General features: G+C 47.1%; 50 protein-coding genes (1 of these 50 running past the window's edge). 40 read left to right on the forward strand and 10 right to left on the reverse strand.

The window, feature by feature from the left end:
* Positions 1–1,256 (forward strand): phosphate regulon sensor histidine kinase PhoR (gene phoR / locus A8L45_RS13220; RefSeq protein WP_068903033.1); only part of this gene is annotated, 1,256 nt, incomplete at its 5' end.
* Positions 1,257–1,282: 26 nt separating this feature from the next.
* Positions 1,283–2,203: a PstS family phosphate ABC transporter substrate-binding protein gene (locus tag A8L45_RS13225; RefSeq protein WP_390336094.1), complete on the forward strand. Its 921-nt coding sequence runs from the start codon at positions 1,283–1,285 to the stop codon at positions 2,201–2,203.
* 54 nt (positions 2,204–2,257) lie between these two features.
* On the opposite strand, the gene ppx is transcribed toward A8L45_RS13225, so the two are convergent.
* From ppx to A8L45_RS13240, 3 genes are read right to left on the reverse strand one after another with little or no spacing between them, the layout of a single operon-like run.
* Complete coding sequence (gene ppx / locus A8L45_RS13230) at positions 2,258–3,781, reverse strand: exopolyphosphatase (RefSeq protein WP_068903037.1); 1,524 nt, start codon at positions 3,779–3,781, stop codon at positions 2,258–2,260.
* Complete coding sequence (gene ppk1, locus A8L45_RS13235) at positions 3,759–5,873, reverse strand: polyphosphate kinase 1 (protein ID WP_068903040.1); 2,115 nt, start codon at positions 5,871–5,873, stop codon at positions 3,759–3,761. The genes ppx and ppk1 overlap by 23 nt, the downstream gene beginning before the upstream one ends.
* Before the next feature lie 19 nt (positions 5,874–5,892).
* Positions 5,893–6,408: a glycine cleavage system transcriptional repressor gene (locus tag A8L45_RS13240; protein WP_068903043.1), complete on the reverse strand. Its 516-nt coding sequence runs from the start codon at positions 6,406–6,408 to the stop codon at positions 5,893–5,895.
* A 240-nt stretch (positions 6,409–6,648) separates the two neighbouring features.
* On the opposite strand from A8L45_RS13240, the gene A8L45_RS13245 reads away from it, so the two are divergent.
* The 4 genes from A8L45_RS13245 to phoU are packed head-to-tail and all read left to right on the forward strand — an operon-like array spanning position 6,649 to position 12,034.
* Positions 6,649–8,811: an ABC transporter permease subunit gene (locus tag A8L45_RS13245; RefSeq protein WP_068903045.1), complete on the forward strand. Its 2,163-nt coding sequence runs from the start codon at positions 6,649–6,651 to the stop codon at positions 8,809–8,811.
* Between the two features lie 15 nt (positions 8,812–8,826).
* On the forward strand, positions 8,827–10,479 hold the full coding sequence (pstA, locus tag A8L45_RS13250) for a phosphate ABC transporter permease PstA (RefSeq protein ID WP_068903047.1): 1,653 nt from the start codon (positions 8,827–8,829) through the stop codon (positions 10,477–10,479).
* A gap of 15 nt (positions 10,480–10,494) precedes the next feature.
* A complete protein-coding gene (pstB, locus tag A8L45_RS13255) occupies positions 10,495–11,313 on the forward strand; it encodes a phosphate ABC transporter ATP-binding protein PstB (protein ID WP_068903049.1) in 819 nt (272 codons plus the stop codon).
* Between the two features lie 13 nt (positions 11,314–11,326).
* Positions 11,327–12,034: a phosphate signaling complex protein PhoU gene (gene phoU, locus A8L45_RS13260; RefSeq protein ID WP_068903153.1), complete on the forward strand. Its 708-nt coding sequence runs from the start codon at positions 11,327–11,329 to the stop codon at positions 12,032–12,034.
* A gap of 86 nt (positions 12,035–12,120) precedes the next feature.
* Here phoU and A8L45_RS13265 read toward each other — a convergent pair whose 3' ends face one another.
* The gene (locus A8L45_RS13265) at positions 12,121–12,723 is read right to left on the reverse strand and encodes a peroxiredoxin C (RefSeq protein WP_068903051.1); all 603 of its coding nucleotides are present in this window, start codon (positions 12,721–12,723) and stop codon (positions 12,121–12,123) included.
* 130 nt (positions 12,724–12,853) lie between these two features.
* On the opposite strand from A8L45_RS13265, the gene A8L45_RS13270 reads away from it, so the two are divergent.
* The 3 genes from A8L45_RS13270 to A8L45_RS13280 all read left to right on the forward strand — a co-directional run bounded on the left by A8L45_RS13270 (position 12,854) and on the right by A8L45_RS13280 (position 17,615).
* Entirely contained in the window at positions 12,854–13,750 is an 897-nt protein-coding gene (locus A8L45_RS13270) for a hydrogen peroxide-inducible genes activator (RefSeq protein ID WP_068903053.1), read from the forward strand.
* 595 nt (positions 13,751–14,345) lie between these two features.
* Positions 14,346–15,953 carry a malate synthase A gene (gene aceB, locus A8L45_RS13275; protein WP_068903056.1) on the forward strand — a complete coding sequence of 536 codons (1,608 nt, stop codon included), beginning with the start codon at positions 14,346–14,348 and terminating at the stop codon, positions 15,951–15,953.
* 78 nt (positions 15,954–16,031) lie between these two features.
* Positions 16,032–17,615 carry an isocitrate lyase gene (locus tag A8L45_RS13280; protein WP_068903057.1) on the forward strand — a complete coding sequence of 528 codons (1,584 nt, stop codon included), beginning with the start codon at positions 16,032–16,034 and terminating at the stop codon, positions 17,613–17,615.
* Positions 17,616–17,690: 75 nt separating this feature from the next.
* Here the strand turns inward: A8L45_RS13280 and A8L45_RS13285 are convergent, their stop codons facing one another.
* Complete coding sequence (locus A8L45_RS13285; protein WP_068903059.1) at positions 17,691–18,296, reverse strand: acyl carrier protein phosphodiesterase; 606 nt, start codon at positions 18,294–18,296, stop codon at positions 17,691–17,693.
* A gap of 199 nt (positions 18,297–18,495) precedes the next feature.
* Between A8L45_RS13285 and A8L45_RS13290 the strand changes: the two genes are divergently transcribed.
* From A8L45_RS13290 to secF, 7 genes are all read left to right on the forward strand, one after another.
* Positions 18,496–19,509 (forward strand): S1 family peptidase, encoded by a 1,014-nt coding sequence (locus A8L45_RS13290; RefSeq protein ID WP_068903060.1) that lies wholly within the window; start codon positions 18,496–18,498, stop codon positions 19,507–19,509.
* Positions 19,510–19,695: 186 nt separating this feature from the next.
* Entirely contained in the window at positions 19,696–20,772 is a 1,077-nt protein-coding gene (locus A8L45_RS13295; protein WP_068903061.1) for a serine protease, read from the forward strand.
* 82 nt (positions 20,773–20,854) lie between these two features.
* Positions 20,855–21,907 carry a tRNA preQ1(34) S-adenosylmethionine ribosyltransferase-isomerase QueA gene (gene queA / locus A8L45_RS13300; protein WP_068903062.1) on the forward strand — a complete coding sequence of 351 codons (1,053 nt, stop codon included), beginning with the start codon at positions 20,855–20,857 and terminating at the stop codon, positions 21,905–21,907.
* 104 nt (positions 21,908–22,011) lie between these two features.
* Positions 22,012–23,139 carry a tRNA guanosine(34) transglycosylase Tgt gene (tgt, locus tag A8L45_RS13305; protein ID WP_068903154.1) on the forward strand — a complete coding sequence of 376 codons (1,128 nt, stop codon included), beginning with the start codon at positions 22,012–22,014 and terminating at the stop codon, positions 23,137–23,139.
* Between the two features lie 35 nt (positions 23,140–23,174).
* Complete coding sequence (yajC, locus tag A8L45_RS13310; RefSeq protein WP_068903063.1) at positions 23,175–23,504, forward strand: preprotein translocase subunit YajC; 330 nt, start codon at positions 23,175–23,177, stop codon at positions 23,502–23,504.
* Positions 23,505–23,530: 26 nt separating this feature from the next.
* Positions 23,531–25,381, forward strand: coding sequence for a protein translocase subunit SecD (gene secD / locus A8L45_RS13315; RefSeq protein WP_083228336.1), 1,851 nt, complete (start codon positions 23,531–23,533; stop codon positions 25,379–25,381).
* A gap of 11 nt (positions 25,382–25,392) precedes the next feature.
* Complete coding sequence (secF, locus tag A8L45_RS13320) at positions 25,393–26,340, forward strand: protein translocase subunit SecF (protein WP_068903065.1); 948 nt, start codon at positions 25,393–25,395, stop codon at positions 26,338–26,340.
* Between the two features lie 78 nt (positions 26,341–26,418).
* Here secF and suhB read toward each other — a convergent pair whose 3' ends face one another.
* The gene (gene suhB, locus A8L45_RS13325) at positions 26,419–27,222 is read right to left on the reverse strand and encodes an inositol-1-monophosphatase (protein ID WP_068903066.1); all 804 of its coding nucleotides are present in this window, start codon (positions 27,220–27,222) and stop codon (positions 26,419–26,421) included.
* 197 nt (positions 27,223–27,419) lie between these two features.
* Between suhB and trmJ the strand changes: the two genes are divergently transcribed.
* The 19 genes from trmJ (at position 27,420) to der (ending at position 44,780) form a co-directional block, all read left to right on the forward strand.
* Positions 27,420–28,148, forward strand: a complete 729-nt coding sequence (gene trmJ, locus A8L45_RS13330; protein WP_068903067.1) for a tRNA (cytosine(32)/uridine(32)-2'-O)-methyltransferase TrmJ — start codon at positions 27,420–27,422, stop codon at positions 28,146–28,148.
* A 96-nt stretch (positions 28,149–28,244) separates the two neighbouring features.
* Positions 28,245–28,769, forward strand: a complete 525-nt coding sequence (iscR, locus tag A8L45_RS13335; RefSeq protein ID WP_068903069.1) for a Fe-S cluster assembly transcriptional regulator IscR — start codon at positions 28,245–28,247, stop codon at positions 28,767–28,769.
* A 33-nt stretch (positions 28,770–28,802) separates the two neighbouring features.
* Entirely contained in the window at positions 28,803–30,017 is a 1,215-nt protein-coding gene (locus tag A8L45_RS13340) for an IscS subfamily cysteine desulfurase (protein ID WP_068903071.1), read from the forward strand.
* Positions 30,018–30,045: 28 nt separating this feature from the next.
* Positions 30,046–30,429 (forward strand): Fe-S cluster assembly scaffold IscU, encoded by a 384-nt coding sequence (iscU, locus tag A8L45_RS13345; RefSeq protein ID WP_068903074.1) that lies wholly within the window; start codon positions 30,046–30,048, stop codon positions 30,427–30,429.
* Between the two features lie 25 nt (positions 30,430–30,454).
* Positions 30,455–30,778 (forward strand): iron-sulfur cluster assembly protein IscA, encoded by a 324-nt coding sequence (gene iscA, locus A8L45_RS13350; RefSeq protein ID WP_068903075.1) that lies wholly within the window; start codon positions 30,455–30,457, stop codon positions 30,776–30,778.
* 13 nt (positions 30,779–30,791) lie between these two features.
* Positions 30,792–31,304 (forward strand): co-chaperone HscB, encoded by a 513-nt coding sequence (gene hscB, locus A8L45_RS13355; RefSeq protein WP_068903077.1) that lies wholly within the window; start codon positions 30,792–30,794, stop codon positions 31,302–31,304.
* 33 nt (positions 31,305–31,337) lie between these two features.
* A complete protein-coding gene (hscA, locus tag A8L45_RS13360) occupies positions 31,338–33,188 on the forward strand; it encodes a Fe-S protein assembly chaperone HscA (RefSeq protein ID WP_068903079.1) in 1,851 nt (616 codons plus the stop codon).
* Between the two features lie 2 nt (positions 33,189–33,190).
* Positions 33,191–33,529 (forward strand): ISC system 2Fe-2S type ferredoxin, encoded by a 339-nt coding sequence (gene fdx, locus A8L45_RS13365; RefSeq protein ID WP_068903081.1) that lies wholly within the window; start codon positions 33,191–33,193, stop codon positions 33,527–33,529.
* A 22-nt stretch (positions 33,530–33,551) separates the two neighbouring features.
* A complete protein-coding gene (gene iscX / locus A8L45_RS13370; RefSeq protein ID WP_175401984.1) occupies positions 33,552–33,746 on the forward strand; it encodes a Fe-S cluster assembly protein IscX in 195 nt (64 codons plus the stop codon).
* Between the two features lie 189 nt (positions 33,747–33,935).
* Positions 33,936–35,237 (forward strand): aminopeptidase PepB, encoded by a 1,302-nt coding sequence (gene pepB, locus A8L45_RS13375; protein WP_068903085.1) that lies wholly within the window; start codon positions 33,936–33,938, stop codon positions 35,235–35,237.
* Between the two features lie 141 nt (positions 35,238–35,378).
* Entirely contained in the window at positions 35,379–35,810 is a 432-nt protein-coding gene (ndk, locus tag A8L45_RS13380; protein WP_068903087.1) for a nucleoside-diphosphate kinase, read from the forward strand.
* A 187-nt stretch (positions 35,811–35,997) separates the two neighbouring features.
* Positions 35,998–37,119: a dual-specificity RNA methyltransferase RlmN gene (gene rlmN / locus A8L45_RS13385; protein WP_068903089.1), complete on the forward strand. Its 1,122-nt coding sequence runs from the start codon at positions 35,998–36,000 to the stop codon at positions 37,117–37,119.
* Positions 37,120–37,148: 29 nt separating this feature from the next.
* Positions 37,149–37,907, forward strand: coding sequence for a type IV pilus biogenesis/stability protein PilW (gene pilW, locus A8L45_RS13390; protein ID WP_068903091.1), 759 nt, complete (start codon positions 37,149–37,151; stop codon positions 37,905–37,907).
* Entirely contained in the window at positions 37,897–38,934 is a 1,038-nt protein-coding gene (gene rodZ / locus A8L45_RS13395) for a cytoskeleton protein RodZ (RefSeq protein WP_068903093.1), read from the forward strand. The genes pilW and rodZ overlap by 11 nt, the downstream gene beginning before the upstream one ends.
* 14 nt (positions 38,935–38,948) lie before the next feature.
* A complete protein-coding gene (gene ispG / locus A8L45_RS13400; RefSeq protein ID WP_068903095.1) occupies positions 38,949–40,064 on the forward strand; it encodes a flavodoxin-dependent (E)-4-hydroxy-3-methylbut-2-enyl-diphosphate synthase in 1,116 nt (371 codons plus the stop codon).
* Between the two features lie 64 nt (positions 40,065–40,128).
* Positions 40,129–41,397, forward strand: coding sequence for a histidine--tRNA ligase (gene hisS, locus A8L45_RS13405; RefSeq protein WP_068903096.1), 1,269 nt, complete (start codon positions 40,129–40,131; stop codon positions 41,395–41,397).
* Positions 41,398–41,409: 12 nt separating this feature from the next.
* Positions 41,410–42,012: a YfgM family protein gene (locus tag A8L45_RS13410; protein ID WP_068903098.1), complete on the forward strand. Its 603-nt coding sequence runs from the start codon at positions 41,410–41,412 to the stop codon at positions 42,010–42,012.
* 12 nt (positions 42,013–42,024) lie between these two features.
* Positions 42,025–43,188 (forward strand): outer membrane protein assembly factor BamB, encoded by a 1,164-nt coding sequence (gene bamB, locus A8L45_RS13415; RefSeq protein WP_489886351.1) that lies wholly within the window; start codon positions 42,025–42,027, stop codon positions 43,186–43,188.
* A 95-nt stretch (positions 43,189–43,283) separates the two neighbouring features.
* Positions 43,284–44,780 (forward strand): ribosome biogenesis GTPase Der, encoded by a 1,497-nt coding sequence (der, locus tag A8L45_RS13420; protein ID WP_068903103.1) that lies wholly within the window; start codon positions 43,284–43,286, stop codon positions 44,778–44,780.
* A gap of 548 nt (positions 44,781–45,328) precedes the next feature.
* On the opposite strand, the gene xseA is transcribed toward der, so the two are convergent.
* A complete protein-coding gene (xseA, locus tag A8L45_RS13425) occupies positions 45,329–46,660 on the reverse strand; it encodes an exodeoxyribonuclease VII large subunit (protein ID WP_068903105.1) in 1,332 nt (443 codons plus the stop codon).
* A 166-nt stretch (positions 46,661–46,826) separates the two neighbouring features.
* Between xseA and guaB the strand changes: the two genes are divergently transcribed.
* The 3 genes from guaB to A8L45_RS13440 all read left to right on the forward strand — a co-directional run bounded on the left by guaB (position 46,827) and on the right by A8L45_RS13440 (position 52,220).
* Complete coding sequence (gene guaB, locus A8L45_RS13430; protein ID WP_068903108.1) at positions 46,827–48,293, forward strand: IMP dehydrogenase; 1,467 nt, start codon at positions 46,827–46,829, stop codon at positions 48,291–48,293.
* Between the two features lie 77 nt (positions 48,294–48,370).
* Positions 48,371–49,948 (forward strand): glutamine-hydrolyzing GMP synthase, encoded by a 1,578-nt coding sequence (guaA, locus tag A8L45_RS13435; protein ID WP_068903110.1) that lies wholly within the window; start codon positions 48,371–48,373, stop codon positions 49,946–49,948.
* A gap of 715 nt (positions 49,949–50,663) precedes the next feature.
* Positions 50,664–52,220 carry an AbgT family transporter gene (locus A8L45_RS13440; RefSeq protein WP_068903112.1) on the forward strand — a complete coding sequence of 519 codons (1,557 nt, stop codon included), beginning with the start codon at positions 50,664–50,666 and terminating at the stop codon, positions 52,218–52,220.
* Positions 52,221–52,275: 55 nt separating this feature from the next.
* Here the strand turns inward: A8L45_RS13440 and fghA are convergent, their stop codons facing one another.
* Together fghA and A8L45_RS13450 are read right to left on the reverse strand one after the other, a co-directional pair.
* Positions 52,276–53,121 carry an S-formylglutathione hydrolase gene (fghA, locus tag A8L45_RS13445; RefSeq protein WP_068903114.1) on the reverse strand — a complete coding sequence of 282 codons (846 nt, stop codon included), beginning with the start codon at positions 53,119–53,121 and terminating at the stop codon, positions 52,276–52,278.
* A gap of 55 nt (positions 53,122–53,176) precedes the next feature.
* Positions 53,177–54,307, reverse strand: coding sequence for an S-(hydroxymethyl)glutathione dehydrogenase/class III alcohol dehydrogenase (locus A8L45_RS13450; protein WP_068903116.1), 1,131 nt, complete (start codon positions 54,305–54,307; stop codon positions 53,177–53,179).
* A gap of 183 nt (positions 54,308–54,490) precedes the next feature.
* Here A8L45_RS13450 and A8L45_RS13455 point away from each other — a divergent pair, with 183 nt between their 5' ends.
* Both A8L45_RS13455 and tadA read left to right on the forward strand, forming a co-directional pair.
* The gene (locus A8L45_RS13455; RefSeq protein ID WP_068903118.1) at positions 54,491–55,396 is read left to right on the forward strand and encodes a LysR family transcriptional regulator; all 906 of its coding nucleotides are present in this window, start codon (positions 54,491–54,493) and stop codon (positions 55,394–55,396) included.
* Positions 55,397–55,918 carry a tRNA adenosine(34) deaminase TadA gene (gene tadA / locus A8L45_RS13460; protein ID WP_083228337.1) on the forward strand — a complete coding sequence of 174 codons (522 nt, stop codon included), beginning with the start codon at positions 55,397–55,399 and terminating at the stop codon, positions 55,916–55,918. It begins immediately after the preceding gene.
* A gap of 400 nt (positions 55,919–56,318) precedes the next feature.
* Here tadA and mltF read toward each other — a convergent pair whose 3' ends face one another.
* Positions 56,319–57,671 carry the 3' portion of a membrane-bound lytic murein transglycosylase MltF gene (gene mltF, locus A8L45_RS13465; protein ID WP_083228339.1) on the reverse strand. The gene runs 618 nt beyond the window's last position, so the window shows 1,353 of its 1,971 coding nt (coding positions 619–1,971); its start codon lies beyond the right edge, outside the window; its stop codon occupies positions 56,319–56,321.

A 57,671-nucleotide genomic window follows, 5' to 3' on the forward strand; every position in this document is an offset into this window, starting at 1 on the left:
CTGGCTTTTTTTATTTGCCTTGGATTGGCATAGGTCTGCTGGTCGGGGACTTGGCATGGTGGTTATTACTGGCAAGTGTGCTGGTATTGCTGTGGAATTTTTATCACCAGCTGAGACTGTCTGACTGGCTTTGGAAAGAACGCAGTTTAACCCCACCATCTGGCGCGGGAAACTGGGTACCCCTGTTCAGTGGTATCTACCGATTACAAAAACGGAATCGCCGTCGCCGGCAGGATTTGGTCAATTTAATCCGCCGCTTCCGAAACGGCGCGGAATCGCTTCCCGATGCCGTTGTCGTGTACGACTACGACGGCTCTATCGTTTGGTGTAACAAACTGGCTGAAGAGCTTCTTGGGCTCCGTATGCCGTCTGATGCCGGACAATACATTGGTAACCTTATTCGTACCCCCGAATTTATCAGCTACCTTGCTGATTCTGATTTTGATCATGCCCTTGAAATGCGGTCACCTGTGAATGCCAGTTCAACATTGGAATTTCGGACCATGCCGTATGCAGAGGGTGAATACCTCATGGTAGTCCGGGATGTTACCCAGCTTAAGCAGCTGGAAGGTATGCGACGCAACTTTTTCGCCAACGTTTCTCATGAACTTCGCACACCAATGACAGTATTACGTGGCTATCTTGAAATGTCAGAAGATCCAGACATGCTGGTGGGTCCGATGTGGGATAAGGCACATGGAGTCATGACAGAGCAGCTCACCAGAATGGAATCTCTGGTTGAGCAACTCCTGACATTGTCTAAAATTGAAGCCTCTGCCAAGCTTGAGCTTGATCATATTGTTGATGTGCCATCGATGCTGGATATTCTGCAGAAAGAGGCGCAGACGCTGAGTGGTGAGAGTGATCATAAACTCTGCTTTGAGATTGATAACGGGCTGAAGGTTTATGGCGATGATGATCAGTTGCGCAGTGCCATATCAAACCTTGTCTACAACGCCGTTAAGCATACACCTGAAGGTGCCGCAGTAACGGTTAAATGGTTTGACTCGCATACGGGTCCCCGTCTTGAGGTCATTGACAGTGGTGAAGGTATTGCCCCCCAGCATATCGACAGGTTAACAGAGCGCTTTTACCGGGTGGATAAAGCCCGTTCACGTGAAACCGGAGGCAGTGGTCTCGGACTGGCGATTGTTAAGCATGCACTGAGTCATCATGAATCAAATCTGGAGATCACCAGTACTGTGGGGCAGGGCAGTATGTTTTCCTTCACTCTGCCGGAGCGTTTGAGATGCTGACTCTAAGGTGGCTGCTGATCACATTGATGCTGGTGTCGTTGCCCAGTCATAGCCGAAATATTGAGTATCCCCGGGTAAAAGGGCTCTATGGAAATGTCACTATTGTTGGCTCGGATACCCTCTCAAACCTGGTGATCAACTGGGGGGTTATTTTCGAGCGCATTTATCCTAATGTGAATGTTCAAATTCAGACATCAGGTTCATCAACTGCTACTCCTGCTCTGGTCGAGTCGACCGCACAGTTTGGTACCATGAGCCGGCCGATGCGAGCCGGCGAGCGGGAAGCGTTTGAGCAACGATATGGATACCCGCCTGTTGAACTGAAGGTCGCTGTTGATGCACTGGCTATCTATGTTCATCAGGACAATCCTCTAAAAGGGCTGACACTTGAGCAGGTCGATGGATTGTTTTCTCAGACATTGCGCTGTGGCGGTAATCATCAACTCGAACGCTGGGGAGATCTGGGTATGCTGGGCAGTTGGCGTGCAAGAGGAATTCAGCGTTTTGGCCGCAACTCGGTATCCGGCACCTACGGCTTTTTTAAGAGTCGTGCCCTGTGTCAGGGCGACTTCCGTGCAGATGTGAATGAGCAGCCAGGATCAGCTTCTGTCGTGCAGTCTATTGCCTCCTCTCTGGGTGCGATAGGATATGCTGGGTTTGGTTACAAGACGGCGGGTGTCAAAGTGGTGCCTGTCGCCAGAGATACTTCAGGACCTTACATCGCGCCTTTACGAGACGAAGTGATCAGCAACCGCTATCCTTTATCGCGCTACCTCTACATCTACCTCAACAAAGTGCCGGGTAAGCCATTGCCGCCTATCGAAGCTGAGTTTATCAAGCTTCTTTTTTCTTCTATTGGACAGCAGCTTGTTAAAGATGAAGGCTTGGTTCCCTTGCCTGATGAGTTAATTCAGCAGCAGTTTGCAGAGTTGGGCCTTGAGCAGTAATAAAAAAAGCCGATGGTATCATCGGCTTTTTTGTGGGCGCTTATTCAAAAGCGTCTATTTATCGCTGTCAGTCTCTGAAATGGTCAGGCTCCAACCAGCAGCCTTCCAGTATTGTTTTTCAGTCTCAAGGTCAGCAGCGAGTAACCGATTTGACTTCAACCAGCCCTCCGGAAATGTCAGTGACCAGTCCTTTTCATGCGCTGAGAGCTCAATATCCGGCAATTCCTCATCAGTGCGCTGTACATTGAGTACACAAGCCAACCGAAGAGAACGGATAAGTGGATAAATCTGCTTCGGTTTAAACAGCACAAATTCAGGCATTTCCTGAAGCTTGAGTGATTTTCGGTGAAACCTTGTCAGGGATGCCAGAACTGTCTGTTGTTCCTGATTGAACCCGGGGAGGTTCGTGTTCTGCAAAATATAGGCAGAATGCTTGTGGAAACCTGAGTGTGAAATACTGAGGCCAACTTCGTGCAACAGCGCTGCCCAGCTCAGCAGAACACCCAGTTCAGTTTTCCTGTTACCCGGGTTGGGCTCACATTGCGCATACAGGTTTGCCGCGACCTGTTGAACCCGTGCCGCGTGCTCGAGATCGACATGGTAGCGGGAAGCCAGATCGCCTGCTGTTCTTGCCCGAATGTCAGAGTGTTGAAACCGCTCTTCCATTTCGTAAAGCAGGCCCTCGCGCAGGGCAGCATCAGAAAACACCATGCGGTCGATATTCAGCGCTCTGAAAGTACCAGACAGAATGGCAACACCTGCCGCGAAGACGGGTACTCTTTCCTCGGGTAAACCGGGAAGTTTTATCTCGTCAAGGGTTGTGAACGCCATCAGCTTTTCGATGATATGCTCAAGGCGCTTGCGGGTGATGTCGCCATCATCAAAGCCTTGAGCGATGATCACTTCTTTGATGGCCTTAATGGTGCCGGAAGAGCCAACCGCTGACTCCCATCCCTTTTTTATGTAGCTTTGAGCGATACTCTCAAGCTTGCCCTCGGCTGACAGTTCCGCTGCGGCAAAATGCTTTGCAGATAATTTGCCGTCAGGAAAAAAGCGCTTGTTGTAGGTAACGCAACCCATGTGTTTGCTGCTGAGAAGCTTTGAATCGAATTTATTTCCAATTACCAGCTCAGTACTTCCGCCGCCGATATCAACGACGAGGCGTTTACCTTCACCGGGTTGGGTATGGCTGACACCCAAATAGATTAGGCGCGCTTCCTCTTCGCCCGGAATGACTTCAATCGGATAGGGGAACACAGTTTCTGCCCGCTTTAGGAAAACATGAGCATTGGCAGCCTGCCGCAGTGTGTGTGTGGCGGCAACACGAACATTCTCTGGTTCAAACCCTTTAAGACGCTCAGAAAACATCGCCAGACACTCTACCCCGCGGGTGATAGAGGCATTGTCGAGGTTGTCATGATCATCCAGTCCGGCACCAAGCCGGACTCTCTGTTTGTGCCTGCTGATTATTTGCAGGCCTTGCCCGACAATACGGGCGACAACCATGTGAAAACTGTTTGAACCGAGATCAATAGCAGCAATTTCGCGTGGTCGTTCAGTTGTCGTTGATTTGATCATTGTTTCTCTGCTTTTCCGCCAGACGTTTTTCTTGTCGCTCTACTTGTCTAAGGTAATCGTAAATTTCGATCTGTGAACGAATTTTTTTACGATTTCCGCGTTTGACATAGTTATTTGACATATCTTTATCAATAACACGAGCTTTTGCGCGGTCAGCAAATTGTAGTTCGAGGATATCCATAATCCTGTTTTTCAGTCGCTCATCACGAATTGGTGTGGCTACTTCAATACGGTTATCGATATTGCGGGTCATCCAATCAGCTGAAGAGATATAAACATCACGCTCACCACCATTTTCGAACGCGAATACCCTTGGGTGTTCAAGGTATCTGTCAACAATACTGATAGCTTTGATATTTTGACTGACTCCTTTAACACCCGGCACCAACGAACACATGCCACGAATGATCATCCGGATCTTCACCCCTTCACTGCTGGCTTTGTAAAGCAGAGCAATCAGTCCTTTATCGACCAGATTGTTTACCTTCAGGGTGATTCCAGCTTTTCGCTTCGCTTTAGCATGTTCAATTTCACGCTCAATCAGTTTATACAAGCGAGTTCGTGAGTTGCGTGGCGAAACAATAAGGTGGCGGAATTTTGCAGGTTTGTAAGGGTTTTCAATAAAATCAAACACCTGACGAACTTCTGTGGTGATGGCTCGATCTGCCGTCAGCAATGAGAAATCAGTGTAGATTCGTGCTGTTTTTTCGTGGAAGTTACCTGTACCTATGTGGGCATACTCACGTACACCACCTTCTTCACGTCGGGTGATCAGGCAAAGCTTAGAGTGAATTTTCAGACCCGGGGCACCGAAGACCACTTTAACACCAGCATCCGTCAGAACACGGGCCCACTCAATATTGGCTTCTTCGTCAAAGCGCGCCTGAAGCTCAACGACAACGGTAACACGTTTACCATTGTTTGCAGCATCAATCATCGAGTTGATAATTCGGCTGTTTTTTGCTACGCGGTAGATATTGATCCTGATACTGCGTACTTTCGGGTCAAAAGAGGCCTGACGAACCAGCTCTGTCATATGCTGGAAGGTATGATATGGGTAGTAAAGCAAGATATCACGATTGCTGATCGCGTCGAACGCGTTGTCATTGAGCTGGAAGTCTGCTGACTCAATAGGTGAGAGCGACGGATTTTCCAGATAACGCATGCCAACGTTTGGGAAACCGATAAAATCACGGAAATTATGATATCTAGCGCCGGGTAGCAAACTGTCGTAGTCTGAGATCTTGAGCATTGTCGTCAGTTTCTTGATCATCGGCTTTGGCATATCACGCTGATAAACGAAACGCACGGGAAGCGCGGTCAGACGCTGATCAAGACTGTCAGACATATTCTCAAGCAGGCTGTGATCAACCTCATTGGTCAAGTCATATTCTGCGTCACGGGTCATTTTCATCGAATAGGCTTCGACCGTGTCATAGTCGAAGAAACCACGGAAAATCTCATCCAGACACAGTCGAATGATGTTATCCAGTAAGATAATGGTTTTTCTGCGGCGACGTCCTTTAGGCTCCGGCACTTTAATAAACCGCTCAACATCATCCGTTGGGATCTCGATCAGCGCATATTTTGGCGGCTCCCCTTCCTTTTTCAGCGTCACGGTCAGATAGGAATTGGCATCTTTGAGGAAAGACAGCACATCCATATCATCGGTCAGCATGATGGGAGTAATATGTGGAAGGAGTTCATTTCGGAAGAATTTTTTCAGCCATGTTTGCTGAAACTCGGTGAGCTGTCGCTCATTGACCAGAAAGATATGACGGCGGGCCATTTCTAGAAGGATATCGTTGTACAGGTGATCAAAGTCCTGATTTAGCTTAAGAACTTTCTCCTGCATTTTACCCAGCAGTACTTTGGCAGAGTCATCACCACCCTGTTCTTCGTTGATGATGATTCTGCGTTTTACGTCGGCAAAGCGGACTTGATAAAATTCGTCGAGATTACTTGAAAATATCCCTAAAAATCTCACTCTTTCGATAATTGGGACGGTTTTGTCTGCCGCTTCCTGCAGTACACGTTCGTTAAAAGATAACCAGCTTAATTCTTTCTCGATATAGTACTTGTCGACGCTCATTATTTACTTATTTACCTAATCACTGACTTTCGTTGTTGTCGAATTCCACCATCAAATCGTCAGACAAAGATTCCAGCTTTTCCCTAAGATCATTGAGCGACAGTGATTCTGGAATGTCCAGATGGAACTGTGCATTAAAGATCATGGTGCCGGCGTTGGCTGCGCTTTGAGCGTGGGTTTCCATTTTATTGATGTTGATACCAAACGATGCAAGCGCTTGGCTGACTTCCTTAACAATACCCGGACGGTCGTTGCCTGTGACTGACAACTGGTGATGCTGCATGACCTGAGACTCCGGACTCTTCTCTCCTTCATTGATCACGACATCAAGTCCATTGATTTCAGAGAGTGCATCTCGAAGAGGGGTAACCAGGTTGTCAGAAACCTGAATTAAGATGATGCCAGCGAACATGCCTGCGAGGTTAGAGAGGCTGCTTGCTTGCCAACTCGCTTGGTGATCATAAATGATGTTGGAGATCTGGTCTACCAAGCCTGCCCGGTCTGGACCAATAAGTGTTATAACCAGCTGTTTCATCGCTAACCTCTGACAATCTGATTCATTGAGAGAGTCATTATTGAGGCCCCTTGAATAGCTGTCTACTACTGCGCGTATAAGGAGCGCTAAACTGTGTTTTGCATCAATATCGCGAAGGGTAGAACTATTCTATTTCACTTTTATTACAAATGATGAATTCAATAAAATAACTCTGCCTGTAACATGAGTGTCATCAAAAAGTCATAATATAGTACGATTGAATCATATTCAGAGGTAACAATGGCAAGCGCCAGCGACATCACAATACAGGGCGACGTCATCAGGCAGTTGAAGGACAAAGCGACAGGACTGACTGTCACTGTCGGCGGCACAATAGTGCTTGCAGTACTTTTACTGATATTTGTCTATCTGTTCGCTGTTACTATGCCGCTGTTGAAATCTGCGTCTGTCGAGAAAAAAGACGAGTTTACCTTTGCATTGTCCGGAAACACTGTCCACATTGGTGTAGACAATCTTCAATCCTCTGTTTTTCGTTACTCGGATAATGGCAAGCTGTCAGTTTTTGACCCTAAGAATCCAAAGACCAGTGTTAAAGTGCTGTCTTTGTCTGATAACGCCTCCAGTTTCTTCGCTCTACCCGGTAAAAAAACGATTACAGCCTACGGCCAGAGCGATGGCAGTGTGGTGTTCAATACTTTATCGCTACCTGTGCCCGGCGAAAAGACAGCTCCCACAGCAGCCGTCGCTTACCCCTCTATCCAGCTCACTGATGGAAAAGCAGTCGAGGCGGTAACGTTTGGACTGAAATCCGGTGGTCTGACTCTTGCGGGGCTCGTCGACAATCAAGTCATCATTGTCAGAAACTCGGGCACTACCAATATTTTTTCTCAGGTTCTTGATGCTGATAAGTTCACGAAGATCCTCCTCACGCAGGATGGCAGCGTATTATTCACACTGGCGGGTGACCAGTTACGTCGGTTTACGGTCAGAGACTCCGGGCTAACACTGACGGACAGCATCAATCTTAAAAAGGCACTGAACTCACAGCCTGTAAATCTCTCATTGCTCTCTGGCGGCAGCTCGCTACTGGTTCAAACTGCAGATGGTCAAATCAGCCAATGGTTTGAAGTACTGGAGGACGGTAAACGACGCCTTACCCTGATTCGAAAGAGCGAGAATAGCAAACCTCTGACAGCGTTATCTTCAGAGGCGCACCATAAAGCTGTGGTTGGACTCGATACTTCTGGCACGCTTTCTATTTGGCATACCGTGAGTGAGGTGTTATCTCGTTTCTCTTTTCCAGAACTCAAAGGTGTCACACATATTGGCCTATCGACATCTTCACGTGTGTTGGTTTCGGAACAAAACGGCCAATGGCAGTTATATAAGATTGATGATCCACATCCTGATGTTAGCATCCACTCACTCTGGAATAAGGTATGGTACGAGAATTACCCTGCACCCGCTTTCGTTTGGCAGTCGACGTCTGCTGACGATAATGTAGAAGCCAAGCTAAGCATTTTTCCGTTACTTTTCGGTACGATTAAGGTCGCTTTCTTTTCTCTGTTGTTGGCAATTCCCCTCGCTGTCGGGGGGGCGATTTACTCTGCTTATCTTATGCCGACCCGAGTGCGCAATGTTATCAAACCGACCATAGAGCTTATGGAGGCCTTACCCACTGTCATATTGGGTTTTCTCGCAGGTCTTTGGTTAGCGCCCATCGTTGAACAAAATGTTTTATCTGTCCTGCTTTTGGTTATTGGATTGCCATTAACATTTGTTTTGGCGGGCTTTGTATGGGGAAAGCTGCCGCAGGTATGGAGTCAAAAGTGGGCTCTTCATCAGCATTTATACCTGCTACTCATCCTGATTGCGGTGTCTGGAACATTGTTGTTCTACCTAGGACAGTGGCTTGAATGGGTGTGGATGGCAGGAGATGCCAAGATATTTCTCAGCAATCACTTCGGTATTCACCTAACGCAGAGAAACACTCTTGTCGTTGCAATTGCGATGGCATTTGCTGTCGTGCCGACGATTTTTACCATTGCAGAGGACGCAATTTACTCTGTCCCCAGACATCTGACTAATGGTTCGTTAGCGCTAGGTGCCACTCACTGGCAAACCCTCAGAAATGTTGTACTTCTGGCAGCCAGCCCGGGTATCTTTGCCGCTGCGATGATGGGGTTTGGTCGAGCAGTCGGCGAGACGATGATTGTGTTGATGGCGACAGGAAACACGCCACTGGTGGATTGGAATATTCTGGAGGGGTTACGAACATTGTCAGCGAATATTGCGATTGAAATGCCAGAGTCAGAGGTGGGTAGCTCTCACTTTAGGGTACTTTTTCTCACGGCACTGGCTCTATTTGCATTCACATTTTTTTTCAACACGATAGCAGAACTGGTTCGTCAGAAGATGCGCGACAAATACAGTGCACTCTAAGATGGTAAAAAAGTCATGAGTAATAGCCGGAAGATAACATCACCCACTTGGATTTGGTTGAGTGGTGGCATGATCAGTCTGTGTATTTTCGCTTTACTCGGCGTTACCTTGCTGATTGGCTGGCAAGGGTTGCAGTATTTCTGGCCCGCGAGTGTTTATAAGTTTGATGTTCGAAATAATCAGGGTGAAGTTGATACTTTTTACGGGCAAATTTATCAGCAGTCATCCGTTCCCACCCGACAGCTCATCGAGTCAGGTATTGACGTTGTTGCGCCTGACGAAGCCTCGCAGAAACGCTATCTGATCAGGATTGGTGATCGAGGGAACGAGGCCCACGATTTTATTTCCGTTCTTGAACAGGATCTGGTGCGGATGACAGCGTCAAAAGATTTGGCGGTGATTGAGCGTGTCCGTGGCAGTGTGCTTTACGGAAAGCCAGTAAGCTTCATTAATGATGGTCAACTGCATAGCCGGGTCTTTGACAATGAGGAACTGAGAGTATTATTGGAACTGACTCGCCGACAGGTTGATAAGATCCTAGATATTGAGAAGCGACAGATTGGTCGTATCAACTATTTGCTTGAGAAGGTTAGGCTAGAGGAAAGGTCCTTTGAACAGCAGGGTGAGACGATTCCTGAAACATTGAAGCAGGAAAAGGAAGAGTTAAACCAGCAGTATAAAACGCTGGAATCAGAATTAATCAAGGCCAGAGGTCTATTGGCCGCCGATGATCTGAATGTTAAAAATCGCCATGGTGAAATGGTCGCGGTGCCTGTATCTCTGATCATGGATGTTTGGTATCCAAATGCGATGTCGACGACCGATAAAGTGGTGCATTGGCTTGCTAAAGTGAAGCAATTTATTGTTGGTGAGCCAAGAGATGCGAATTCAGAGGGCGGCGTCTTTCCCGCTATTTTCGGTACTGTTCTCATGGTATTGCTGATGTCTGTGTTGGTGATGCCACTCGGCGTGATGGCTGCCGTCTACCTTCATGAGTACGCGGAGAAAAACTGGCTGACGACCACCATTAGGATTGCGATCACTAATCTGGCAGGTGTTCCCTCGATTGTTTATGGTGTATTTGGCCTCGGCTTTTTTGTTTATTTTGTCGGTGATGGAATTGATCAGCTGTTTTATTCTGAATCTTTACCCGCTCCGACATTTGGAACACCAGGCATTCTTTGGTCGTCGCTGACACTTGCATTATTGACTCTGCCTGTTGTTATTGTCTCAACCGAAGAGGGACTAGCCCGAATCCCGCAAACAGTAAGACATGGCTCACTGGCTCTTGGCGCGACAAAGTCAGAGACCCTTTTCAGGATAGTGTTACCGATGGCGACACCTGCCATGATGACGGGGTTAATTTTGGCCATTGCACGTGCAGCAGGTGAGGTTGCGCCTCTCATGCTGGTGGGGGTCGTAAAAAGTGCCCCTAACCTACCTCTTGATGCAAATTTTCCTTATCTCCACCTTGAGAGAAAGTTCATGCATCTTGGTTACCATATTTATGACGCAGGCTTCCAAAGCCCCAATACTGAGGCAGCGAGGCCGATGGTTTATGCGACGTCTTTTTTACTTCTCACCGTTGTGGTTGGTCTCAATCTTTTAGCGGTGGCGGTTCGCAACCAGCTGAGAGAAAAGTACATGGCACTGGAACAGGATATATAGCAGGACAGTAACGAGATGATTTCATTTGATGCCAGTGCAGGCTTCCCTAAACCCATTAACCTCTCTTCCTTGTCTGACGAAGACACGGCGCTGGAGATTGACAAGCTGAGCCTGTTTTATGACGACACTCGTGCATTGTCTGAGATCAGCATGCGTGTTCCAAAATGCAAAGTGACCGCATTTATCGGGCCGTCAGGCTGTGGTAAGTCAACATTGTTGCGATGTATTAACCGGATGAATGACCTTGTTGACGGCTGTCGGGTAGAGGGTGAGGTATTACTCAACGGAAAAAACATTTATGACAATGATGTAAATGTCCCCAGCTTACGACGGCAGGTGGGAATGGTGTTCCAAAGACCTAACCCATTTCCCAAGTCTATCTATGAAAACGTCATATATGGCCTTCGTCTACAGGGCATCAAAGATCCCCGAGTGTTGGATGATGCCGCAGAACGTTCATTGCAGGCGGCGGCGCTTTGGGATGAGGTCAAAGACAGGCTTAATGATAACGCTTTTGGTTTGTCGGGAGGTCAGCAACAACGGTTGGTCATCGCCAGAGCGATTGCCATCGAGCCGAAGGTTTTATTACTTGATGAGCCAACATCCGCGCTCGATCCGATTTCGACTTTGACCATTGAAGAGCTTATCAATGAGCTCAAGCACAAATATACTGTTGTTATTGTTACCCATAATATGCAGCAGGCAGCAAGAGTCTCCGACCAAACAGCCTTTATTAACCTTGGCCGTCTGGTGGAATACGCTGACACCGATACTCTTTTTACAACACCTAAATTTAAACATACGGAAGATTACATTACGGGACGATATGGATAGAGGTAGACAACCCATGAGCAACAATAACATCAGTCGCCACATTTCTGGCCAGTTCAATATTGAGCTGGAGGCGATAAGAACTCATGTACTTGCGATGGGGGGACTGGTTGAACGACAGCTTACAGATGCCCTGCATGCTATCCACTATCAGGACCTTGATTTGGCAAAGCAGGTGATCAAAGAAGATCACAAAGTGAATTCAATGGAGGTATCTATTGATGAAGCCTGCACTCGAATCATTGCCAAACGACAGCCAACTGCTGGCGATCTCCGGCTTGTTATGGCCATCATCAAAACCATTACCGATCTCGAACGTATCGGAGATGTGGCTGACAGTATTGCACGTACTACGCTGGAAAACTTTACTAACCAACAACAACCTTTTCTGGTCTCGCTGGAAGCGTTGGGACGCAAAGCAGCCAGAATGCTACATGATGTGCTTGATGCTTTTGCGCGGATGGATGTGGAAGCTGCGATGAAGGTTTATCGATCCGACGATGACTTGGACAGAGAATATGAAGCTATTGTCCGACAACTGATGACATACATGATGGAAGATCCGCGATCAATTCCTAATGTCATGAAAGTTATGTGGGCCGCACGTGCGATCGAGCGCGTGGGGGATCGATGTCAGAATATTTGTGAGTACATCATTTACTTCGTTAAAGGTAAGGATGTTCGCCATACCAATCGCGAAGAAATGGAAAAGCTTTTAAAGTAAACGCTGCTGCCGTTGTATCTTACGTTCAGACATAAAAAAGGTCCCAGAAGGGACCTTTCGCATTTTTCAAAGCTGTTATATCGAAATTACAGCTCTTCAGCGTGCTCGCTCAGGAATGCAGCAACACCTGTTGGTGACGCGTCCATACCTGCTTTACCTTCTTCCCATTGTGCTGGGCAAACTTCACCGTTCTTCTCATGGAAGTTCAGTGCGTCAACCATACGCAGCATTTCGTCGATGTTACGGCCAAGTGGCAGGTCGTTAACAACCTGGTGGCGAACAACACCGTTCTCGTCAATCAGGAAAGAACCACGGAAAGCAACACCATCTTCTGGGTGCTCAACGTCGTATGCTTTACAGATTTCGTGCTTAACGTCAGCAATCAGTGGGTACTGAACCTGACCAATACCGCCATCTTCAGCAGCAGTGTTACGCCAAGCGTTGTGAGAGAACTGAGAATCGATAGATACACCGATTACCTCAACACCTTTTTCTTGGAAGTCGTTGAAACGCTTGTCGAAAGCAATCAGCTCTGAAGGACAAACAAAAGTGAAGTCCAGTGGGTAAAAGAAAACCACTGCTTTCTTGCCTTCAGTGTGAGACTTGAAGTTGAAGTTATCAACGATCTCACCATTGCCCAGTACTGCTGCTGCAGTGAAATCTGGGGCTTGACGGCCAACTAATACCATTTCTCAGCTCCTAAATATGTAGAAATCGGGCAGAAGTGCCCAAGTCCATTAGTAATTCCGGGACAAACTATAATGGAATTGTTAGATTGAAAAAAGTGGAATTAATAGATTAATGTAATCGGAAAATACGATGACTAAATTTCCGTCACTCAAGCAGTTACACTACCTTGTGACGCTTTACGAAACAAGGCATTTCGGTGAGGCAGCCAAGCTGTGTTTTGTCAGCCAATCGACGCTGAGCTCTGGTATTCAGAACCTTGAAGACCTCATTGGAACCCGGTTGATTGAGCGTGATAATAAAACACTGGTTTTCTCGGCAATCGGTGAAGATGTGGTGAAAAGAAGCCGTGAAATTCTCGCTCGGAGTCAGGATCTTTTAGAGATAACAAAAGTCAGTGAACTACCTATGCATGGCAATCTCCGCTTGGGTTGCATACCGACGATCGCTCCCTTCCTTCTCTCAGAATTGGTAAAGCGGGTCAATAACTGCTTTCCCGATCTGAATTTGTTGCTGAGAGAGGACACCACTGCAAATTTATTGAATGCGCTCAAGCATGGTGAGCTTGATATTTTGCTTTTGGCATTACCCATGGATATTGGTGCTATGGACAGCCGTATTGTCGGCCATGATAAATTTCGTATGGTTCTGAGTCGCCGAGAAGCTGAAAAGCTAAAATTTCCAATGCGCTACCGCGATTTACCCGATGAATCAGTTTTTTTGCTGGATCGAGAGCATTGTCTTACTGATCACGCTGTTTCTGCCTGCAGGCTTACCAGTAATGAGAAAATTAATCCGTTTGCTGCGACCAGCCTACATACTTTGGTACAGATGGTTGCAAATGGACTTGGGACAACCTTCATTCCGCAAATGGCTATAGATCACGGGCTTTTGGATAACCTTGACCTTGTTGTCGTCGACCCGCCGGGCAGAGAAGCGTATCGAGAAATTGGCTTGGTTTGGCGTCCGACGTCAAGCAGAAGTGGAACATTCGAAGCACTTGCTAGTGTGGTAGAAGAGCTGCTCTGAGTCACCATTTTAATATAAAGCTAAAACTTGGAATAATTAGCTGGTTTAAAGTAAAAATATCGATATTTAATTCCGTTTTATATATAAAGTGCCGCGTAGAGTATGAAAGCAAATTCGGTTATCAAGTTACAAATGTCTGATACTTAAAAATTCGGCTGTAACTAAATATCTTGATAGAAAATGATAAATTTAATTTAATGTATAACCATACTAAATAAAGCCTTAAGATATATTAGTGATCTTACTTCCAGTTTAAAACGCCTAATTAAAGGCGTTTTTTTATACCTTTATTTGTAATTTTATTACGTAATGACTTTCAAAAAGCGATTCTCTGGCTATAAATTGACCTATCCATACATCACACTAAAATTTGTTTTAATTCAGCGTTTTGAGTTAATGCTCTAAAATAGTTAAGTACTTGATTTTCATTGGTTAAGACTTTTTATAAGTAAAAGCATAAAATTTTCTTCTATTGATTTCTTGCGATATTTGCGGCAGTTTACTATTTAACCACTCTGGGGGTGATGGAATTGCTGCCCAGTGAAAAATAATAAATGTCGTGATTAAGTTACATTTGGTCAAGGAGAGAATAACGATGGGTACAAATTCTGTATCTTCCCGTCACGCTTTGCAGTTAGAACCAGAAATCACTAAAAGTCATACTGATGTACTGAGTGAGGACGCGCTAACATTTTTATCCGCTTTAGTGGAAAAGTTTGCTGACAGAGTGCCAGGTTTACTGGCCGAAAGAGTTAAAAGACAAGAAAAATTTGATAACGGGGGTCTGCCAGACTTTCTTCCTGAAACCCAATCAATTCGTGATGGCGACTGGACGATTAAGGGTATACCGCAAGATTTACAAGATCGCCGACTTGAAATAACGGGGCCGCCAGAAAGGAAAATGGTGATAAACGCTTTGAACGCCAATGTTAAGGTGTTTATGGCGGACTTTGAAGACTCGTTTTCACCCACCTGGGACGGCGTGCTTGATGGCCAAAGAAACCTGACTGACGCCATAAACAGAACCATAACCTTCACCAATTCACAAAACGGCAAGCATTATCAGCTCAATGAAGATCCTGCCGTGCTTATTTGCCGCGTACGTGGTCTGCACCTGACCGAGAAACACGTACTTTGGCAAGGTAAGCCAATCCCAGGGTCGCTGTTTGATTTTGCACTGTATTTTTACCGGAACCATAAACAGCTTCTGGAGAATGGTTCAGGTCCTTATTTCTATTTACCCAAGCTTCAGGCTTATCAAGAAGCGGCATGGTGGAGTGATGTATTCAGCTTTGCTGAGGATCACGCCGGGCTCGAAAGGGGCACGATTAAAGCAACAGTCTTAATTGAAACCCTGCCTGCTGTTTTTGAAATGAACGAGATATTGCACGCGCTGAAAGATAACATCGTGGCGTTAAACTGCGGCCGTTGGGACTATATATTCAGCTACATAAAGACCTTCAAAAATCACCCTGACCGCGTACTGCCTGACCGTCAGGTGGTCACTATGGATAAACCATTTCTCAACGCATACTCGCGTCTGCTGGTAAAGACATGTCACAAGCGTGGTGCAATGGCAATGGGCGGCATGGCAGCATTTATACCGTCTAAAGACCCTGAAAAAAATGCATGGGTATTGGATAAGATTAAAAGCGACAAATCTCTTGAAGCCAATAATGGTCATGACGGTACTTGGGTTGCACACCCGGGTCTTGCTGACACAGCAAAAGAAGTTTTTGACGCAGCGTTGGGCGAGCGTATTAATCAGCTGGACGTATCACGAGATGAAGACGCACCGATAACCGCTGTCGAGCTGATAGCGCCGAGCGAAGGTGAACGTACGGAAGAAGGGATGCGTCACAACATTCGCGTTGCTGTTCAGTACATCGAGGCTTGGATTTCTGGCAATGGTTGTGTACCGATTTACGGCTTGATGGAAGACGCTGCAACTGCCGAGATATCTCGCGCCTCAATCTGGCAATGGATCAAACATGGTAAAGCGCTCAGCAACGACAAAATCGTCACCGCAGACTTCTTCAGACAGTGTCTGGAAGAGGAAATGGTGGTGCTTAAGCAAGAGCTGGGCGAAGAGAAATACAACAATGGTCGCTACGAACAGGCAGCTTCCATGATGGAGTCACTGACTACCAGTGATGATCTCACTGATTTCTTAACCCTGCCGGGTTATGAATTGCTTGATTAACAGAAGCCTCTGGAATGTGAAGCACAATAACTGAAAAGGCATCAAATGCCTTAGTCATAGAGTTAGAAGGGACGACAGATGACTGATTACAGAACCAAAATTGACCAAGCTGCAAACCTAATCGAACGCGAAGGCAGTGCCTGGAGCGCTATCAACCCGGAGTTTGTTGCGCGAATGCAATTGCAGAACAAATTCAAGACGGGCCTTGATATTGCTAACTACACGGCAAAGATCATGCGCGAAGATATGGCTAACTACGACGCCGATTCTTCTCAGTACACTCAGTCACTCGGTTGCTGGCATGGGTTTATCGGTCAACAGAAGCTTATCTCTATTAAAAAGCATCTGTTGTCGACAAAACGCCGTTACCTCTACCTCTCTGGCTGGATGGTTGCTGCATTGCGTAGTGAATTTGGCCCACTTCCTGACCAGTCAATGCATGAGAAAACGTCTGTAGCCTCGCTGATTGAAGAGCTCTACACCTTCCTGCGTCAGGCCGATGCAAGAGAGCTGGGTGGTTTGTTCCGTCAATTGGATGCAGCATCTGATGCTGACAAGCCTGCTATTCAGGAAAAAATCGATAATTTCGAGACGCACGTTGTACCAATCATTGCTGATATAGATGCTGGTTTTGGTAACGAAGAAGCGACCTATCTGATGGCTAAGCAAATGATTGAAGCAGGTGCTTGCTGTATCCAGATAGAGAACCAAGTATCTGACGTCAAACAGTGCGGTCACCAAGACGGTAAGGTTACTGTTCCTCACATTGAGTTCCTGTCAAAAATTAATGCTATCCGTTATGCCTTCCTTGAGCTTGGCGTGGATGACGGTGTGATCGTTGCCCGTACTGATTCACTGGGCGCTGGCCTGACTCAGAAGATTGCTGTGACTCAGGAAGTAGGCGATCTGGGCGACCAGTACAATAGCTTCCTTGAAGTAGAAGAAGTTGATGCTGACAAGCTGGAGAACGGCGACGTAGTGTTCAAACAAAACGGCAAGCTGGTTAAACCTGCGCGCCTGCCAAATGGTTTGTTCCAGTTCCGCCAAGGTACTGGTGAAGAGCGTTGTGTTCTTGACTGCATCACCTCCCTGCAAAACGGCGCAGATTTACTGTGGATCGAAACAGAAAAACCACATGTATCTCAAATCGGCGGCATGGTTAACGAAATCCGTAAAGTGATTCCTAATGCCAAGCTGGTGTACAACAACTCACCGTCATTCAACTGGACCTTGAACTTCCGTCAGCAAATCTTCGATGCGATGCAAGAGGCAGGTGATGATGTGTCTGCTTACGACAGAGCTAATCTGATGAGCACTGAGTACGATGAAACCGAACTGGCCAAACAGGCTGATGAGAAGATTCGTACCTTCCAGGCAGATGCATCTCGCGAAGCGGGTATTTTCCACCACCTTATCACGCTGCCGACTTATCACACAGCCGCTCTGTCTACTGACAATCTGGCGAAAGATTACTTCGGTGATGAGGGTATGCTTGCATACGTTGCTGGTGTTCAGCGTAAAGAGATCCGTCAAGGAATCGCTACGGTTAAACACCAGAACATGGCAGGCTCTGACATGGGCGATGATCACAAAGAGTACTTCTCTGGCGATCAGGCCCTGAAAGCAGCAGGTAAAGACAATACCATGAACCAGTTCGGTTAATGGTTAGAGAATAAAAAGAACGACAAGTACACGTAATTGGGCCGCATTCATGCGGCCTTTTTTTATGTTGGTTATTTATACCGTTGTACCTGGTCTAATTGAAAAATTCTTGGCTGCGTTCAGTACCATGGGGTAAATGACCGCAAATTCAGCGGCGATAGTGTCATAGTGTGAGGCTAGCACATCATGACATAGTGCAAGTGGGCCCATGCGAGCGCTCCGAACAGACATACGCTGAAGGACATGACTGACTGTATCAAATGACTGGTATGAGAGCAGCCACTCCTGTTGCCACATCAAATCAGATATTGTTAGGTATTTTTCGGGTAAGCCAGCAATCGTTTTCTGCTCAAGACGACATCTTCTCTCGCTTTCTTTGACAAAGTGTTCCAGTGAGGAAGGGTGAAAATCATCCCAGTCTCTCGCTAGGATATGATCCCAGAAAATATCCAGGGCTATCGAGCTGAAACGATAAAGTGATTTATCGAATACGTGACGGCACTTTTTGTTCTCTGGCAACAGGTCTATATGGCGATCGACAAACCGATGTAAATAAATAGCCTCAGCCGTTTTATTTGGGAAGCGTCCATCCGGTTTTCCCTTTATAAAATCAGCCGCCAGATTGCCAGTTAACTCGCTACCGCAATGATGCGCAATGTGAAGATGAGCAAGATAGTTCATTAAATTTTCTCATAAAAATGACAGCACTGCCCCTCATTCTCGTCGATCATATCGATCACTTTATTAGCCATGGTAATGACTATGAAGGGCATGGGTTTCTGCTGAATAGCGAGAGTAGTATTCCCGAACCAAGTGAGATTGTGGTGAGAAGACGCTTTACTTGGGCAGTCTCACCGAAGCCGTTCATCAAGGATCAGAGATGCTTACGTTAGCAAGACTCATGGTACTTTTCATCTTACTTGTTTCGACTGGAGCAAGTGCGTATATGAGCCCTCGGGTCATCAATGGTGATAACGCAAGGTTATCTGATGCACCTTGGCAAGGGGCACTTTTCGTAAATGGATCGTTTTCGTGCGGTGCTGTCTCTGTCGCACCCAACTGGTTTTTAACAGCTGCGCATTGTCTTCACAAAGTTTCTGGTGCCTTGTATGAGCCGAACGCGATACAAGTGGTTTCAGGAACGACCTATATACCTCCCAATCTCTATGAAGTGACAGACGGTGAAATTAGTGAAGTAAATCAGATATTCATTAACCCTGCATACCGTGCAGATCAGGTGAGTAATGATATTGCACTGCTTTACCTTTCTTCCGCGTCAGGAGCAAAGAATATAAAAATCGCTGATAACCGGGTGCAAATGACCCTCGATAACCGGGTAGCAGATAGTGAGGATGACAGTTTGCAGCTCACAGGCTGGGGGAGTGTGCTACCGTCACGTAGCGGGTATTCTCCCTATCTCCAGAAAGTGAATCTCTCGCTAGTTTCCGATCAGGTTTGTGCTACATCCTGGGGGCTAACGATGACATCTGTTGCTAATTATTCCTCTATCTTTATTTGCGCCGAATCACTGAGAACTGGCTCGTGCTCTGGTGATTCCGGAGGCCCCCTCGTCTGGTTCGATCCTGACCGTCTTTTCGATACAGACAGAGGAGCAACACTGGTGGGGATTGTCAGCTACAAAGCGGCGAACCCTTGTGGCTCTGGCGTTGCGCCTGATGTTTATACCCAAACATCCAGTTACCTCAACTGGGTCAGTCAGTGTATGCAGTCGGTCAACTCTTGTCCCCGACAAGAAAAAGCGGCTCTTTCTGCAAACGATGAGAACTCGTTATCTGATGAAAAGTCTGGCGGGAGCTATTGTTTCGCTATGATATTGCTCTTTTTATTCCGTTACGGAAGGGGTGATGACGCCAAAATACGTCACGTTTTGTAATATGTCGGCCGTTGATGGAGAGGAAAAAGTACCATTAAAAGCCTTTTTGACCTTTTTTGTGATCTTAATCAGATCAATCACCAGATCTTTGTGATCATTTGTCACAAATAAAAACCAGTCTAATTAATAAGACACTCGTTTTAATATTGTAACTATCAATAACGTTTTTATTGAGTGGTTCAGAATATGAGTGTTTATAGCCTGTCTGTTTTTCTGGCGCTAAATGTAGTTCTTAGTGGCATCTCCTATGCCGAACTGAATACACAACAAGTTGATAAAATGACGCCACCAACGGTTAGCCCATACATTGTTGCGGGCAAACCCGCACAGAATGGTGAGGTACCATGGCAGGTCTATTTGGTGGCCGGCAACTTTACCTGTGGTGGTGCTGTGATCAGTCGGGAGTATATTCTGACTGCAGCCCACTGTGTCGATAGTAACCACAAAGATGGCAAGGTAGAAGCTATCGAGCCAAGTAGGATTAGAGTCTATGCGGGCTTCACTTACCGTGGAGCGGTTAACTTTAATAACAGTGGTTACCAAGTGTCAGAGGCTCATATTTATACCGATTATAAGGAAGCCAATCTTCGTGGCGACCTTGCCTTACTCAAACTGTCCACATCGTTACCAGAGAGTGTGAAACCTATCCGCCTACTCCCACCTTCCAAGCAGGTTGAACTGGATAGTGAATTTAAGTCTGGAAAAACCAAAAATTTATTTGTCTCTGGGTGGGGTAAAACAGGAACAGATTTGCAGAACGACGGCCATTTATACCGAACTCACTTGACCGGAATACCAGATTATCAATGTAGTTGGATGGATCATGATTACCCGGGATATGCGCATATCTGCGCCAGTGACCCCCGCCGTGCAACAGGAACCTGCAGCGGAGATTCAGGTGGTCCTTTGGTTTGGCAAGACCCCAGCCACACAGCGGACGCTGACCGTGGTTACCGAGTTGTCGGAATTGTCAGTTTCGGCTCCGCAGAGGGGTGCGGTCTCACCTATCGGGAAGATGTATTTACACAGGTAAGTAGTTACTTCAACTGGATAGATAAGACAATCGAGGGAGGATATCAGTCTACAGAATCAAGGTTTACCGTTGATATCTTTGATCCTGACGAAATGGATTACCCATCGACGCCCCTATCCGTTCAGTCTGAGCCCCAAAACCAGTCAGCGGGTGCAATCCAATGGGTACTTTTTGTTTTGATCGGGCTGTTTGGCCTTCAGCGCCGCCGTTCATTTAAATTACCATCCTAACCTGACCCCCGAAGCTCCCTAGGCTTGATATTGCGGCCGATCGGCCTATACTGTCGAGCTGCTTTATAGGGGGCTTTTTTTAATGCAAGTAACCGATTTTCACTTTGACCTTCCAGATGAACTGATTGCGCGATATCCGCAGCCGGATAGAACTGCCAGCCGCTTACTGCAGCTCAATGGCAATTCTGGCGCACTCAATCATGGCCAGTTTACAGACATCCTTGAATTGGTTGAGCCTGGCGATCTCATGGTGTTCAATAATACCCGCGTGATCCCGGCAAGAGTATTCGGTCGTAAAGCGTCCGGCGGTAAGCTGGAGGTACTGGTGGAGAGGGTACTTGATGAGCACTCTATCCTTGCCCATGTCCGCTCTTCAAAAGCGCCTAAACCGGGCACGACAATGTTCCTCGGTGAAAAAGATGACTTCGAGGCAGAAATGGTAGCCCGTCATGACGCTTTGTTCGAGATCCGCTTTAAAGGTGATCGTGCGGTACTTGATATCCTGAACGAGGTGGGGCACATGCCTCTGCCACCATACATTGATCGCCCAGATGAAGATTCTGATAAAGAGCGCTATCAGACTGTATATAATGAGAAGCCGGGAGCAGTAGCCGCCCCTACCGCAGGTCTGCATTTTGATGATGCCATTTTAACCAGACTGAAAGAGAAAGGTGTTGAGACTGCATTCGTCACCCTGCATGTCGGTGCGGGCACCTTCCAGCCAGTTCGTGTCGATAATATCCTCGAGCATGTTATGCATGCCGAATACGCAGAAGTCTCTCAGGAAGTCGTCGATACGATTGCAGCCACCCGTGCACGTGGTGGACGGGTTATTGCTGTTGGCACCACCTCAGTCCGCTCATTAGAGAGCGCAGCGCAACGGGCAAAAGAGCAGGGCACCGAACTTCAGCCGTTTTTCGACGATACACAAATCTTTATTTATCCCGGCTACGAATGGCAACTGGTTGATTGTTTGGTCACGAACTTTCACCTGCCAGAATCAACATTGATCATGCTGGTCAGCTCTTTTGCTGGTTATGACAATGTAATGAAAGCGTACCGTGAAGCAGTCGATAGCCAATATCGCTTTTTCAGTTATGGTGACGCAATGTTTGTTACCCGTAAGAACGGATAAAGACCACTTTTAAAACTGGTGGCGTTTGATCACCGGATTATAACAGGCAGGTATTGCTGTCTGAACCGACCGCCAGACTGTTTCTCTGGCACATTGGAGGCAATTTGAAATACGAATTAATCAAGAAAGATGGCCGTGCACGACGCGGCCGTCTGGTTTTTGAACGTGGAACGGTAGAAACGCCAGCATTTATGCCTGTCGGCACCTATGGCACAGTAAAAGGCATGACGCCGGAAGAAGTCAAAGAGACCGGTGCTCAGATTCTTCTGGGCAATACTTTCCACCTATGGCTGCGACCTGGGCAGGAAGTCATGAAAATGCATGGCGATCTGCATGACTTTATGAACTGGCAGGGTCCTATCCTCACTGACTCTGGCGGCTTTCAGGTGTTCAGTTTGGGCGATATTCGGAAAATCACTGAAGAAGGCGTACATTTCCGTAACCCGGTGAATGGCGATAAAATCTTCATGGATGCCGAAAAATCAATGGAGATTCAGCGCGATCTGGGCTCAGATGTTGTCATGATTTTTGACGAGTGTACGCCGTACCCAGCGACACATGATGAAGCGCAGAAATCGATGGAAATGAGCCTGCGCTGGGCAAAACGTAGCCGTGTTCATCACGATAAACTTGAAAATAAAAATGCCCTTTTTGGTATTGTTCAAGGCTCTGTATATGAAGATCTCCGTGATGTCTCCGTCAAAGGTCTGACAGAAATCGGTTTCGATGGTTACGCTGTGGGTGGTCTGGCTGTCGGCGAGCCGAAAGAAGATATGCACCGTGTATTGGAGCATACTTGCCCGCAACTGCCTGAAGATAAACCAAGATATCTGATGGGTGTCGGTAAGCCTGAAGATCTGGTTGAGGGTGTTCGTCGTGGTGTCGATATGTTCGACTGCGTGATGCCAACCCGAAATGCTCGCAACGGACATTTGTTTGTCAGTGATGGTGTGATCAAGATCCGTAATGCGAAACACAAAAGCGATACCAGCCCTCTCGATTCTGAGTGTGACTGTTACACTTGCCGCAACTACAGTAAGGCTTACTTGCATCATCTTGATCGCTGTAATGAAATTCTCGGTGCCCGTCTGAACACGATTCACAACCTGCGTCACTATCAATTACTGATGGAAGGTTTGCGTAAGGCTATCGACGAGGGTAAATTGGATGCCTTCGTAGAGGACTTTTATGCGCGACGTGGTCGGGATGTGCCACCGCTGAAAGAAGATTAATTTAATAACGTAAACATAAACGAGGACGTAAACGAATGTTTATTTCACAAGCGTACGCAGCAGGCGAAGGCGCTCCGCAGGGTGGCGGCATGCAACTTTTCATCATGTTAGGTCTGTTCGCGGTCATTTTCTACTTCATGATCTACCGCCCTCAGGCGAAGCGAGTGAAAGAGCACAAAGACCTAATGTCATCAATGGGCAAGGGCGATGAAGTCCTAACCGGTGGTGGCTTGGTTGGTAAAATCACTAAAATCGCTGATGACAGCGACTTCATTGTTATTGCATTGAATGACAACAATGAAGTGACTATTAAGAAGGACTTTGTGACTGCCGTTCTGCCAAAAGGCACTCTGAAGTCACTGTAATTAAGCAACCATAAAGGATCAAAGCTGTGCTGAACCGATATCCTTTGTGGAAGTACATCATGTTAGCGCTGATCATTACGGTTGGCGTTTTGTATGCACTTCCCAATATATACGGCGAAGATCCAGCGGTGCAAATCTCCGGGGCGCGTGGCGCCTCGGCAGATCTCTCTACTCTGGACTCTGCCAAAGCGACCCTCTCCGAGAGCGGCCTTACCTACAAATCAATCGCACTTGAAAACGGAACAGTCCTGATTCGTTTTAAAGACACCGATACCCAAATTGAAGCCCGCGACATTCTCAACCGTGGTTTGGGTAAAGAGGCTGTTGTAGCGTTAAACCTCGCCCCCTCCACACCTGAGTGGCTCGAATCCATCGGCGGCAGTCCAATGAAACTCGGTTTGGACTTGCGCGGCGGTATTCACTTCCTGATGGAAGTTGATATGGACGCGGCAACGGAAAAACTTCTCAGGCAGCAAGAGGACGCGTTCCGATCGGAATTACGCGAAGCTAAGATCCGTTACCGTGGTATTCGCACGACCAAAGATCAAAGTGTTGAAGTTGTTCTGCGTAAAGTTGAAGACGTAGAAAAAGCGGAAAAAGAACTCGCTAAACTCAACCCTGACATGCTGTTCACCGCAGATGAGTCAAAACGCACGGTAACTGCTGTGTTTACTGATGATCGCATGAAAGAGTTGCGCAATGAAGCCGTGGCACAAAACATCACGATTTTACGTAACCGCGTAAACGAACTTGGTGTTGCAGAGCCTCTGGTTCAGCGCCAGGGCGCAAACCGTATTGTTGTTGAGTTGCCGGGCGTTCAGGACACTGCACAGGCTAAGGAAATTCTTGGTGCCACTGCATCGCTGGAATTCCGTGAGGTAGACTCAAGTGCTGACCGCGCAGCCGCAGCCGCTGGACGTGTTCCTGCAGGTAGCGAAGTGAAGAACACCCGTGATGGTGCGGTTACTGTCCTCAAGAAACGCGTTATCCTTGGTGGTACCCATATCACCGATGCCAGCTCAAGCCGCGATGAATACGGTCGTCCTCAAGTTAACATCTCGCTAGACAGCGAAGGTGGTAACAAGATGGGTGCTTTCAGTAAGAACAATGTTGGTAAGCTCATGGCCACCTTGTTCATTGAATACAAAGACTCTGGCAAGCGCGATAAAAACGGCAAGGTCATTCTGACTAAACACGAAGAAGTGATTAATCAGGCAACCATTCAGAGCGCGCTTGGTCGTTCATTCCGTATTACAGGAATTGACAGTCAGGCAGAAGCGCACAACCTAGCAATACTGCTCCGTGCCGGTGCATTGATTGCGCCGATTTCCATTGTTCAGGAGCGTACTATCGGTCCTTCTATGGGACAACAGAATGTCGATATGGGGATCACTGCCTGTATCACTGGCCTGATTGCTGTCATGTTGTTTACGCTGGTTTACTACCGCCGCTTTGGTCTTTTTGCCAATCTGGCATTGCTGGCAAACCTTGTTCTGATCATTGGTGTCATGTCTATGATCCCGGGAGCGACCATGACCCTACCGGGGATTGCGGGTATTGTGTTGACTGTCGGTATGGCTGTTGATGCCAACGTGCTTATTTTTGAGCGGATACGCGAAGAGCTTCGAGAGGGACGTAACCCTCAGCAAGCTATCGATCAGGGATACAGTAACGCATTCAGTACAATTGCGGATGCAAACATCACTACGCTGATCACTGCGTTGATTCTCTTTGCTGTGGGTACCGGTGCCATTAAAGGCTTCGCGGTAACTTTATCTATCGGTATTCTGACATCAATGTTCACCGCTATCGTTGGAACCCGTGCACTGGTAAATCTGGTGTATGGTGGCAAACGCATCAACAAGCTGTCGATATAGGGGTAGATTGAATGTTTCAATTATTGAAGAACGACATCTCGATCAACTTTATGCGTTGGTCCAAAGGTGCCTTTTTGCTCTCGGCATTGATGATAGCTGCCGCTGTCGCCACTGTATCGACAAAATGGCTTAACTGGGGTCTGGACTTTACAGGCGGTACCCTGATTGAAGTGGGTTTCGAACAACCCGCTGACCTGCCTCAGATTCGTCAATCGCTTGAAGCAAACGGCTTCGGTGACGCTGTTGTGCAGAACTTCGGTACAGCAACAGATGTCATGGTTCGCCTGCGTCCACGTGACAACATGAATGGTGAGGAGCTTGGTGGGAAAATCATTGAAGCCATCAAATCCGGCACTGGTCAAAATGTCGAAATGCGTCGGATTGAGTTCGTTGGACCGAATGTCGGTGATGAACTGGCCGAGGCGGGTGGGCTTGCCATCCTTGTCTCCCTGATCTGTATTTTGCTGTACGTCTCTGTTCGTTTTGAGTGGCGTCTTGCTGCAGGTGCGGTTCTTGCACTGGCGCATGACGTGATCATAACGATTGGGATCTTCTCTCTGTTACAGGTCGAAGTTGACTTAACTATTGTTGCGGCGCTGTTGACCGTTGTCGGTTACTCGCTGAACGATACCATTGTCGTCTTTGACCGAATTCGTGAGAATTTCCGCAAGATGCGTAAGGGAAGTCCGGCTGAGATCATGAATGCCTCGATTTCTCAGACGCTGAGCCGTACGCTCATCACTTCAGGAACGACGTTGTTTGTGGTTATTGCTCTGTTCACTCAGGGTGGGCAGATGATCCATGGCTTTGCTATGGCGCTGTTGATTGGTATAACCGTCGGTACTTACTCGTCTATCTATGTTGCTTCGGCACTGGCGCTCAAACTGGGTATCACCCGCGAGCACCTGCTGGTTCCAGAGGTGACAAAAGAGGGTGAAGAGTTTGAATCAATGCCTTAATATCAGGCTGAACGTCAAATTGAAGACACAAAAAAAGCGGCTATGAGCCGCTTTTTTCTTACTGGCTGGTCTAGCCAATTATTTCATCATTGCTTCGTTCGCGTTTTCACGAATCTTACCAAGAATGCCTTTCAGCACTTTTGGATTTGCAGCAACGATATTTCCAGACTGCATGTAGGCAGTTGCACCAGAGAAGTCAGTACACAAAGCACCTGCTTCACGGGCAATTAGTTCACCAGCAGCCATATCCCATGGCTTCAGTCCCAGCTCAAAGAAACCATCAACACGTCCGGCAGCAACGTAGCAAAGGTCCAGTGCTGCAGAGCCTGTACGGCGGAAGTCAGCACAATCAACGAACAATGCGCTAACAATGTTTACGTAGCTTTCTGAATGTTGTTTCGCTTTGAACGGGAAACCAGTCGCCAGAATGGTACCGCCAAGGTCTTTGCTTACGCCAACGCGGATACGTTTGCTGTTAAGCTGAGCACCAGCGCCACGTTGAGCACTGAAGAGTTCATTACGGATTGGATCATAGACACAGGCAACTTCCGTGCGGCCTTTGATGCGCAGAGCGATAGAAACTGAGAAGTGAGGCAAGCTCTTAACGAAGTTAGTCGTTCCATCCAGTGGGTCGATGATCCATTGGTAATCTGCGTCTTTACCAGACACAACGCCAGACTCTTCGGCAATAATATTGTGCTCAGGATAAGACTTTTTGATCACATCGATGATGATCTGTTCAGCGCCCTGATCGATATTGGTAACGAAGTCATTCGTTCCTTTCTGAGACGTTTCAACGTTATCAGTGTTTTCAGCAGATTTTGCGATAAAGTCGCCAGCCTTTCGCGCGGCGCGAATGGCAATGTTTAGCATTGGATGCATACAAATTTCCCAACGGATGTTAAAGAACGAAAAGCGGGGGGAGTATAGGCAAACTCGAACCAAAAGGGAAGCGGTTATTTTTTGCTCGTTTGTTGGTGCTGTAGAGAGCAAAATCAGGCAAAACTTTCGCCTTTATGATAACATCCTGCCGTTTTTAATCCTGCCTCACGAAACTGGCACACAACTCTGGTTTAGCAATGTTAGAAAATATCCGAATTGTTATGGTCGGAACCACGCATTCCGGCAACATCGGCTCGGCCGCTCGTGCAATGAAAGTAATGGGACTCAAGAATATGGTTCTTGTGGCACCCGAGTGTACTGTTGACGGTCAAGCCATCGCCCTCGCTGCAGGCGCCAGTGATATCGCCAATAATGCGCGTGTTGTGAGCAACCTCGGGGAGGCAGTGGCCGACTGTGGTTTGGTCGTAGGGACCAGTGCGCGTAGCCGTACTTTAGAGTGGCCGATGCTTAACTCTCGTGAATGCGGCGAAAAGGCGGTACAAGAGTCAACATCCTATCCAGTTGCTATTGTGTTTGGTCGCGAGCGCACCGGACTCACCAATGAAGAATTACAGCGTTGTCACTTTCATGTTGCGGTTGACGCTAACCCCGAATATAGCTCACTGAATCTGGCGATGGCAGTGCAGATCCTGAGTTACGAGGTGAGAATGGCATGGTTGGCATCGCAAGCCTACCAAGGTGAGGTTAAGGAGCAGCCCTATCCACTAACTGAAGACCTTGAGCGTTTTTACACTCACCTTGAGTCGGTTCTTTACAATACCGGGTTCATTAACAAACAGCATCCCGGAATGGTGATGGCGAAGCTTCGTCGTTTGTTCAACCGGGCTCGTCCAGAGAGCCAAGAACTCAATATCTTACGGGGAATTTTATCGTCCGTAGATAAACTGTTTAAGGGTAAAATGTAAAAATTAAAACCTGACTGTTTTAGTAAGGTAAATACTTGACCAAAAAGGTCGGGTATGTCAGACTCAAATCATAAATTTTCCTGCGGGTACTGTGATATGAGACTGACTTCTAAAGGCAGATATGCCGTCACTGCAATGCTTGATGTTGCGTTACATTCTGATCTTGGGCCTGTGCCTTTGGCAGATATTTCTGAGCGACAAGGCATTTCACTTTCGTATCTGGAACAGTTATTCTCCCGTCTTCGTAAAGCTGGACTAGTTTCTAGTGTACGAGGACCGGGTGGAGGATATAGACTGGGTCTGGAAGCAAGTGAAATCGCAGTGGGTATGGTCATTGCCGCTGTTGATGAGTCTGTTGATGCGACCAAATGTCAGGGTAAATCTGACTGTCAGGGCGGTTCACGCTGTCTGACGCACACGCTATGGCGTGATTTGAGTGCACGAATCAGCAGCTTTTTGAACGACATCACGCTCGGTGAGCTGATGAAAGATAATGAAGTCAAACAGGTCGCAGGGCGCCAGGACATGTCTCTGGAAAACTCGTCATCTGTTCGACATGGTTTTAGCTCCAACGGCAGCGAGGAACAGCACCAAATCGTCGGTGTTGACTTTCGCTCCTGAATTTACGACGTGATGGAGTCATTGGAGAAACAAATGAAATTGCCTATTTATTTTGATTATTCTGCAACCTGCCCGATTGACAAGCGCGTGGCAGACAAAATGGTTCAGTACATGACCATGGACGGATGTTTCGGTAATCCGGCTTCACGCTCGCACCGTTTCGGGTGGCAGGCGGAGGAAGCTGTTGATACAGCCCGTGAACACATTGCAAATTATCTGAATGGTGATCCGAGAGAGATCGTTTTTACATCAGGTGCTACTGAGTCGAATAATCTGGCAATTAAAGGTGTGGCTAACTTCTACGGTAAGAAGGGCAAGCACATCATTACCTGCAAAACAGAACACAAAGCAGTACTAGATCCATGCAGACAGCTTGAGCGTGAAGGCTATGAGGTAACTTACCTTGAGCCTGAAGCGAATGGCCTTATTGATATGAATAAGCTGTCTGAAGCGATGCGTGATGACACAGTACTTGTCTCTGTCATGCATGTGAATAACGAAATCGGCGTGATTCAGGACATAGCAGCAATTGGCGAACTATGTCGTGAGCGTAAAATCATCTTCCATGTTGACGCAGCTCAGTCAATTGGTAAGTTGCCGTTGGACGTTAAAGAAATCAAAGTCGACTTGATCTCTATGAGTGCGCACAAATTTTATGGCCCTAAGGGCATTGGCGCGCTTTATGTACGTCGTAAGCCACGTATTCGTCTGGAAGCACAGATGCACGGTGGCGGTCATGAGCGTGGAATGCGCTCTGGCACCCTGCCTACTCACCAAATCGTAGGTATGGGTGAAGCAATGCGAATTGCTAAAGAGGACTTGGAAAAAGACCAGGCTCACTCTCTGGCGTTGCGCACGCGTTTCTTCGAAGGTGTGAAAGACTTAGAAGCAGTTTATGTGAATGGTGATCTGGAACAACGCGTTGCAGGTAACCTCAACATCAGCTTTGCATTCGTTGAAGGCGAATCTCTGCTGATGGCTCTGAAAGATCTGGCGGTATCATCTGGTTCTGCATGTACATCTGCAAGCCTTGAACCATCGTACGTGCTTCGTGCTCTGGGTCTTGACGATGAACTGGCTCATAGCTCGATTCGTTTCTCATTTGGTAGGTTCACCACGGAAGAAGAAGTGGACTATGCTATTGCGCAAGTTCGAGAAGCAGTTGTTAAGCTGCGTGACATGTCGCCTCTGTGGGATATGTACAAAGAAGGTATTGATTTAAGTACTGTTGAGTGGGCACACCACTAAGCAGTTGTAGGACTTCGAGGATAAGATCATGGCTTACAGCGAAAAAGTAATCGACCATTACGAAAACCCACGCAACGTTGGGTCTTTTGATAAAAATGACCCAAATGTTGGTAGCGGTATGGTTGGCGCACCTGCTTGTGGTGACGTAATGAAGCTGCAAATTAAGGTAAATGACGATGGCATCATTGAAGATGCGAAGTTTAAAACCTACGGTTGTGGCTCGGCAATCGCATCTAGCTCACTGGTTACTGAGTGGGTGAAAGGCAAGTCAATTGACGAGGCGGCTGGTATTAAAAATGCAGAGATTGCTGAAGAGCTAGAGTTGCCACCTGTAAAGGTACACTGCTCTATTCTGGCTGAAGATGCAATTAAAGCCGCAGTCAGTGACTATAAAAACAAGCACAAGGCATAAAACGTAAAAGAGGTTATTGATATTTATGGCCATTACCATGACAGACGCTGCCGCGTCTCGTGTTAAAAGTTATCTCGATAATCGCGGCAAAGGCATTGGATTGCGTCTGGGTGTGCGGACATCCGGCTGTTCAGGGATGGCCTATGTACTTGAGTTTGTCGATGAGCTTCAAGACGGTGATGAGATTTTCGAAAAATCCGGCGTGAAAGTAATCATTGACCCCAAAAGCATGGTCTATCTGGATGGTACAGAACTTGATTTTGCCAAAGAAGGGTTGAACGAAGGCTTCAAATTCAATAACCCCAATGTCAGCAGTGAATGCGGTTGTGGCGAGAGCTTTAACGTCTAACTCGTGAGATGACATGAATCATTTCGAATTATTTGGGCTACCATGTCAGTTTGAGCTGGATGGTAGCTCTCTTTCTTCCTGCTTTCGCGAACTTCAGCGAAAGTTTCATCCAGACCGTTTCGTGACGGCCTCGGAGCAAGATCGTTTGTTGGCGGTACAAAAGGCCGCGCAGATTAACGATGCTTATCATACTCTTAATGACCCCGTTCGTCGGGCAGAATACTTACTTTCTTTGAATGGCGTAGATCTGAAAGACGAACAACAAACCATGCAGGATCCCGAGTTTCTGATGCAACAAATGGAGTTGCGTGAGGAGCTAGAAGATATCGCTCATGCTTCAGACCCAGAATCAGACCTGTTTGATTTTGACACCAAGGTAGCGGCATTTTACCGTGAGTTATTGGCCGAACTAGCTCAATTATTAACTGAGCAGCGCTGGCCAGATGCCGCTAATCAGGTCCGAAAGCTCAAGTTTGTGGTTAAGCTTAAGCAAGAAATTGAACGCATTGAAGATCAGTTGCTTTGATAATAAAGGCAACTGGATAGAACAGGATTAAACATGGCACTGTTACAAATTGCAGAACCCGGCCAAAGTACCGCGCCGCACGAGCATAAGCTTGCGGTCGGTATTGACTTGGGTACAACCAATACGCTGGTTGCAGCGGTACAGAGTGGAAGTGCAAGAACCTTGACCGATGAGGCTGGTAAGGCACTGATTCCCTCAATAGTTCACTATGGTGATGATGTTGTCACTGTCGGTAATGAAGCAAAAGCATTCAGCGAATCAGACAGTGCAAACACAGTTGTCTCAGTCAAACGCATGATGGGACGTTCGTTGGAAGATGTTCAGGCACGTTACAAACAGCTGCCCTACGATCTGAAAGCGTCTGAAAACGGTTTACCTCTTATCAATACCCGAGCGGGCCAAAAGAACCCGATTCAAATTTCCGCTGACATCCTTACAACAGTGAAGGAACGTGCAGTGGCTTCATTGGGTGGCGAACTTGAAGGTGTCGTGATCACTGTTCCGGCATACTTTGATGACGCCCAGCGAGCTGGAACCAAAGATGCCGCTAATCTTGCCGGATTAAATGTACTTCGCCTGCTCAATGAGCCAACGGCGGCCGCAATTGCCTATGGCTTAGATTCCGGTCAGGAAGGTGTGATTGCCGTTTACGATCTGGGTGGTGGCACATTCGATATATCCATCCTTCAGCTCAGCAAAGGTGTATTCGAAGTATTAGCGACCGGCGGCGACTCCGCATTGGGTGGTGACGACTTTGACCATCTTGTAGCGGATTGGATTGCTAAGAGGGCTGGCTTTAATAGCTTAAGTGGTGATGATTATCGTCGGGTACTAAACGCCGCTGCTGCTGCTAAAATTTCGCTGAGTGACTCTCCGAGCGCTAACATTGACGTGCTTGGTTGGCAGGGTGAGATCACGCGTAGCGAATTTGACTCTCTGATCATGTCACTGGTCAAAAAGACACTCTTATCCTGTCGCAGAGCATTGAAAGATGCGAGTGTGATGGCAGAGGACGTGCTCGAAGTTGTCATGGTTGGTGGTTCAACCCGTGTTCCTCTGGTCCGTGAAAAAGTGGGCGAGATGTTTGGTAGAACACCTCTGACAAGTCTTGACCCCGATAAAGTGGTTGCTTTGGGTGCTGCGACACAAGCTGATATTCTTGTCGGCAACAAACCTGACAGTGAAATGCTCCTTCTGGATGTTATTCCGCTGTCACTGGGCATCGAAACAATGGGTGGAATGGTAGAAAAAATTATCCCACGCAATACAACGATCCCGGTTGCCCGTGCTCAGGAGTTCACGACATTCAAAGATGGGCAGACTGGCATGAAAGTGCATGTAGTGCAGGGCGAGCGAGAAATGGTTGATGATTGCCGTTCGCTGGCTAATTTCAGTCTGAAAGGTATTCCTCCCATGGTGGCTGGTGCTGCACATATCCGCGTGACTTATCAGGTAGACGCTGATGGACTACTCTCTGTCACTGCGATGGAAAAGAGTACTGAAGTTGCTGCATCAATTCAGGTGAAGCCATCTTACGGCCTGAGTGATGATGAAATAGCCAATATGATCAAGTCGTCTTTCACCCATGCGGAAGATGACAAAAATGCCCGATACCTTGCTGAACAGAGAGTTGAGGCAGATCGGGTAATTGAGGGCCTTCTTGTTGCGATTCAGCAAGACGGTGACGAGCTGCTGTCAGATGGAGAGCAGAAAGCCCTGATCGAATCTATTGAAGGTCTGATCGCGTTGCGAAACGAAGATGATGGCTCAGCAATAGAGCGTGGGATTAAAGATACAGATAAAGCTAGCCAGGAATTTGCTGCACGTCGGATGGATAAATCTATCCGTGAAGCACTGGCAGGTCATTCGATTGATGAGGTTTAATCATGCCAAAAATTATTGTATTACCGCACCAAGAATTGTGCCCAGACGGCGCGGTGCTGGAAGCAAGTCCAGGTGATAGTGTTCTGGATGTTGCGCTAAAAAATGGCATCCATATCGAACATGCATGTGAGAAGTCATGTGCCTGTACGACCTGTCATGTCGTTGTGCGTGAAGGTTTTGATTCACTTGAAGAAAGTACTGAACTCGAAGATGATATGCTTGATAAAGCATGGGGATTAGAGCCTGAATCACGCCTCGGTTGTCAGGCTGTGGTTGCAGATGAAGATCTGGTTGTCGAAGTCCCACGTTATACCCTGAACCACGCTTCAGAAAATCACTGATCATCGGAGAATAATAATGAGCCTGACATGGACCGACTCGCGTGATATTGCTATCGAACTGGTCGACAAGTTTCCAGAACTCGATCCTAAGACGGTACGTTTCACCGATTTACACCGTTGGGTAATGGAATTGGATGATTTTTCAGACGACCCAGATCGTTCAAATGAAAAAATCCTTGAAGCCATTATTTTGTGCTGGATGGATGAAATGGATTAACTGCAGGGTGAAGCGCTTGTTTTAACGCGTATTTACAGGCAGAGTAATCAGCAACTACTACAGCGGGCACTATGCCCGCTTTATTATACATTGAGGATGGTCGGCCCCGCGAATTGCTTAGCCGGAAAGTACCGATCGAATGCTTGCCGCACTGCATTGTCTGTGGGCAAGATACAAAAGGAGTTATTCATGACTGAAAAGATGTCTGTCTCGTTATCCACTGACCCCGCCGCTGCTCATTGGGGCGCAAAAGCCATTGTTTCGTTCTCAGGAAAGGGCGCTACGGTTCACGTGAATGAAGACAATGAACTGGATGTTATTCAGAAAGCCGCCCGCAAACTGAATGGGCAGGGTATCAAGCAGGTATCACTGAGCGGTAAGCATTGGGGACTTGAATCATGTTGGGCTTTCTACCAAGGTTTTCGCACTACAAAAAGTGGTTCCTCGGTCGAGTTACCCAAATTAAAAGCGGCAGACAGTAAAGAGTTGGACGATCGAATCCGCACTATCGACTGGGTTCGCAACATCATCAATGAGACTGCAGAAGAGGTTGGCCCGCAACAACTGGCTTCCCGTGCAGCAGAATTTGTCAAATCACTGGCTGAAAACCCTGACATGGTCACTTACAAAATTGTCAGTGGTAATGATTTGCTGGAGCAGGGCTGGAATGGTGTACATACCGTTGGTCGCGGTTCTGCAAGGAAGCCAGTTATGTTGCAGTTGGACTATAACCCAACAGGCGACGCCGATGCTGATGTATTTGCCTGTATTGTCGGTAAGGGTATCACCTTCGATTCAGGTGGCTACAGCATCAAACCCTCTGGTTTTATGGAATCTATGAAGGCAGATATGGGCGGCGCTGCCATGGCGGCGGGCAGTCTTGGATTAGCTATCTGTCGTGGGTTAAACAAGCGTGTGAAGCTTATCCTGTGTTGTGCTGAGAACATGATCTCCAGTAACGCCTACAAACTGGGTGATGTGATCACGTATAAGAATGGTAAAACAGTCGAAGTGCTTAACTCAGACGCAGAGGGACGCTTGGTATTGGCGGATGGACTTCTCTATGCAAGTGAACAAAACCCATCTCTGATCATTGACTGTGCGACGCTGACTGGTGCATCCAAAATGGCGCTGGGTAATGACTATCATGCACTATTTAGCTTTGACCAAGCGTTATCGCAACGACTGATGGCTTCAGCGGAACAGGAAGATGAAAACTTCTGGCAACTTCCGTTGGCTGATTTTCACCGCAATATGCTGCCATCTAACTTTGCTGACCTTGCGAATGTCTCAAGTGGTCAATATATGCCGGGAGCAAGTACAGCAGCTGCATTTTTGTCATATTTCGTCGATAATTATAAAAATGGCTGGATGCACTTTGACTGTTCAGGCACCTATCGTAAAGCAGGTAATGATAAATGGTCTGTTGGTGCGACGGGCATGGGCGTAAAGACATTGGCACGTTTGCTGGTTGATGAATCAGTACGTTGATACAATTTTTTACCCAGTTAACGGTTCCGCTATCCTCTTCTAGGGACAATAGCGGGACTTCTGTTAACCTTTCGGCGACAGGTACTTTGCCGTAATTCTATAGAGTAGCGGCACCGAAAAAATAGAAAGCAGGAAAAAAGAATGACGTTAGAGCGCACTTTTTCAATCGTTAAGCCAGATGCTGTTCAGCGTAATCTGATTGGCGCAATTTATCAGCGCATTGAGAATGCTGGTTTCCGTATCGTTGCTGCAAAGATGTTGCACCTGACGCGTGAGCAGGCCGAAGGCTTTTACGCAGAACACCAGGGCAAACCTTTCTTTGAGAAACTGGTTAACTTTATGACCTCAGGGCCAATTATGGTTCAGGTCTTAGAAGGCGAAAATACGATTGCTGGTTACCGTGAACTTATGGGTAAAACTAACCCTGAAGAAGCAGCGCGTGGCACATTACGTGCTGACTACGCGGTAAACCACACGTTCAACTCTGTTCATGGTTCTGACAGCCCAGAATCAGCACAACGCGAGATCAGCTACTTTTTCGCAGCCGACGAGCTTTGCGACCGAGAAGACTGAACTCAGACAGGCTAATCTTTACTAAGGGGAGTATTTACTCCCCTTTTTTGTATTTATTCAATATTCGGGGTATAAAACGACTCAGGTAAACAGGTGGCATCCCGATCACAAAGGCTGTACAATTTCGCGCCTTCATCACGGCATTACGTCTGTTTCCAACAAATACTATCTTTCACGAGGCAATCCGATGACAACGGAAAAAATTAATCTACTTGATTTTGATCGAAAGGCACTTCGCACCTTCTTTGCTGAAGAGCTTGGCGAAAAAGCGTTTCGTGCTGATCAACTGATGAAGTGGATTTACCATTTTGGTTGTGATGATTTCGATCAGATGAATAATCTGAACAAGAAGCTTCGTGAAAAACTCAAAGCCGTTTGCGAAATTCGCGCACCTTACGTCAGCGAAGCACAACACTCTTCCGATGGAACCATTAAATGGGCAATGCGTGTTGGTAATCAGGATGTCGAAACTGTTTATATTCCTGATGATGATCGCGCCACTCTTTGCGTCTCTTCGCAGGTTGGTTGTGCACTTGACTGTAAGTTTTGCTCAACAGCTCAGCAAGGCTTCAACCGAAACCTCAAAGTATCCGAAATTATTGGTCAGGTTTGGCGTGCAGCCAAAGAGATAGGCGTCGAAAAAGAAACAGGTCGCCGTCCTATCACTAATGTGGTGATGATGGGGATGGGTGAGCCACTCCTCAATGTGAAAAACTTGCTTCCAGCCCTTAACTTGATGCTGGATGACCTTGGTTTTGGTCTTTCAAAACGTCGCGTCACAGTATCAACGTCAGGTGTGGTATCGGGCTTGGAGAAAATGATAGGCAACATTGATGTTGCGCTGGCGATTTCTCTTCACGCACCGACCGATGACCTCCGTAGTCAGATCATGCCGATTAATGACAGGTATGATATTGATACTTTCTTAGCCTGTGTTCGCCGTTATATCGCGTCGTCAAATGCTAACCGGGGTCGAGTGACAGTAGAATATATACTCCTTGATCATGTTAATGATGACATGGAGCATGCGCGACAGCTCGCAGAGCTATTAAAAGATACGCCTGCAAAGATAAACCTGATTCCCTTTAACCCCTATCCTGGTTCACCATACAAGAAACCGAGTAACTCTCGCATCGACAGATTTATGAAGACGTTGATGAAATACGAATACACGGTGACAGTGAGAAGAACCCGGGGTGACGACATCGATGCAGCATGTGGTCAGCTGGTGGGTGAGGTCATAGACCGAACCAAACGCACGCAAACCAGACTGACTATGAAGGAACAAATCCCTGTAAAGTCAGTCTGAATTTTAGATTGATTAATTAGGGAGAAGCTATGCTTCGTACTCGGGTTTATTTGATTCTTATCATTTCAGTATTGACTGGGTGTGTCACAGTTAAGGAAGAGCAAAATAAACCAGAGTTTGATAACATTCAGGCAGCGGAATCCCGAATTTCACTAGGTTTGGGGTATCTTAAAGCGGGAGAGTGGCAGCAGGGTCGACAAAATATTGAGTTGGCACTGAAGCATGCTCCCACTTATTACCGTTCTTTGCTGACCTATGCTTACCTGTTGCAGAAGACAGGTGATATCAAACTTGCAGAGAAGCAGTACAAGAAAGCGCTACGTTATTCGCCGAAAAACGGAGACGTGCAGAATAACTATGGCGTTTTTTTATGTCGTTATAAAAGGTATGACGAAGCGCAGGCAGCATTTGCCAAAGCCATTGCTCAGCCATACTATTACAAAACATCAGGAAGTTACGAAAACGCGGCACTATGTGCGATGAAAGCTGGCGATGTTGCTAAAGCCAAAGAGATGTTTGATAAGGCACTCAAACATGAGCCGAATCGGGTCGTCTCAACGCTTCAGTTGGTGAGGCTTGAGCTGAAGGATGGTGAATATAACCAAGCAAGATCGCGTCTTTTTTACTTTCACAAGCGATATGGTTATCGTGCAGACAGTTTGTACCTGACTATCAAGCTTGAATCTGCTCAGGATCGGCTGTTGGAGGTAGAAAAATATGCAAAAGTACTGGCTAGCCAATATCCGGAATCAAAAGAATATAGGCTGTATCTAGCGAATGAATACTGAACAGACCGAAAACAACGATATAGATTTGGATGTACCTCATCCGGGGACAGTTCTGAAAAATGCACGGGAGTCGATGGGACTCTCGGTGAAGGATGTGGCAGATAGGCTACGACTTCGAGTTAAAGTGATCGAAGATCTGGAAAGTAATACAGATACAGACAATCAAATCCCAACTTTTACCCGCGGCTACATTCGCTCCTACTCAAAATTACTTGGCCTTAACGCTGATGAGCTGTTGTCGGGTTATGTCAGTGATGAATCAGCTGAGCCTGACGTTCAGCAAATGCAGAGTTTTTCCAGAAAAACAAAAATGGAAAAATCAGATACTCATCTGATGACACTTACCTGGATTATTCTCGTTGCTGTTATTGGCTTGTCAGCTTACTGGTGGTGGCAAGATCAGAATGCCAAGGCATCAGACGCTTCCGCATCGCAAATAACCTCTCAGGAACCTATTGCAAAAGACGAGCAATCTGAACAACCGAGCGAATCTGCCCTGCCTGTTACCCGTATAGAGCCGACATCACCGTCAACAGACAGTGTGAATGAAGAAGACACGACATCAGGTGAAAGCATCTCTGCTATCCCAGTCTCTGATTCAGTCGAAGCAGAGTCTGTCGCTGTCAAAGAGGATGCGGCTGTTGTTACAGACACAAGTGCTGACAATAATGAAATAGCCAGTGTTGTTGATGAACAAAGAACACAGAACGAAAATGAGACATCAAGCGTATTGAACTCAGGAAGTGATGAGTCAGCGAGTCAGACGCCTTCATCTGAGACATCCGGGCTGACACCGCTAGTGATGTCATTCAGTGCAGACTGCTGGATTGAAGTACGTGACGGCAGTGGTAAACGTCTTGCTACAGGGATAAAATCACCTGGAGATACGCTTGAGCTGGCCGGAACCCCACCATTCAAATTGGTGTTGGGTGCACCCAAAGCAGTGAAACTGACCTTCGATGGCAAATCGGTCGACATGAACAGTTTCCCTGCCGGTAAGGTAGCCCGGTTCAGCCTTCCGAAGTAATTTAGAGTAAATTGATGCACATAGAATCTCCAATAAAGCGCCGAAAATCTTCCCGGATTTATGTCGGTGATGTTCCTGTCGGGGGTGGGGCTCCGATAGCAGTACAGTCGATGACAAATACCCGAACAACGGATGTTGAAGCGACTGTCGCACAAATTAAAGCACTCGAGAAAGTTGGCGCTGATATAGTGCGTATCTCTGTGCCTACGATGGATGCCGCAGAGGCATTTAAAGAAATTCGTCAGCTGACAGATATGGCTCTTGTGGCTGATATCCACTTCGACTATCGCATTGCACTCAAAGTGGCTGAATATGGGGTTAACTGTTTACGTATCAATCCCGGCAATATAGGTAATGAGCAACGCATCCGTTCAGTGGTTGATGCTGCCAGAGACAAAAATATACCTATTCGGATCGGTGTCAATGGCGGCTCGCTGGAACGAGATCTTCAGGAAAAATACGGTGAACCAACGCCTGCAGCCTTGGTCGAATCGGCCATGCGCCATGTTGATATCCTTGATAGATTGAACTTTGACCAGTTCAAGGTGAGCGTAAAAGCGTCTGATGTTTTTCTCGCGGTTGATTCATACCGACAGTTGGCAAAGAAAATTGACCAGCCCTTGCACCTCGGTATTACTGAGGCAGGCGGTGCCCGTGCCGGGTCTGTGAAATCTGCAGTCGGTTTAGGTATGCTGCTCAGCGAAGGTATCGGTGACACTCTCCGCATCTCCCTGGCCGCCGACCCTGTCGAGGAAATCAAAGTTGGTTTTGATATTCTAAAGTCGCTCAGGATCCGCTCCCGAGGAGTTAATTTCATCGCCTGTCCAACATGTTCACGCCAAGAATTTGATGTCATTGGTACAGTGAATGAGCTGGAACAGCGTCTGGAAGACGTGGTGATCCCGATGGACGTCTCTGTTATCGGTTGCGTGGTTAACGGACCAGGTGAAGCTGAGGTCTCTCACATAGGTGTTGCGGGTGGTAACAAGCGCAGTGCCTATTATGACGATGGTAAACGCCAGAAAGAGCGGTTTACTAACGACGACCTTATTGATCAATTGGAAGCGAAGATTCGCGCCAAGGCAGCGATGCTGGATACAGCCAATCGCATTGATATATCCCAGAAATAACAAATACGGCCGTCGACCCTGACGACCGTTTTCCCTTTTAAACAGATCGGTTTCGAGAGTAAACGTGGCGAAAACAATTCAAGCAATCCGAGGAATGAACGATTTCCTCCCAAGCCAAACGCCATTATGGCAGAAAGTAGAAATAGCATTGAGAGATGTGGCCGGTGCCTATGGCTACAGCGAAATTCGCATGCCGATCGTAGAATCAACCCATCTGTTCTGCCGTGCCATCGGTGAAGTGACCGATGTTGTTGAGAAAGAAATGTATACCTTTGATGATCGCAATGGCGATAGCCTGACATTGCGACCTGAAGGTACAGCGGGTTGTGTGCGTGCTGGTATAGAAAATGGCCTGCTTTACAATCAAGAGCAGCGTCTTTGGTATATGGGACCTATGTTCCGTCACGAGCGTCCTCAGAAAGGCCGTTATCGTCAATTCCACCAGTTTGGTGTTGAGGTGTTTGGTCTCAATGGGCCTGACGTCGATGCTGAAATCATCATGCTGACAGCGCGTCTGTGGCGTAAGCTGGGTATCGAAAAGCATGTCCGGTTGGAACTTAATTCAATCGGTTCGCCGGAAGCACGAGCAAACTACCGTGAAGCGCTAATTGCATTCCTTGAGCAGCATGAGTCTGTGTTAGATGACGACTGTAAACGCCGAATGCACACTAATCCGTTACGTGTACTGGATACTAAAAATCCAGAAATACAGGCTGTTCTTGTTGATGCTCCTAAGCTCTCTGAATATTTGGATGACGAGTCTAAAGAACATTTTACAGGTTTATGTGAACTCCTTGACAATGTAGGTATCGAATATCAGGTGAATGAGCGTCTGGTTCGTGGCCTTGATTACTACAACCGCACCGTATTTGAGTGGATCACTGAGAGCCTTGGTGCTCAAGGAACCGTCTGCGGAGGTGGTCGTTATGATGGACTGGTTGAACAACTCGGCGGGAAAGCAACCCCGGGTGTAGGTTTTGGTTTAGGTATTGAGCGCCTTGTGTTGATGCTTGAAGAGCTTGAATTGAATCAGACCAGACCTGCAGTCGATGTGTATGTTGTCACCATGGGCGAGGGTACACTCAAAGCAGGTATGTCTATGGCTGAGACGCTGAGAGAAAGTGTCCCAGGCCTTCGCGTCATGACCCACTTCGGTGGTGGCAATTTTAAGAAGCAGTTTAAGCGTGCTGACAAAGTCGGTGCTTCGGTTGCTCTGGTATTGGGCGAGAGCGAAGTCGCTAATGGTGAAGTCACTTTCAAAGATTTGAAAGGTGGCGAGCAACAGACCATTTCACAGGATGAAGTAGCCAGCAAACTGGCTCAATTGGTTTAAAGAGGACAAAACGTGGACGTCAATACCACAGAAGAACAACAAGTCGAAGAGATTAAAAAGTGGTTCAAGGAAAACGGAAAGGCTGTGATCCTTGGCGCCGTTCTGGGTCTGGGTGGTCTTTATGGCTGGCGTTATTACCAGGCTGAAACGATATCAGCACAAGAACAAGCATCTGATGCTTACAACAAGGTGATATCTGCTCTGACAGCAGGGGACGGCCAGCAAGCCGCGGAAGACTTTATCAAGCAAAATGAAGGTCAGGCCTATGCGGCGTTGGCAGCACTGCAGCTGGCTAAGAGCCAAGTTGAAAAGGGCGAACTAACTGCTGCTGCCGATCAACTACGTGTTGTGCAGTCCTCTGGTGATGATGCTTTAAAAGCCGTTGCAACGTCGCGTCTGGCACGTGTTGAGGCGGAGTTAGGCAACTTTGATGAAGCACTGGCGGAGCTTGATAAAGTAACGGCTGATAGCTGGAAAGCCAACGTTGCCGAATTACGCGGTGATATCCTTGTCAAAAAAGGAAATCTGGCAGGCGCACGTGATGCCTATGCTGCATCAATCGCAGCAGCTGACAACACCCTGGTTCAGATGAAGCTGGACAACCTCACCCAATAAGGTCAAACCATGATGAGTAAGGGATTTAAACGTATTGCCGCTCTGGCTCTGCTAACGGGTATTCTCGCAGGCTGTGCAGGTGAAGAGGAAGCTGTCCAGATGGCCCCTCTCCCACTGGTGGACAGTCGTTTCGAGCCGACTCTGCAATGGTCTGCATCGGTAGGAGAAGGGGTTGGAAACTATTTCAGCGAACTCAGCCCTGCCTTCGATGAGGGTAAACTTGTTGCTGCGGACCGTGACGGTCTGGTAAAAGCACTGGATGCTGAAAGTGGTAAGGTGCTCTGGTCTGTAAACCTTGGCGATAGTGAGCCAGCATTGCTGTCTGGTGGCATACTCATTGCGGACGGTGCTGTTTATATCGGTACCGAGCGTGGTGTGCTGGTTGCTTTAGATGAAGAAACCGGTGAGCAAAAGTGGCAGGCTAATATCGGCGGCGAGCTCCTGTCTCATCCAGCCTATGATATTGACAGCGGTCTGGTGATTGTCAATTCCAGTAATGGTTCACTGACCGCGGTTGGTGAAGAGTCAGGCCAGGTAAGATGGACAATTCCATCAGAGGTACCGACACTGACGCTACGCGGCAACAGTGCGCCTGTTGTTGCAAGAGGTGGCGTGATGTGGGGGCAGGCAAACGGTCGTATTGCCGCTGCACAATCTGCACAAGGTCAGGTTGCCTGGCAGCGGTCAATTGCCGTGCCTAAAGGTGCAACAGAAATTGACCGCCTTGTTGATGTCGATGCTTCACCCGTGATTGCAGGTGATAGATTATTCGCAATTGGCTACAATGGGCAGCTGGTGTCTTTGGACATCCTTAACGGGCAGCTTAGCTGGCGTCGAAATTACAGCTCTGCAACCAATTTTACCGTCGTAGGTAACCGTATTTTTCTGATCACTGCCAAAGACCATATCGTGGCAGTAGATGCTCGGAGTGGGAACGAACTCTGGAAAAATGCCTCGTTGGAATACAGGTTGCTGACAGCGCCAACCGTGATTGATAATTATATTGTGGTGGGCGACAGCGAAGGCTATCTGCATTGGCTGGACCCGTTTTCTGGTGACTTTGTTGCACAGCAGAAGTTAGATGACAGCGGTATTGCGGTAGCACCCATTGCTCTTGACGATGGTTATCTGACGATGACCCGCAACGGTAAGCTTAAAAAATTCCAGACGCCATAACCTGAAAAGCCAGTGGCGATAAAATTGTTCGGCTCCTGACTGTGAAGGTCAGGAGCCGATGTTATTCATAAGTAGTAAAGAATTTAGAGGTCATTATGATTCCTGTAGTTGCCCTTGTCGGGCGTCCGAATGTTGGGAAATCGACACTCTTCAACCGACTGACGCGTACCCGTGATGCGTTGGTTGCAGATTTTCCGGGATTAACAAGGGATCGTAAATACGGAAAAGCCCATCTGGGTGAGCACGAATTCATTGTTGTCGATACAGGAGGTATTGATGGCACAGAAGAGGGTGTTGAGACCAAAATGGCCGAACAGTCGCTGGCTGCGATTGAAGAGGCTGATGTCGTTTTATTTATGGTTGACGGTCGTTCTGGCCTGACAGTATCGGATGAAGCGATTGCCCAGCATCTCAGGTCACGAGAGAAAACCACGTTTCTCGTCGTCAACAAAGTTGATGGCATTGATGCTGATGCAGCCAGTGCAGAATTCTGGCAACTGGGTATGGAGCATATGTTCCAGATTGCTGCTGCTCATGGCCGTGGCGTCGCGGCATTGATCGACCGTGCACTCAAGCCCGTCGCTGACGAGATGTCAGAAGGTGATGACGAAGAGGATGGTCTGATTGACTTAACCTCAGAGCGTGACAGTGGTACCGACGACGAGGTTCTAACAGAAGAGCAGGCTGAAGACGCCCTGCAACGTCTCCAGAACCAGCCTATCAAATTTGGCATTATTGGCCGTCCGAATGTGGGTAAATCAACACTGACCAACCGAATTCTCGGTGAAGATCGCGTTGTTGTTTACGATATGCCGGGCACTACCCGCGACTCTATATATATTCCTATGGAACGAGATGGCCGAGAATATGTCATCATCGATACTGCGGGTGTTCGTCGACGTAAGCGGGTTAGCGATAAGGTTGAGAAATTCTCTGTTATCCAGACGCTAAAGGCGATTGAAGATTCCAACGTCGTATTGCTGGTGATTGATGCACGTGAAAATATTTCCGATCAGGACCTGAGCCTCTTGGGTTTTGCGTTGAATGCGGGACGTTCTATTGTCATTGTGGTTAACAAGTGGGATGGCCTCGACAGTGATGTAAAAGACCGCGTGAAGTCTGAGCTGGACCGTCGTTTAGGTTTCGTTGACTTTGCCCGTATTCACTTTATCTCTGCACTACATGGTACTGGTGTCGGTCACCTGTTTGAATCTATTCAGGAAGCGTATAAATCGGCAACTCAGCGCGTAGGAACTGCGATGCTGACCCGTATCATGAAAATGGCACAGGATGATCATCAGCCTCCAATGATTCGTGGCCGACGTGTGAAGCTCAAATATGCACACGCAGGTGGCTATAACCCGCCTATCGTCGTTGTTCATGGCAACATGGTGAGAGAACTGCCAGATTCGTACAAACGATATTTGATGAACTACTACCGTAAATCATTGGAAATTGTTGGTACGCCGATTCGTATTCAGTTCCAGAGTAGTGATAATCCATTTGAGAACAAAAAAGAAAAACTGACTGTTTCTCAGACTCGTCAGCGAAAACGCATGATGGATATGGTAAAAAATCGAAATAAAAAGTAAATATTCGACGAAAGCCCGGCACTTATGCCGGGCTTTTTTGTATCTAAAGAGAGAAAACGGCAAGAATCATCGAAAATATCAAAGATCAGCAAGTGTCATTTACAATTTAAAGTGATCTATATCACTTTTGTTGTGATACGAAAGGATCTTGTTGCGGGAGCTTTTAACCAGCATTTAAGTTGTTGAAATTATCATCACTGAATTCATCACTTCAATTTATAAAAAGCTTAAATGTGGCTTTTAAAAACTAAAAATTAGTTTTTTATCCTTTTAAAAATCCAAATGCAGAATATGTAACTTATGCTTTCGGCATATGTGTTGATAAATATTCTTTTGAGGGGAGATCGCTGAACATTGGGCATTAACGGGTTGGATCGAGGGATCCATCGATGATCCTGTTAATGCATGTCACATTTTTTCTGCTGGTAAAAGAGCACAGTAAATCGTCATAAACACAAAGAGTTTATGACGTAATCACTTAAAAAACTGAGGTGAAAGGGAGAAATTGTGTAGAAGTACCAAATACTGCAAACAGGACAAAGTATCGTTTAGAGTACTTTTGACCTTACTTTCCCATCAGGAAGTATAGAAACTAATGTATCCCCCTCTGATACATCATTGACCGAACGAATAACACTGCCTTTTGCAGACTGAGTCACCGAGAACCCGCGGGATAAGGTTGCAAGTGGACTGACGGCATCTAAGGTTTCCATTTTTAAAGAAAGTGCATGGCGCTCAGCGGTCATCTTTCTGTTCATTGCATCTTGAAGACGCTGCTGTATCAAGGCTAATTTACTGTGCTGCTGCTGAACAGTATTCGCTGGAGAATGGAGAAGCAGTGCTTGATGACTTCGTTCAATGTGCTGTGTTTCACGTTGCATGCGTTGCTGTATTGAACGCTCCAGCCTCATCGTGAGTGTATCCACCTGCTGCTGTTGACGTTCAATCTGTTTCTTTGGGTCTTGCATAGCCAGTCTATGCTGCAACTGGGTCAGGTGTTTGTTATGTTCCTGAATGTAGCGTTCAGTATAAAATTCCAATGCCTCAACATGTTGTTGTAACTGTTGAATTCTTGTTCCGGTATCCCGACTGACCAATTCAGCCGCTGCTGAAGGGGTTGGGGCTCGGACATCGGCGACAAAATCGGCTATGGTAACATCCACTTCATGGCCCACCGCACTTACAATAGGAATTTGACTGGCAGCGATAGTACGGGCAACGATTTCCTCATTAAAGCACCATAGGTCTTCCATCGAGCCTCCACCACGGCCAACAATCAGCACATCACACTCATTACGTGTATTTGCTCTGCCGATAGCCTGTGCGATTTCAATCGCAGCTCCTTCACCTTGTACCAACGTGGGATAAATAATGACCGATAAGGAAGGGTCACGACGCCTCAACACCTGAAGAATATCGTGTAGGGCAGCTCCCGTTTTTGATGTCACTATGCCGACACACTTTGGCTGCTCAGGCAAAGTGCTTTTTTCCGAGGCAGCAAAAAGCCCTTCTGCGGCTAGCTTCATCTTCAGCTTTTCAAATTGCTGTTTTAGACGTCCTTCGCCCTCAGGCTGCATGCTTTCAATAACGAGCTGATAATCGCCTCGCGGCTCGTACAAAGAGAGGCGCGCCCGCACGAGTACCTGGCTGCCGTTGGCTGGCTTAAACGTCACACGACGGTTATTTCCGCGAAACATTGCACACTTAGCCTGTGCCTGACTATCCTTCAAAGTGAAGTACCAATGACCTGAAGTGGGAATGGTCAGATTGGAGATTTCACCAACCAGCCACACGATACCCATTTCATTTTCGAGGACTCTACGCACTTCTGCATTGAGGTGAGAAACCGTATATATGCGGCTGTTGCTGTCAGTATTCACGAGGACTAAAAACCGAAATTTGCTGTTAATAGGTGCATGTTACTTAGCTGAATTTTTTATGCCAAACGTTTTCGTAAAAATGTATAGCCAAACGTTTGCGCCATGAGTATAATGCGGCGGCAATATTTTAGTCCCCTTAAACAATCAATTGGCGTGAGATATTGCGATGTTACGAATAGCTAAAGAAGCTTTGACCTTTGACGACGTTCTGCTCGTCCCTGCACATTCCACCGTTTTGCCTAACACTGCTGACCTTCGCACGCGTCTGACAAAAACCATCACGCTTAATATTCCTATGCTGTCTGCTTCTATGGATACAGTGACAGAAGCGCGTCTTGCTATTGCTCTGGCACAGGAAGGTGGTATCGGTTTTATTCACAAAAATATGTCGATTGAACAACAGGCTGAGCAAGTTCGTCTGGTGAAGATCTTTGAGGCCGGTGTCGTCTCTAACCCTGTGACTGTGACCCCTGATCAAACCATCGAACAAGTGAAATCACTGACACATAAACATGGTTTCGCCGGTTTCCCAGTGGTAACAGCCGCTAATGAACTCGTCGGTATTATCACAGGCCGTGATGTTCGCTTTGTTACCGACCTGAGCAAGTCGGTTGAGGAAGTGATGACACCTAAAGACCGTTTGGCGACCGTTCAGGAAGGCGCAAGCCATGCAGAAGTTCAGCAACTGATGCAAAAACACCGGGTAGAAAAAATCTTGGTAGTGAATGCGGATCATCATCTTAGTGGCATGATCACGGCAAAGGACTTCCAGAAAGCAGAACGCAAACCTAATGCATGTAAAGATGAGTTAGGCCGTTTACGTGTCGGCGCAGCCATTGGTGCTGGCGCAGGTAACGAAGAGCGTGTAAAAGCGCTGGTTGAAGCTGGCGTTGACGTCCTGCTGGTTGACTCTTCTCATGGCCACTCTGAGGGTGTTCTGCAACGTCTACGTGAAACCCGAGAGGCATTCCCTGACCTGCAAATCATTGGCGGTAACGTCGCAACAGCAGAGGGTGCCCGCGCACTAATCGAAGCTGGCGTAAACGCAGTAAAAGTAGGTATCGGTCCAGGCTCTATCTGTACCACGCGTATCGTGACGGGTGTGGGCGTTCCGCAAATCACGGCGATATCTGACGCTGCTGCGGTTGCCAATGAATACGATATTCCTGTTATCGCTGACGGCGGCATTCGCTTCTCTGGCGATATGGCGAAAGCAATTGCTGCTGGCGCATCATGTGTGATGGTGGGTTCAATGTTTGCCGGTACGGAAGAATCGCCGGGTGAAGTTGAGCTTTATCAAGGCCGTTCATACAAATCATACCGCGGTATGGGTTCACTGGGTGCCATGTCTAAAGGTTCATCTGACCGTTACTTCCAAAGCGATAATGCTGCTGACAAGCTTGTTCCTGAAGGTATCGAAGGTCGCGTTGCTTATAAAGGCCGCCTGAAAGAGATTGTTCATCAGCAGATGGGTGGACTGCGCTCTTGTATGGGTCTGACAGGATCTGACACCATCGAAGCACTGAGAACCAAAGCAGAGTTTGTTCGCATTACTGGTGCGGGTATGAGCGAGTCACACGCCCACGACGTGACTATCACCAAAGAAGCACCAAACTACCGTCTGGGTCAGTAACTCTCCTACTGACACCTAATTTTAAAGGGGCGCATCTGATGCGCCTCTTCATCAATTCTTAATTGAGAACTGCAGAAATGACCAAAAATATTCACGATCAACGAATTCTAATCCTCGACTTCGGCTCCCAGTACACACAACTGATTGCCCGCCGTATTCGGGAAATTGGTGTGTATTGTGAACTCTGGAGCTGGGATGTCGACGAGCAGGATATCCGTGACTTTAATCCGAACGGTATTATTCTCTCTGGTGGCCCTGAGAGTGTGACTGAGGACAACTCGCCACGTGCGCCAGAATACGTTTTCACTGCTGGTGTTCCAGTATTGGGCGTTTGTTATGGCATGCAAACCATGTCAGAGCAGCTGGGCGGAAAAGTATCAGGTTCTGATGAGCGTGAGTTTGGTTATGCGCAGGTGACTGTTCATAAGCCGGGTAGTCTGTTTGAAGGTATTGAAGATGCTCTGGCTGATGACGGTAAAGCCTTGCTGGACGTGTGGATGAGCCATGGTGACAAAGTGGTTGAGATCCCAGCTGACTTCCATACGGTTGCTTCAACAGATACTTGTCCATTTGCCGCAATGGCAAATGATGAGAAACGTTTTTACGGCGTGCAGTTCCACCCAGAAGTGACGCATACTCGCCAGGGCCTGCGCATGCTGGAGCGTTTCGTCATTGATATCTGTGGTTGTGAGAAACTGTGGACTTCAGCATCAATCATTGAAGATGCGGTTGAGCGTATCAAAGAGCAAGTGGGTGACGATGAAGTGATCCTCGGCTTGTCAGGTGGTGTTGACTCATCTGTTGTTGCGATGCTGATTCACCGCGCAATCGGCGATCGTCTGACTTGTGTCTTTGTCGACAACGGCCTTCTGCGACTCAACGAAGCCGAGCAGGTTATGGATATGTTTGGTGACCACTTTGGTCTGAACATTGTTCACGTTGATGCGGAACAGCGTTTCCTGTCTGCGCTTGAGGGTATTTCAGACCCAGAAGCTAAGCGTAAGAAAATTGGTCACGTTTTTGTTGATGTCTTTGATGAAGAATCGAAGAAACTGAAAAATGCTAAATGGCTGGCTCAGGGCACCATCTATCCTGACGTCATTGAATCAGCTGCATCGAAAACGGGCAAAGCGCATGTGATCAAATCTCACCACAACGTTGGCGGTCTGCCTGACGACATGGAAATGGGACTGGTTGAGCCGCTGAAAGAGCTGTTTAAAGATGAAGTACGTAAGATTGGCCTCGAGTTAGGCCTGCCTTACAACATGCTTTATCGTCACCCGTTCCCGGGACCAGGTCTGGGCGTACGTGTTCTGGGTGAAGTGAAGAAAGAGTACTGTGATCTTCTCCGACGTGCTGATGCTATTTTCATCGAAGAGTTGCACAATGCAGACCTTTACAACAAGGTATCTCAGGCATTTACTGTCTTTCTCCCTGTGCGTTCTGTCGGTGTAATGGGCGATGGTCGTAAGTACGACTGGGTTGTTTCATTGCGTGCTGTTGAGACTATCGACTTCATGACTGCGCACTGGGCACACCTGCCATATGATTTCCTTGGTAAGGTATCCAACCGCATCATCAATGAAATCGATGGTATCAGCCGTGTGGTTTACGATATCTCGGGTAAACCACCTGCAACGATTGAGTGGGAATAAAACCCACAATTTGTTTAAGTTCGGCTGCCATTTGAGCGTGAAATACTGTTGAGGCAGTCGAACTGGATAGCTAGAAGATCGGGTATGTGAAAGCCATTGTTTTTACTGCCCGTTTCCTTTCAAAACTACCTACATACCAAGGTGGCTTTCTCGGCTGTCTTTTTGAACATCATTCCCCGTGTAAAGGTTTCCTCTTCCCCGTTTTTTTTAAAAAGATAATCAGGCAAATACAACCGCCCTGATTCTGCCTGATATCTCGTCATGGCAGTCTGTCACTTCCTGTTATCAATGCAGCGGTGAGCCGTTTAAGTGTCAGTAAATTCACTTACGTATTTTTTATAAACTGTAAAAATTTGGCATCGAGGGTAGGTTACATCGGTTTAAATATAGAGAAACCAAAGAGGCACAAAAGGCTAACAATCCCACCCAGCAAAGTGCAAATATTTATCATTTGAAACAATTTGCAAAACATTATTTTTATTTAAGTTTAATTTAAAGATTAATATAAATTTAACATAATAGTTCTTAATGATAGATTTAATTGGTTTTATATTTTGATATATATTTAATATATAGTTTTAAATGCTAATTTATCATCTATTATAAATATATAAATCTTAACACTTTTGATTTTATCTCTTTTACTCTAACCCCTGCTTTTGCTAGTTTCAGTTGAAAGGACGACAGTAAACTCTATCGAGAGGGCAGTACGATTATGAGTGAAATGACCCATGCCGCACCCAAGAATCGGGGTGCGATTGCATTCATCGAAAAAGTAGGAAAAAAAATCCCGGATCCCGTCATTATTTTTATGTCACTTTTTGTTGTGGCTCTGGGACTGACAGCATTTATTGGCGGACATGAATTTCAGACTGTCAGTGCAAGTGGAGAGGCAGTCACACACAGTGTGAAAAATATGCTGGACACGGAAAATGTTCGTTGGATGTTCAGCAACGCGATTTTGACCAACTGGCTGGCATTTGGTCACGGCGTATTAGGTGTGATTTTGATTGTCATGCTGGGTGTGGGCATTGCAGAAAACTCAGGTCTTTTGGGTGCGGTGATCAAGAGCCTTGGTCTTCGCCTAAATGCACGCTGGTTACCTATGCTTTTGGTCTTCCTTGGTATCATGAGCTCAATTGCGACCGATGCGGGGTATCTGGTGCTTATCCCTCTGGCGGGGATGCTCTACGCTGGCGTGGGTAAAAACCCACTGATAGGTATGGCTGCGGCATTTGCAGGTGTATCTGCAGGGTTTAGTGCCAACCTGTTACCCGCTACACCTATTGACGTGATCATTGGTATGAACGCACGCATTTTTGCTGAGGCACAGGGCGTTCCTTTCACTAATGCACAAGGTGAACCTCTTAATCCAGCGACCATGCACTATACGTTTATCTTTGTTTCGACCTTTATGTTGGCTGGACTGGGTGCTTGGGTAACCAAACGTTTTGTTGCGCCACGTCTTGATGCGATGTCTTATCAACTGCCAGAAGATCTCGATGTTGGTGAGTTCAAAGTCACGGACAATGAGCGTAAGGGTCTACGCAGTGCAGGACTTGGTCTGCTGTTATCCGCAGCGGCGATTGTTGGTCTGGCAGTCGGCCCTCTGGCAACTTATGTCAACGATGCTGGTCGCGAAGTGACACCATATCTTGATAATGTGATCCTACTGATTGCGATGGTGTTTGCTGTAACGGGCCTGTTCTATGGCTTTGCAACAGGCAAGTTTAAAACCAAGCAGGATGTTGTGAATGCTATGGTGAAGCAGATGAACACCATGGGATATATTCTGGTTCTGACCTTCTTCAGTAATAACTTTCTTGCTGTCCTGAGCTACTCTGGTCTGGGTGTGTATGTCACTTATCTTGGTGCCACGGGCTTGAGCTCACTGGGATTAGAAAACTATCCTGTATTACTTATCATTGGTTTCATTCTGACAACAGCATTGATCAACCTGTTTGTTGGTGGCTTGACGTCTAAGTGGATGCTATTAGGGCCTATCTTCATTCCTATGCTGTATCAGGTTAATCCAGATATGACGCCTGACATGGTTGCGGCAGCTTATCGTGTAGCGGATTCATCGACTAACATCATCACACCAATGATGACCTATGCAGGTGTTATCCTTGCATTCATGCGCAAATATAAGCCAGACCTGAGCTTTGGTGATGTGATTGCAATGATGGTTCCATACTCGGCTGCATTCCTGACGGTTTGGACCACCCTGTTAATTTTCTTCTTTACCTTTGAAATCCCATTGGGTTTCTAGGAAGTCAGAAATAAAAAACCCGGCAAACGACGCCGGGTTTTTTATTTGTCTCCACTTAGTCCAGCAAATACTTTGCATGGAACCTCAAGTGGTCCTCGATAAAGCTGGAGATAAAGTAGTAGCTGTGGTCGTAGCCTGGCTGCATACGGATCTCCACCGGATATCCAGCCATCTCCGCCGCCGCTTGCAAGCGTTCAGGTTTCAGCTGCTCCTCGAGGAAGGAGTCTGCATCACCCTGATCAACAAGCATGGGGAGGTGGCCTTCGGCCTTTTTAATCAATTCGCAACTGTCGTACTGTTCCCAGCTTTTTTTGTCTTCGCCAAGGTAATTGGTAAAGGCTTTTTGTCCCCAAGGCACATTCATTGGATTCGCAATGGGCGCGAAAGCGGATACAGATTTATATGCTTCCGGGTTTTTTAATGCAATGGTCAGAGCGCCGTGTCCACCCATGCTATGGCCAGTAATCGCTTTTACATGACTCACAGGGAAGTGAGATTCCACCACAACAGGCAATTCTTTTACTACGTAGTCATACATGTGGTAGAAGCGATTCCATGGCGCTTCCGTTGCATTAAGGTAGAAGCCCGCGCCAATGCCAAAATCATAGGCGCCTTCCGGATCATCTGGAATGCTGTCACCACGCGGACTGGTGTCTGGTGCAACAATAGCAATACCCAGTTCAGCAGCAATCCTGTGTGCTCCTGATTTTTGCATGACATTTTCGTCGGTGCAGGTTAAACCGGATAGGAAATAGAGAACGGGGACTTTATTGGTTTCTGAGGCTTGCGGCGGAAGATAGATAGCGAACCTCATGTTGCAGTGTAAGGTTCTGGACGTGTGAACGTACTGTTTGTGCCAACCGCCAAAGCTACGGTTACTGCTGGTACTTTCTAAACTCATAACTTTTTATTCTCAAGTCTGGCGGGGGCGATTGCCCCCACCCGAAATTTATGTTTTATACATTGTAGTGGATCACAGTACGAATACTTTTTCCTTCATGCATCAGGTCAAAAGCTTCATTGACGTTTTCGAGTTCCATGGTGTGTGTGATGAAATCATCCAGCTTAAACTCACCAGCCATATAGCGGTCAACAATCTCAGGCAGCTCGGAGCGGCCTTTTACACCACCAAACGCAGAGCCGCGCCACACACGTCCGGTGACTAGCTGGAAGGGGCGGGTAGAGATCTCCTGACCGGCTCCTGCAACCCCAATGATCACAGATTCCCCCCAGCCTTTGTGACAACATTCGAGCGCAGAGCGCATGACATTCACATTACCAATACACTCGAAGGAGAAATCAACACCACCGTCAGTCATTTCAACAATGACATCCTGAATTGGCTTATCGAAGTTTTTCGGGTTGATGCAGTCGGTTGCGCCAAGTTTTTTCGCTAGGTCAAATTTACTTTCGTTAAGATCAACACCTATGATGCGGCTGGCACCTGCCATGGTGGCACCAATGATGGCTGACAGACCGATACCACCTAAACCGAAGATGGCAACAGTGTCGCCCTCCTTTACTTTAGCTGTTTTTAATACGGCACCCATACCGGTTGTGACGCCGCAACCCAGCAGACAGACTTCTTCCAACGGTGCGTCTTTATTTACTTTAGCCAGTGAAATTTCAGGCAGAACAGTATACTCAGAGAACGTTGAGCATCCCATGTAGTGGTAAATAGGCTGACCGTCCTTGTAGAAACGGGTGGTGCCGTCTGGCATCAGACCTTTACCCTGAGTTTCACGTATGCGCTGACACAGGTTGGTTTTACCTGATGTGCAGAACTTACAGGTACCACACTCAGGTGTGTAAAGAGGAATAACATGATCACCGACAGACACACTTGTCACGCCTTCGCCAACCTGCTCAACAATGCCGCCACCTTCATGACCGAGAATAGCGGGGAAAATACCCTCGGGATCATCACCAGATAAGGTAAATGCATCAGTATGACACACCCCTGTTGCAACGATTCTTACCAGCACTTCTCCTGCTTTGGGTAACATAACATCGACTTCCTCGATGCTCAGTGGCTTGCCCGCTTCCCATGCAATTGCAGCTTTGGATTTTATAAACTGTTCAGTCATGATTTGTGCTCGCTGTATTGATACGGTGATACATATTTGTTCACACTAGCTTAAAATTATTACCCGCTTTGTTCCGTTTTTGACACAGAATGATATGCGTGTGTTTGTATCTTTTAAGTATATTTATTTCTCATAAGATGATAATTACCTATATTGTCAATTCACTTTTACTCAGAGGTAATAATGGTTACATGGCAAGGTGTTAATGAATTTGTCGCTGTAGCTGAAGCAGGCAGTTTTACCAAAGCGTCTGAACGGGTTGGCGCATCGACAGCACACGTCAGTCGGCAAATTAGTTTGCTGGAAGAGCGCCTCAATGTAAGGCTCTTTATGCGGACCACTCGCAGTGTGTCTCTTACTCCTGAGGGGCGAGCTTATTATCAGCACTGCAGGGTGTTGGTTGAAGGCCTCAAGGAAGCTGAAACTATGCTCAGCGATTTGAAGGAGACACCGTCGGGATCTATCAAAATGACAGCTCCAGTGACTTATGGAGAGCAGGTGGTGATGCCTATGGTTGTCGAGTATATGCGTCAATACCCGGATGTCAGTATCGAAGTTGTCCTGTCGAATAAGCCGCTGGATTTAGTTGAGACAGGGTGTGATATTGCTATCAGACTCGGACGATTGACAGATTCCTCTATGGTGGCAAAAAAGCTGGCAACCCGCCGGTTGATCACTTGTGCGTCACCTCATTATCTCGCTCAGCGGGGAACACCACATACAATCTCAGAGCTTGATCTACATAATTGTCTCTGTGGCTACAGAGAGTACTGGCGTTTTCGTGAAAACGGAACTGAGAGAAATATTCGTGTCTCTGGCAGTCTTCGCTGTAACAGTGGTCTTGCACTGTGTGATGCGGCGAAAAATAGTCTCGGTATCATTCAATTGCCTGACTACTATGTGGATTCGGCAATACAATCTGGCGAGTTGACTCACGTTTTACAGTCTTATCAGGATGATGAAGAGGGCATATGGGCATTGTTTCCTCACCGGCGATTGCAACCACGACGTGTCAGGGCATTGGTCGACTTTTTCGCCCAGCGTTTAAATGAATCTGGAAGTGATATACTCCATGCCGTTTCAAGTTAGATGGTGAACCGAGTGACGGACATAGAACAAAAACAGCATTTTATGCGGCATGCAATGGCGCTGGCCGAAAAGGCAGAGGCCGAAGGTGAAGTTCCAGTAGGAGCCGTTCTTGTACATGAAGGCAAGGTGATTGGTGAGGGTTGGAACCGTCTGATTGGTCAGCATGATGCAACTGCACATGCAGAAATGATGGCTCTCCGCCAAGGGGGCAAAGTATTGTCCAATTATCGTCTGCTTGATGCTGAACTTTATGTGACGCTTGAACCTTGTCCTATGTGTGCCAGTGCAATGGTGCATAGCCGAATTGGTAAGGTTTATTTCGGCGCACCAGACCTCAAAACAGGCGCGGCAGGAAGTACTATGAATCTACTCAGCTATGATGGCGTCAATCACCATGTTGAGAGTGAGGGAGGCCTGCTTGAGGAGGAATGTCGTCATCAGCTACAAGCTTTTTTCAAACGACGCCGGGCAGAAAAAAAAGCAGAAAAGCAGGCCAGGAAAGCTAAGAGCGGTGATATTTAGCCAATATGGTTGTGTGATTAGAAGCCACTATCAAGCATTTCAAATTCTCTGAGAGAATAAGTACGCTGACGCCACAAGACTTTTTTGTGCATATTCGAGCGCATTCTCTTACGTCGATTTGCCGCCATCATCGAGCTTCGGTTAAAACTGGATCTGGTCTTTCCTCGGGATGAGAACATAGCTCGGGTTCCATTTGTCAAAGCGAGAGCCTAAGCGCTCCTGCATGGTTAACGTTCTTTCACTTTATACTCATGGCCTGTGACTAAATCATGACAGTACTGACGTTATATCAAGGCAATAAACAGAAGGTCACAAGGTTAAGCGAAAACGTTTTATAAAATGAGGGAACTGCGTTTTTCAGTACTCCCTAATGTGATGCCAAGCTCGACAGAGTGATTAATCACCTATCGGGTAGCGGTGGCGCTTTATTCTGTTTCGTTTGTTGATTTTTCAGTGGTGATTTTGGAGGAGCAGAACTGTAACTGCTTCCCTTAGCTGTTGACTTACGGACCGTTGGTTTCTGGTCACTTTTCTTAATAACAGGCTCTGCTTGGGCCACTTCTGAATTGCCGTTGGCTTCAACGTCCATGTCTAGAGACTGGCTAAGTTGATCACCGACCTCTCCAGTATTCTGCTGCTGTTTCTGAGGTTGTGCTTCTGGTTTAGTTGTCTTTTCAGCTTTTGTCGGGGCTTTACTTTCGGCCTTGGGCGATTTTTTAACGACCGTGGTTTTCGTCGCAGTGCTCGCTTTGTCTTTGGTTACTGCTGTCGCCTTTGGTTTTTCAGTCGGTTTGTCTTTTTTCGGCGCTTTGGGCTGCTTCTCGACATCAGCTTTAGCCACTTTCTTCGTATCTGAGGCGCCGCTTGCCTTTTTCACTGTCGGTTTGGTATCAGCCTGCTTAATCTCACCTTTCACTTTGGCAGCCGCCGCAGCTGCAGCAACTTCAGGTAATGATGACGCCTCTTCAGGTGTTACATTAATGGTCTTGAGATCGGCAAGATCGCCTGTAGAAACGGGTTGCTCAGCCTCTGCCAGCTGGGACTGTTCATAACCACTGATACTCTGATAGTAACGGCGGATATTTTCGACATAATTCAGCGTCTCGTAACCACGGGCAAAGCCGTAACGGGTTTTGCTGTAGTATTTTCTCTCAGCGAGCATCGGAAGCCGCTTTTTCACATCCCGCCAAGAGTCAGGGTTTGCTCCCTGACTGGCGGTCAGTCTTCTTGCATCCATAAGGTGCCCGAAGCCGACATTGTAAGATGCCAGAGCAAACCAGATTCGCTCGTTTTCATTAACACTGTCCGGGATCCTGCGCACCATTCTTGCCAGATAGGTCGCCCCTCCGCGGATACTCTGCTCAGGATCAAGACGATTTTTCACGCCAACATCTTTTGCCGTTGGCTTGGTCAGCATCATCATCCCCCGAACACCTGTTGGTGAGACAGCACGAGGATTCCAATGAGATTCCTGATAAGAGAGTGCAGCCAGCAGGCGCCAGTCAAACTCTGCAGCATACTTCTTGAACAGAGGTTCCCACTTTGGCAGTTTCTTCTCAATTGCTCTTAGAAAGGCTCTGGTATCGACAAAGTCGAAATTACCAACATGACCAAAGTATTTTTCTTCCAGTTGCGCAAGTTCACCGTTTTTCTTTATTTTGCCAAAAAACTCGATCATCAATGCGTAAACGCTATCGTCGGTCTGTTTTTTCATGAACCACGAAATGGGTTCATCTTCTGAAAGTTCAAGCGC

Source organism: Veronia pacifica, from assembly GCF_001707825.1.
Classification (GTDB): Bacteria; Pseudomonadota; Gammaproteobacteria; order Enterobacterales; family Vibrionaceae; genus Veronia; species Veronia pacifica.

Coding starts and splice junctions, on each gene's coding strand:
- A8L45_RS13225 (WP_390336094.1), top strand. CDS start 1,283: ATGCTGGTGTCGTTGCCCAGTCATAGCCGAAATATTGAGTATCCCCGG.
- ppx (WP_068903037.1), bottom strand. CDS start 3,781: ATGATCAAATCAACGACAACTGAACGACCACGCGAAATTGCTGCTATT.
- ppk1 (WP_068903040.1), bottom strand. CDS start 5,873: ATGAGCGTCGACAAGTACTATATCGAGAAAGAATTAAGCTGGTTATCT.
- A8L45_RS13240 (WP_068903043.1), bottom strand. CDS start 6,408: ATGAAACAGCTGGTTATAACACTTATTGGTCCAGACCGGGCAGGCTTG.
- A8L45_RS13245 (WP_068903045.1), top strand. CDS start 6,649: ATGGCAAGCGCCAGCGACATCACAATACAGGGCGACGTCATCAGGCAG.
- pstA (WP_068903047.1), top strand. CDS start 8,827: ATGAGTAATAGCCGGAAGATAACATCACCCACTTGGATTTGGTTGAGT.
- pstB (WP_068903049.1), top strand. CDS start 10,495: ATGATTTCATTTGATGCCAGTGCAGGCTTCCCTAAACCCATTAACCTC.
- phoU (WP_068903153.1), top strand. CDS start 11,327: ATGAGCAACAATAACATCAGTCGCCACATTTCTGGCCAGTTCAATATT.
- A8L45_RS13265 (WP_068903051.1), bottom strand. CDS start 12,723: ATGGTATTAGTTGGCCGTCAAGCCCCAGATTTCACTGCAGCAGCAGTA.
- A8L45_RS13270 (WP_068903053.1), top strand. CDS start 12,854: ATGACTAAATTTCCGTCACTCAAGCAGTTACACTACCTTGTGACGCTT.
- aceB (WP_068903056.1), top strand. CDS start 14,346: ATGGGTACAAATTCTGTATCTTCCCGTCACGCTTTGCAGTTAGAACCA.
- A8L45_RS13280 (WP_068903057.1), top strand. CDS start 16,032: ATGACTGATTACAGAACCAAAATTGACCAAGCTGCAAACCTAATCGAA.
- A8L45_RS13285 (WP_068903059.1), bottom strand. CDS start 18,296: ATGAACTATCTTGCTCATCTTCACATTGCGCATCATTGCGGTAGCGAG.
- A8L45_RS13290 (WP_068903060.1), top strand. CDS start 18,496: ATGCTTACGTTAGCAAGACTCATGGTACTTTTCATCTTACTTGTTTCG.
- A8L45_RS13295 (WP_068903061.1), top strand. CDS start 19,696: ATGAGTGTTTATAGCCTGTCTGTTTTTCTGGCGCTAAATGTAGTTCTT.
- queA (WP_068903062.1), top strand. CDS start 20,855: ATGCAAGTAACCGATTTTCACTTTGACCTTCCAGATGAACTGATTGCG.
- yajC (WP_068903063.1), top strand. CDS start 23,175: ATGTTTATTTCACAAGCGTACGCAGCAGGCGAAGGCGCTCCGCAGGGT.
- secF (WP_068903065.1), top strand. CDS start 25,393: ATGTTTCAATTATTGAAGAACGACATCTCGATCAACTTTATGCGTTGG.
- suhB (WP_068903066.1), bottom strand. CDS start 27,222: ATGCATCCAATGCTAAACATTGCCATTCGCGCCGCGCGAAAGGCTGGC.
- trmJ (WP_068903067.1), top strand. CDS start 27,420: ATGTTAGAAAATATCCGAATTGTTATGGTCGGAACCACGCATTCCGGC.
- iscR (WP_068903069.1), top strand. CDS start 28,245: ATGAGACTGACTTCTAAAGGCAGATATGCCGTCACTGCAATGCTTGAT.
- A8L45_RS13340 (WP_068903071.1), top strand. CDS start 28,803: ATGAAATTGCCTATTTATTTTGATTATTCTGCAACCTGCCCGATTGAC.
- iscU (WP_068903074.1), top strand. CDS start 30,046: ATGGCTTACAGCGAAAAAGTAATCGACCATTACGAAAACCCACGCAAC.
- iscA (WP_068903075.1), top strand. CDS start 30,455: ATGGCCATTACCATGACAGACGCTGCCGCGTCTCGTGTTAAAAGTTAT.
- hscB (WP_068903077.1), top strand. CDS start 30,792: ATGAATCATTTCGAATTATTTGGGCTACCATGTCAGTTTGAGCTGGAT.
- hscA (WP_068903079.1), top strand. CDS start 31,338: ATGGCACTGTTACAAATTGCAGAACCCGGCCAAAGTACCGCGCCGCAC.
- fdx (WP_068903081.1), top strand. CDS start 33,191: ATGCCAAAAATTATTGTATTACCGCACCAAGAATTGTGCCCAGACGGC.
- pepB (WP_068903085.1), top strand. CDS start 33,936: ATGACTGAAAAGATGTCTGTCTCGTTATCCACTGACCCCGCCGCTGCT.
- ndk (WP_068903087.1), top strand. CDS start 35,379: ATGACGTTAGAGCGCACTTTTTCAATCGTTAAGCCAGATGCTGTTCAG.
- rlmN (WP_068903089.1), top strand. CDS start 35,998: ATGACAACGGAAAAAATTAATCTACTTGATTTTGATCGAAAGGCACTT.
- pilW (WP_068903091.1), top strand. CDS start 37,149: ATGCTTCGTACTCGGGTTTATTTGATTCTTATCATTTCAGTATTGACT.
- rodZ (WP_068903093.1), top strand. CDS start 37,897: ATGAATACTGAACAGACCGAAAACAACGATATAGATTTGGATGTACCT.
- ispG (WP_068903095.1), top strand. CDS start 38,949: ATGCACATAGAATCTCCAATAAAGCGCCGAAAATCTTCCCGGATTTAT.
- bamB (WP_489886351.1), top strand. CDS start 42,025: ATGAGTAAGGGATTTAAACGTATTGCCGCTCTGGCTCTGCTAACGGGT.
- der (WP_068903103.1), top strand. CDS start 43,284: ATGATTCCTGTAGTTGCCCTTGTCGGGCGTCCGAATGTTGGGAAATCG.
- guaB (WP_068903108.1), top strand. CDS start 46,827: ATGTTACGAATAGCTAAAGAAGCTTTGACCTTTGACGACGTTCTGCTC.
- guaA (WP_068903110.1), top strand. CDS start 48,371: ATGACCAAAAATATTCACGATCAACGAATTCTAATCCTCGACTTCGGC.
- A8L45_RS13440 (WP_068903112.1), top strand. CDS start 50,664: ATGAGTGAAATGACCCATGCCGCACCCAAGAATCGGGGTGCGATTGCA.
- fghA (WP_068903114.1), bottom strand. CDS start 53,121: ATGAGTTTAGAAAGTACCAGCAGTAACCGTAGCTTTGGCGGTTGGCAC.
- A8L45_RS13450 (WP_068903116.1), bottom strand. CDS start 54,307: ATGACTGAACAGTTTATAAAATCCAAAGCTGCAATTGCATGGGAAGCG.
- A8L45_RS13455 (WP_068903118.1), top strand. CDS start 54,491: ATGGTTACATGGCAAGGTGTTAATGAATTTGTCGCTGTAGCTGAAGCA.
- tadA (WP_083228337.1), top strand. CDS start 55,397: ATGGTGAACCGAGTGACGGACATAGAACAAAAACAGCATTTTATGCGG.